Here is a 57,671-nt window from a genome sequence, read left to right on the forward strand (position 1 = left end):
GATCCATCTCGGCACCCGGCACGCCATCCCAGGTCATCTTGGTGGCTGCATCGTCCACCTTGATGGTGTGGCTCTGCTCATCCACCGCCGCGAAGGCGTAGTTGATGTGGGTGATCTTGTTCCATGGAATATCGCTCACCAGATAGGCGGGCAAGCCGTTCTTGCCGGTGCGCCAGGAGGTGAAGTAGCCGATGACCCGGCGGGCATGGTCATCCCCCATGCACTCGTAACCATCCGGGCGATAGATCTGGCGAATGTCACAAGAGAGGTTGCCACCGGTGGGCGGCAGCGCGGCCTCCTCGACATTGACGGTCACCGCCGCCGACTCGCCGCTCAGATTGGTCTTGTCAGTGGCCAACAGCTTGAGGGCGGCACTGCCTTTGACATCCGGCGTCCAGTTCACCTGCCAGGGGACAGTGGTATCTTCGCCCACCTTCTTGCCGTCGACATAGAGCTCGACTTTGGCCACATCGTTGTTGGCATCTGTGACGTTGCCGCTCACCGCCACACTGCGACCCAGGGTCACCTTGGCGCCATTGGCCGGGCTGCTGATGCTCGCCTTGGGCGCCTCTGGCGCCACCACGGCGGCGACGTTGAAGCTCGAATCCGCTTCGCTCAGCACCTTGCCATCTTTATCCAGCGCCCGTGCCTTGAGGGTATGGGCCCCCACTCCGGCGGCGCTCCAGCTGGCACTCCAGGGCGAGGCGCTCGCCGTGGCGACCAGCTTGCCGTCGACAAGATATTCCACCCGGGCCAAGGCCGTTACCGGGCCGCTCAGGCTCACCGCCAGCGCCACGCTGGTACCTTCGTTGAAGCTGGAACCGGCAGCCGGTGAGCTGATGGCTACGCCGAGTGCAGGAGGAGGCACCTCGCCACCATAGGGCTTCCAGGCATCTGCCCAGACCACCCCGACACCCGGCTCATAGTGATAGGGGGATGCCCCGCACCAGCCTGAATAGGGAAATTCTTTGCACTCGTAGAGGGCACCGACGTTGCTGACGATATCGCCAGCCTTGTAGGCAGTACCGGATTTATAGGCGGGATAAGCGGCCTGAGCCCAGGCGGGCGCAGCCGCAAGGGCGACCAGCATGGCAAGCCTGCTGGGTCTGAAGAGCTGTTGCATATTGTTATCTTCCTTGTTTTGTCTTGGCATTGGTCACCAAGGCAAAGAACAATCGCAACCTGCATGATGGGCGCAGACAACTGACAATGGACCTGCCACACAAACCACCCCTCACCCAGGGAAACCCCGCTATCTGGATCCACGATCGAGACCGGAAGCATTGCGCCCCGACATCACTGCCGGTTTGCCCTTTACCTGGGTTCCGTGAGGAACGAACCCAGTATAGGAAGACGACAAGATCCCCTCAATCTTTATTCTCAAAGAGAATTATCCCCTGCCACGAAAGCGTCATGATCACAGGGTTAAAATTGATTGAATTATCAAAAAAATCATATCGTTACTGGGATCATAAAAACGCTTTCCCGCACCTTCCCAGATTCATTTAATGTGCGTTGGCTCACTGGTATGACATGCCAGAAATGTGACAATGCGCGCCCTTGGTCAACGAGCCAAGGCTATGGAATCACTGGCAAAAATAAAAAAGGAACACCTATGAAAGGTACTCGTACCCTGCTGTCGCTGGCCGTGGGGCTGGCACTTGCATCCTCAGGCGCCCATGCGGCATTTGTCTGCCCGTCCGATCCGGCTCAACTCACCCCCATCCCGACCATTCAGGGCACAGGCTCCGCCAGCGCGCTGGCCACCCAGACCGTGACCGACAAGAACGGCAATGTGACCGGTAAAATCAGCACGGGCACCTTCAACGTTCGCGGTATCGTGACGACGCTTGGCCAAAGTCTGACCAAGGGTTTCTATCTGACCGACCCGGTGGGCGATGGCAATCCGGCCACCTCTGATGGCATCTTTGTCTATCTGAACGACAAGGACTTCGCGACCAAATATAAAGACGTCAAACCGGGGAGCGAAGTCTGTCTGGAAGCACAGGTGCAAGAATTTTACGGCGGCACCCAGCTGACCCCGTTAGTCGACAAGGCCACCAAAAAAGCCCACTTGCAAGTCACCGCACAAGGGCTGAATGTGCCGACCAGCGTACTGCTGGTCAATGAAGGGGAGACGCTGGCGCAAGCGCTCAATCGCCACGAAGGGATGCGGGTACGTCTCGACAGCAGCAGTGACCTGCACCTGACCCGCAACTACGGCTTCGACTACAAGGTCTATCGCAACAACGTAGAGTTGGCCCACAAAACCCCGCTGATCAAACCGACCCAACTTCATGTTGCCAGCAGTGCGGACGCTGTCGCACTGGCCACCAAAAATGGCAGCAACCGTCTGGTAGTTGAGTCTGATTACAAAGCACCCGATGGCGTACTGCCCTGGTTCCCGAGCTGGGATGCCGATCAGGGATATCTGCGCATCGGTGATCAACTGACCGGGCTGGAGGGGGTAATCGTCTATAACAAGGATGCCTTCCGTCTGGTGGTACCGAGCGATATCACCCTGACTGCCGGTGCTCTGCTGCGCAGTCCTGAAGAGGATCGTCAAGACGCGCCGGCTCGCCTCGCTGGCAGCGATCTGCGGATCGGCAGCTTCAACGTACTCAACTACTTCACCAGTCACTCCAGCATTGGCGGCGCACTCAATATCCTGTGCAAGGATCAGGCGGATGCCGACAACGCCAAAGGTTGCAACCGGGGTGCCAAGAGCCAGCCCGAGTTCGAGAAGCAGCGCACCAAGATCGTCAATGCCATTACCGCAATGGATGCCGATCTGCTCGGCCTGATGGAGATGGAGAACAACGGCTTCGAGGATAACTCGGCCCTCCACAATCTGGTGACCCGCCTCAACGAACAGCAGAAGGATGCGAGCAAACACTACGCCTATGTGCGTCTGCCGGTCACTGCCCTTACCGATGGCAAGTTCTTCGGCGGCGACGCCATCATGGTGGCGATGATCTACCGTCCTGCCCTGCTCACCCCCAGCGGAGATGCCAGCGTCATCAAGCTGCCGGAGCAGCGCTACACCACTGGTGGTGTGGCCAAGACTGCCGGTCAGCGCGATTCTCTGGTTCAGACCTTCACCCTCGCCAAGAGCAAGGAGCCTCTGACGCTGGTGGTCAACCACCTCAAATCCAAGGGGTCAGGCTGCTACGAAAATGGCGATGGCAAGACAGAACCGGCCGACCTGCAGGGCAAGTGCACCGAGTTCCGGGTCTCTGCCGCCAAGGTGCTGGGTGAGGCAGTCGGCAAACTGCCGGGCCAGGTGCTGCTGGTGGGCGACTTCAACTCCTACGCCAAGGAAGATCCGATCCGGGTACTGACCGACTACAACCCGGTCACCAGCGAGCGGAAGATCGTATCGGCCTCCCACACCTTTATCGGTGAGCAGTCCTATGAACAGCTCGGTCGTGAAGTGACTCGCAGCTACGGCCTGATCGATCTCAACGTCAAATTCAACAAGGAGAAAGCCATCTCCTACAGCTACGACGGGGAGCTGGGCACTCTGGACTATGCCCTCGCCAACCCGGCGCTGGCCAGCAAGGTGGCAGGTGTCGCCGACTGGCACATCAACTCCTTCGAGAGCTCCCTGTTCGAATACGGCAGCCAGTACACCGGCTCCCTGCTCAAGTCTGACAACCCCTTCAGTGCCTCCGACCATGATCCCATCATCGTCGACCTGAGACTGGAGAGCGATGCCACCAAACCGGACACCTCCTCAGGCGGTGGTGCACTGGGACTCGGCCTGCTGGCCCTGTTGCCGCTGGCCTGGCGACGTCGCCGTTAATCACAGGCGCATCTGAATAGTGCAAGCAAAGCCCGCGAGTCTCGCGGGCTTTTTCATTCAGGTCATTGGATTTACAAATGAAAGGCGCGGACGTATGGAGAAAATAAATGATGGAGAAAACAAAAGGCCACCGCGATGCGGTGGCCTTTTGCTTCTTGTAACAAGAATTTGGTGGAGCTACGCGGGATCGAACCGCGGACCTCTTGCATGCCATGCAAGCGCTCTCCCAGCTGAGCTATAACCCCGATTTGTGTGAATGACCGGCAGTCACTCTGAATTTGGTGGAGCTACGCGGGATCGAACCGCGGACCTCTTGCATGCCATGCAAGCGCTCTCCCAGCTGAGCTATAACCCCAAATTCGGTACTGAACGAATGGTTCTGGCGGCCATTCATCCTAAATAATGGTGGAGCTACGCGGGATCGAACCGCGGACCTCTTGCATGCCATGCAAGCGCTCTCCCAGCTGAGCTATAACCCCACAAAGGTCGGCTTGGGTGATACACACCACACTGCCCTGGGTATTCAATACAACAATCAGGAATCTGGTGGAGCTACGCGGGATCGAACCGCGGACCTCTTGCATGCCATGCAAGCGCTCTCCCAGCTGAGCTATAACCCCTTTGATTCCAGATTGTTCGAGGATAATTTGGTGGAGCTACGCGGGATCGAACCGCGGACCTCTTGCATGCCATGCAAGCGCTCTCCCAGCTGAGCTATAACCCCAACTCACCTCGGCGCTGACGAAGTTATCTCCGGCAACGGAGGCGCATGATAGGCATCACCCGCTTTGCTGTCAACCCTAAAATAACCGCGACTGATTCGTTTAGTCAAAATTGCAGCAGTTCGCTGTTTTTACCAGCAAGGCGCGTGCTATCTCTCTGTTTTATGTCATAAATCGGCTCAAGCACCTATAAAGGAGAGGCCGTGCAGCGAGCCTCTTTCCCCGTGCAACCCCCCCCGCTCTCAGGCCTCTTGTGCTGGCTGATCATCAGCTTCTCCCCCGTCACCTCGGGAAAGCCTTTCCATAAAGGGCATTGCATTTGAAAACCCTTTCCATGATTTTTGTAAATTTACAACACAGAAAGTTGATCTGTCTCACAAATGACCATAGGATCAAACCGTGACCCAGGTCACACACCATAACCATAAATGACAGAGCGATGAGGTAAACCATGTTTGAGAATCTGGCAGTCCTGTTCCACCTGCGCGGTGCAACTACCAAGAACGGCGTTGTAGAGAAAGATGCCTATGCCCCCTCCACCCGTGAATACTACTTCCGCTACGGCAAGTAATTGCTGAAAGCCTTTCACGGAAAATGTAATAAAAAAACAACACACATCATCACACAGCCCTCTCGAGGCGCTGTCCTGTCCGGGCCAGATGTTCCACGGCCAAACCTGAACGCCACCAAACAAGAATGGGGCCCGCAGGCCCCATCTTTTATTGCTCCAGACTGTGATTACACCAGATAGTGCGCTGGCTAATCGGTAAGCCTTGTAACCCTGAAACGGCTCAGAGCTTGATCCAGGCATCGGCCCAGGCCGTACCCTTGCCCGGCTCATAGGCCCAGGCGGCACCGGCACACCAGCCGGTGTAGGGATGCGGTTTGCACTCGTAGCTGACACCGCCATTGCTGACCCGCTCGCCCGCCTTGTAGGGAGTCCCCTCTTTATAGGCCGGATAGTCAGGCGGCGTTATGCCCCCCTCCTCTCCTTTCACCAGCAGGCTATGGGTGGTGCTGCGGCTCAGATTACCTTCATCTGTGACCGTCAGTTTGATATCCAGCCTGGTATCGCTGGCCGGCGTGGGCAGAGTCAACTCCAGAGTGACCTGATCCAGTGCCGGGGCTGAAGCACCAGCCGGGATAGTCCAGGCATAGGAGAGCGGCTTGCCTTCCGGATCGCTGGAGTGCTGGCCAGAGAGGGTCACCTTGCTGCCACCTTCGGCCTGCGCCGGGCCAGTGATATTGGCCACTGGCGGCAGGTTGGTGCCACCGCCGTTATCCTCGATCACCACCTCCGGATAGAAGTGCTGAACGCAGCGGCTGTAATCCCCTGCCTTGAAGGCGCTGAAGCGGGTCTGGTAGCCCACCAGCTTGCACGCATAGCTCTTGCCACCGTTGGGGTTCTCTGCCACATAGCTCCAGTCCTGCTCCCAATAGATGGGCAAGGCACCGGCGCCATTGTCGTCAAACACCTTCATGTTCTTGCAACCCAGCACCTCGTCGGATGGCACCGCCACTCCGAGGTAGTTGGCAAACTCGCGGTAATAGTTGATGCGGTTCTGGGACTGGGCGTGCTCGACCGGGCCGCCGCACTCCACCCCGCCATTGATGATCTGGGTGGTGACTCCGAAGCCCGGCACCAGACCGTTCTGCTTGTCATGGTCATTCGGCTGCCAGGTACCATCGATGACATGGAGCATGGAGGGCTTGGGCGGCTGCGGATAGGTATAGAAGAACACCGCACTGGCCAGGTTCAGCCAGGTGTCGGCCACCAGATCGGGGCGGTCGAGCAGGGTGCGTACCGTGCCGAACATCGCCTCGGAGAAGGGGCCGTAGTTGTAGTTGTAGGAGAGCTGTTTGGCGCCGCGGCCAAAGTAGCTCTTGAACTCGCCATTGTCGAACGTACCGCACGGCCACTGCTGACCCTGCCACACATCGGGACGGCACTCGGCGTTGTAACCGCCGCGCATGGTCTCATTCCATCCCATCTCGCGCACATAGACCAGCGCCTGACGCCACTCGGCTTCCGGGCGCCAGTTTTCATGGCCGCCAGTCTCTTGGGCGAAGTGGGCGAACATGGTCGCCAGGGTCTTGCGGCAGATGGCATCGGCATCGCGGCCATCGCTATAGTCGCTGCACAGGGCCGGGAACTTGGCCGCCGCCTGCAACAGGCCGCGATAGGTGTACTCGGGGGCGCGCAGCGGGAACAGGTAGTTGAACTGGCTCTCGCTCAGCAGGGTTTCGACCCGCTTGACGTTGCCCGGGTTGTCGGCACGGCCCGGCTGCACCGCCTCGACCACCAGATTGTCCCGGGTAGCGATGGAAGCCTTGACCGCTTCCATCGCCGGGAAGTCGGTCAGCGCCTTCTCTTTGGCATCCAGCTCGGCCTGACTCATATAGACGGGGGTAGTGCTGCCATCCGGCGGAGTTGGCGTCGGCGGATTGGGCTTGTCATCGCCACCGGTATCCGGCGGGGTCACTTCCCCTTCGCCGATCAGCTTCCACGGGGTATCCCACTCATTGGCGGCCGCCATGCCCGGAGTCTGACCCGGGTTGACCCACCACTTGGCCTCAAAAACCTGGCCGTTGTAATTGACCTGGCTGCCGCCCGGGTAGGATTTGTTGATGTCGTATGCCTCGGCCGCCCACAGGTGGCCGCTCAGCATCAAGCCGGCAAGCAGAAGGGATATGCGATTTTTTTTCATTATTGTTGCTCTCTATGGTTTTGTGGCAAAAGGCAGAGCCCGCCTGAACAGGCTCCGCCATCTTCATCATGGACTCAACCTAGGGGCAGCTTGCCGCCCCGACATCCAGCCAGACATTGTGCTTGCCCGGCTCGTTGCCTTGAGTCCACCACTTGGCCTGCCACTGACGGCCATTGTGGTTGGTCAGCTCCCCACCGTTGTAGGCAACGGTAGCGCTCCAGCCCAGATCAACCTGACTCGCCAGCGCCCACTGATCGGCGGCGCGGCTCGGCTCATTGCCCTGAGTCCAGTACTTGGCACGCCATACCAGCTGGTTGTGGCTCACCTTGTCACCGCCGTTGTAGACCTTGCTGGCCTGCCATGCGGGAACATTGGCCGCTTCCGGATCTGTGGTGTTGCAAGAGCCGTCGACCACGGGCGCCAGCGTCAGCACGACGCGCCCTTCGCTCTGATGTACCCCGTCCGAGACGCTCACACTCAGCTCATGCTGCTCGCTGGTAGTGACTGCCGGCGCTAGCAGACGCAGGTTGGCACTGGTCTCGCCTTCCGCCTGCCAGCCTGCCGGGAAGTGCCAGCGGTAGCTGAGCGCATCCCCCTCGGGATCCCTCGCCTCGGCAGTGATGGTCAGCCACTCACCGCCGATGCCGCCGAGCTGCGCCGGTACGGTCACCACCGGAGGCTGGTTCTCCACCACGCCCTGCTCCAGCGGCCGCCCATTGACGGTAAAGGAGAGCGCCTGCTGCGGTGGCAGCAAGCTCTGCTGTACCAGTGTCTGGCCACGGCACTGGATAGTGGCACGACCGGGCTCGCTGGCGGTGGGCAAGTTGATGTGGAACTTGTTCATGACGCTGCTGGCCGCCCGGTGATTGGCCAGCCTGAAGCGCTGCAGACCATCGCGGGTCTCCACCTGCAACTGGCAGTCATTGCCGGACAGGGTGCTGCTGTCATCCGGGTAGGTGAAGCCATAGGCGCCGTGCAGTGCCGGATAGATGTAGCTGCGCAGGGCTCCTTGCGGATCGTAATAGCCCACCAAAGTGGTCACCGGCACGCCGAACTGCTCGGGCTTGCGCGCAACCTTGGTATCGATGGGGGAGACCTCCACCCAGCTCTGGCCATCCGAGGTGAAGCTCTTCTTGAAGCCCCGGTTCACCACAATTTCCTTGCCGTTGATAAAGAGGTGGCTGTTGTAACTGGCCCCGTGATCGATAGTCAGACTGCGCCCACGGTTGTCCGCAGAGGCAACCGGCACCCGGATATCACGGGTCCAGCGACCATCCCACATGGCGACCCTGACCAAGCCGTAGTCCGCCAGCAGAGCGCTCAGTCCGGCCTCGCTCAGGGCATCCATGGGGGCATCGACCTTCTCGATCCCCTCGATTGTGTGCTGATAGGGCTCCATCCTGGCCGTCGCACTGTTCCACTTGCTAAAGCCGGTGGCCGAGTTGGCATCGAACACCGCCTTGCTCTCCAGAAAACGCTGGATAATGGCGGCCGAATTGGGGGTATAGAGGGTGAAACGGTTGGCGCCGGAGAGAGGGCGGCCGCCTGCCATCGCATCGTGGCCAAACTTGCGGCCATCGAACGGTGGCTGGCACTGGCCATCCAGACAGGCATCCTCATTAGTGCGGGTCGGTGAGAAGTTGGGGATGAAACGGTGTTTGTCACTGTCCCAGCCCCAGCTGGAGTTGAGCTGATCGGCACTGCGATGAACCGAGCCGCGGAAACCATCCACATAGTGGCCAAGGCCGAAGTTGTGGCCCACCTCGTGGCTGAACTCGTTGCCCAGCGAATCATCCAGCGTGACGATGCCACCGCCACCGGAACCTCCGTGCACCTGAACTCCATTGGCATACTTGCCGCGACTGTTGTGCGCCGTCAGCTGGGCCGCCACAAAGGGATGGCTTCCCTCCCCTTCACCGGCACTGCTGTTGATGCCGTAGTTGGCATTGTCGATGCCGTGGGAGATAAGCTCTTTGCCGATGCGCTGGCGCATGGTGCCGCCATGCCAGCCCCCTTCGCTCGGGTCAAAGTCGGTCAGCAGGGTACCGTTGGGCAGCATCACCTCAGGCAGGGAGAGCGGTGCATACTGACTGACAATCATCCGGCTGGCCGGAATGGTCTGGAAGTATTCGCGATGGGCCTCCTTGTCATTGGCAAAGGCAAAGCGATCCCGTGGTGTGGTGAGCATGCCAATGTCGATGGTGTGCAGCAGCAGTTCGCCGGGGGCGCCGACCTTGATGTCACGCAGTTCACCACTGAGATTACCCTGACGAACGGAGAGGTTCAGTCCGGGCTGGATCCACTCGGCAGGCAGCTCGCCGCTCCAGGTATCCGCTGCATAGGTGATGCGGTTGTTCTCCAGCTCCCCCTCGCGGAACCACTGCCCGTTGGCAAACTTGAACTGCAGGGTCTGGCCACGGGAGACGGTCACCTGTCGCTCACCATAAAAGGCCGTGGAGTTATAACCGGCGCTGGAGCGGATCCGCACCATCTTCCCCTCCAGCTCCGTGCTCACGGGCAGGTAGATATCCCGAACCCAGCGGCCGTCGGCGGTCTGGATCTCCACCAGCGCGCGACCAGTCAACCGATCCTTGAGAAAGGCGCCGCTCTTGTCGCTCAGTTTGGCCAAATCAGCACTGCTGCTGATGACGGCAGTGGTGCCGCTCTCCGGGATGAAACTCACTCCGCCTTCTGGAGCCCCCGCGAGGTGGTAAACCGTCTCTGGCAGCGCCGATGGGGGCGACAAGGTCAGGGTGCCAAGCAGCGTGCCACTGCCGTCACGGGCCTCCACCGTCATCGGGGTCACCCCGTCGGCCTGGAGCGGTTTCACCAGTAGCAGGCTCTTGCGCAGGCTGGTCAGGATGGGTTGGCGATCCCCCTCTTTGGGATGGGACGGCAGGATCTGGCTCTGGGCAAACTGCACGCTGGCAGCCAGGCTACCCGCCAGATCGCTTTGCGGTGTCGTGTCATTGAATATCAGGGACGAGGTGGTGGCAGACAGGGGGCCCGCCGCCAGGGTTGCCATGATGAGGGCAGCGATTCTGGTCACATTTGTGGTCATTGTCGGGTTCTCGTTCATATTGCTATCGGGAATGAGGGGCATGTCGCCATACCCCGTCATCGGTGAGGAGGCCTCAGTTACAGCTTGCTGCCCCGATATCCAGCCAGACATCGTGCTTGCCCGGCTCATTGCCTTGAGTCCACCACTTGGCCTTCCACTGACGGCCGTTGTGGTTGGTGAGATCCCCGCCGTTGTAGGCAACGGCAGCGTTCCAACCCAGATCAACCTGACTCACCAGCGCCCACTGATCGGCGGCTCGGCTCGGCTCATTACCCTGAGTCCAGTACTTGGCCTGCCATACCAGCTGGTTGTGGCTCACCTTGTCACCACCGTTATAGACCTTGCTGGCCTGCCATGCGGGAACGTTGGCCGCTTCCGGATCTGTGGTGCTGCAAGAGCCCCCCTCACCACCTTCGTTGATTGGCGTGACGGTGAGACGGGTGGCCGCGTTGGCATCGAGTGCGCCATCGGAGACGGTCACAGAGAGGTCATAACCGGTTTCGACATCCACCGCCGGGCCGGTGACCACCAGAGTGGCGCTGTTCTGGCCGGTCGCCGTGATACCGGCAGGCACTTGCCATTGATAGATCAGCTCGTCGTCGTTGGGGTCGGATGCCTTGGCAGTGATGCTCACTTGCTTGCCCTCTTCCACCTTGACGCTGGCGGGCAGAGTGACCACTGGTGGCAGGTTGGGCTGTGGCGCCTTGTTGGTCACCACCACCTCATCCCTAGCGGTCAGTTGATGGTCATCGGTCACCGTCAGCTCGAACACCAGATTGATGTCGGTTGCCACGGCATCCAGTACTACACGGGCCTTGGCCTGAGTGGCATCTAGCAGGGCTGCCTGCGGGCCGGAGACCTGCTTCCAGCTATAGGTGAGGGTGCCATTTTCCGGGTCGTGGGAGGCGGAGCCGTTCAGCGTCACCTCGGTCGGGCCGGTGACACTCAGATCGCTGCCCGCGTTGGCCACTGGCGGCTTGTTGGCTGGCGGGGTAACCCCTTCACCGTGACCGAGGCCTTCATGCATGGCGTTGAGGATGTCACCGTTGTCGGCATCGATCTCCCAGGAGAAGAGCCCGCCCAGCTTGTTGGCCAGCACGTATTGGCCTTTCGCCTTGACCGAGCGCTCGTCGTCATAGGTGATCAGCTCGCCGGTGGAGGGCTTGAACAGGGTGGCTGCTTCGGCAGTCTCGTCGTAGTTGTACTCCCAGCCTGCGCCCATATGGCTGTTGACGATGTGGCGATAATCCAGCACGCCATCTTCCCAGGTGCCCTTGATCTTGCCGGTGGCGGTGCCGGTGAAGGGATCGTTGCCCTGATAGCCGCTCACCCCTTTCCAGCCGCGACCGTAGGCGGCGGCACCGATCACCAGCTTCCCGGAGTCGACCCCTTGCGCCAGCAGCTGCTGCACCGCTGCATCAGTGTTGTAGCGCTTGTTGGCCGAGCCGTTGGTGGCCTGATAGAGGTTGGCCTGATGACCCAGGGAGGTATTGCTCCAGGCACCGTTGTAGTCGTAACTCATCACGAAGAGGTGGTCCATGTACTGCTGGGCAGCCTTGTAATCCACATCCTCAATCTTGTCGTAACCGGCACCGATGGCGGAGGTGAGCTGATAGGTGCGACCGGTCTCGGCCTCCAGCTCGTCGAGCATGGCGCGCAGATCCTTCATGATCAGCACATAGGTTTCACCATCTTTGGTCTTGTCCCCCAGATTGGGGTTAGCGCCGTCGCCGCCCGGGAACTCATAGTCGATGTCGACACCGTCGAAGAACTTCCAGGTCTGCAGGAACTCCTTGACCGAGGCGACGAACACGTCACGCTTGGCCTTGTCATGCATGAAGAAGAAGGGGTCGGAGAGGGTCCAGCCACCGACGGAGGGGAGGATCTTCAGGTCCGGATAGGCCTGCTTGAGGGCCATCAGGTTACCGAAGTTGCCCTTGTAGGGCTCATCCCAGGCGACCAGTGACCCCTGCCCTTTTTGCAGCGCGGCCCAGGGATCGTGAATGGCGACCTGGAAATCCTTGCGCCCGGTACAGGCACGTTGCAGCGCCTGGAAGCTGCCAGAAATCTCTTTGAGGCTGTCGTTGAGGCCATCACCGCCACAGATCGGGGTGAAGCCATAGAGGATATGGGTCAGGTTCTGGGCTGGCAGCTTGTCCACGGTGAAGTTGCGATCATAGACCCCCCACTCCACATAGTAGGTGCCGACCACCTTGCCGGATTTGTTGACGTAAGGCTTGTTGTGCTCCTGCAGGGCAGGCTTGAGCGGCGCAAGGTGGCTGCCATCGGTATCGGCGACCACGATCTCCTTGGCATCAGACAGGGTACAGCCGTCGCCGTTGCACAGCGCGACCTGCATCTGATAGCGGCCCCCCTTGTGCACCTTGAAGGTGGCAGTGCCAGCGGCGGAAGCGGGACCGGACCAGACTTCCTTGCCATCCAGCAGCACCTTGGCACTCTGGCCGATATCGCCGTTCCAGAGATTCCAGGTGACGGTCACATCGGCGCCATCCTTCACCTTGACCAGCTCGTTATAAGCGGTCGCGGACTGGCTGACTTCGACGATGACAAACTTGGTGGGGCCCCAACCGATAGCGGGTTTGCCGGGAGCTGCCGCATAAGCGGCGGAGGAGGCGAGCAGGGTACCGACCATCATGGCCAGCAGTGCGGGTTTTGGACTTAGCATATTGCTTTCCTTTTCGTTTCGTTATGGGAAAAACGAAAGGGCAACGCAACACGACAGGTGACACAAAAACGACCACCCCTTGGCAAAGGCAGCCTGCATACTACTGTGGTGGCCCCGCTATCCTAAGTCGTCTTGACCCTTAGACCGGAAGCTTTGCGTCCCGACTTTTCAATCGGTTTGCCCTTGTCACAACGTTATTTCTGGCGATAAATGATCGCAAAATAATCGCCGATTGACTGTAGGGAAATTCTGATAAGTAAGCAAATCGGACCATTGCCAGCCCACCGGTTTCCAACCCCGATAATTACCTACTTTCAAGAAATTAATGTTTAAAAAACAGCCGGATATGCAGACCTAATCACATCACCTCCAACCAGATACCTCACACCATTTTTTTGATCTACATCACACCAAATTGAGAAAAATCAATGAGTAAGAACAATATGCGACAAAAGACCCATCTGTATCGCAACTAATGAATTTATAATCGCCGCTTTGCATGGCCAGCAGGTGTCTTCATGCCCAGCGAACTGCCCTCACGCACCCGGTTATCCAGATACGACAAATTTGTTCGTTTGACGATTTATGCCTTGCCACTGGCCGGGATGATCTGGCTTATCAACAGCCTCAATGGCTGGCAAAGGGCGCCGCTTGCCAGCACCTTGCTAGTCCAGAGCTACCTTATCTGCACCTTCTGGCTCTATCGCCACTACCGCTACCATCTGCACCGCCAGTGGCAGCATCTGAGTGAGGCGCTCAAGATCAACGAAACCACCGCCGAACTGGCCCGCAACTCGGCGCAATACCAGACCGAAGAGGCCTTTCTGGAGGATCTGCTCAGACGAGCCGTAATGTTGATCCCGGGAGCCGAGATGGGCTGCCTGATCAAGCTGCTGCCGGGCACAGGCATGTTGAGATATGAAGCGGCCATCGGCATGGATCTGGTGAAACTGCGGCGGATCAATCTGCCGCTGGAGCACACCTTTCAGTACAAGCTGACTCAGGGGCGCTGCAACAAAACACTGCTGATCAACGACCTGTCGAAGATAAATGCCACCATGCCCCTGTCCGAACAGGACAGAGAGCTGCTGGTCAACTGCACCGACCTGCCCATCCAGGCCACGCTGGCGACCCCGATCCATATCGATGGTCAGCTCTACGGCATGATCAATATGGACAGCAGCAAACGTCATGCCTTTACCCGCTACGACAGCCACCTGATGGCGATCCTGGCGCGGGATATTCGCCACGCCATCACCATCTATCAGCAGTCCCGCCGCATCTATCAGCTGGCCAATACCGACCAGCTGACCGGGCTCGCCAATCGCCAGCAATTCGAACTCGCTCTGCAGGGGCAGCCGGAAGGCACCCTGCTGCTGATCGACATGGATAATCTCAAACAGCTCAATGACAGCAGTGGCCATTTGGCCGGTGATCAGGCCCTGCGCCTTATCGCTGCAGGGATACGCCAGCACTTTGGTCAGGGGGTGATTGCCGCCCGCTTCGGCGGGGATGAGTTTGTACTGCTCACTACTCTGACACCGACCGAGCTGCGACAGGCGATGGCTGGGCTGACGACCATGCTGGCCAGCGCCTCCCCCACTATCTCGTGCAGCATGGGGATGGCCCCCTATCGCGGCGACTTTGCCGCTGCGTTTGCCAGAGCCGATGCCGACATGTACCAACACAAGCGGCACCACAAAGAGCAACGTGCGGCACAGATGCCAGCTATCGGGGAGAGCATTAATCACTAGGCAGGAGTGAGCACTTTGCTGGGACACGAGAGAAGCTGGGGGAAACCGGTTGGCAGACCCGCCAGAATGTGGCGAAGCGGGGAGGAAAAACGGGGCATGACCGGCATGCCCCGCCACCATTCAATGCTTATTTACAGCTGGCGGCTCCCACATCCTGCCAGACGTCGTGTTTGCCAGGCTCATTGCCCTTGGTCCAGTACTGCGCCTTCCACTGACGGCCATTATGGGTGGTGAGCTCGCCACCGTTGTAGGCCACATTGGCATCCCAACCCAGTTGCACCTTGCTCACCAGCAGCCACTGATCCGCGGTGCGGCTCGGCTCGTTGCCCTGGGTCCAGTACTTGGCCTGCCACACCAGCTGGTTGTGGCTCACCTTGTCGCCGCTGTTATAGGTGCTTGCCGCTTTCCAGACTGGCCAGTTGGCCGCATCCGGATCGGTCGCCGTGCAACCACCGCCGCTGCTGGCCGGTGTGACCGTCAGACGGGTTGCCGCACTGGCATCCAGCCCGCCGTCGGAGACAGTGACGCTCAGGTCATAGCCGGTGTCGCTGGTTACGCTCGGGCCGGTGACCACCAGAGTGGCGCTGTTCTGACCCGTTGCGGTGATGCCTGCCGGCACACTCCACTGATAAGTCAACGGATCACCGTTCGGATCGGAGGCTGTCGCCTTGATGGTCACCTGCTTGCCCGCCTCCACAGAGGCCGTGGCAGGTACACTCACCACCGGCGCCAGATTGGCCTGCGGCGCCTTGTTGGTGACAACAACCTGATCCTTGGCACTCAACTGCTGGTCATCGGTCACTGTCAGCTCGAACACCAGATTGATGTCGGCGGACACGGCATCCAGCACCACGCGGGCCTTGGCCTGAGTGGCATCGAGCAAGCCAGCCTGCGGCCCGGAGATCTGCTTCCAGCTGTAGCTGAGCGCGCTGTTTTCCGGATCGTGGGAGGCCGACCCATCCAGCGTCACCTCGGTCGGGCCGGTCACCTTGAGGTCACTGCCTGCATTGGCCAATGGCGGCTTGTTGGCTGGTGGAGTCGTCCCCTCGCCGTGGCCCAGCCCCTCGTGCATGGCGTTGAGGATGTCGCCGTTGTCGGCATCGATCTCCCAGGAGAAGAGGCCACCCAGCTTGTTGGCCAGCACATACTGCCCCTTGGCCTTGACCGAGCGCTCGTTGTCATAGGTGATGAGATCGCCGGTCGCCGCCTTGAACAGATAGGGCGCCTCGGCCACCTCGTCGTAGCCCTTCTCCCAGCCCGCCCCCATCCGGTTGTTGACGATGTCGCGGTAATCCACCACCCCGTCCTCCCAGGTGCCTTTCACCTTGCCGGTCGCCTTGCCGGTGAAGGGGTTGTTGCCCTGATATCCGCTTACCCCGGTCCAGCCACGGCCATACATGGCGGCACCGACCACCAGTTTGCCCGGTTCAACCCCCTGCGCCAGCAGCTGATTCACCGCCTTGTCGGTGGTGTACTTGGTATCGGGGTCCCAGCTCGCCGCATAGAGGTTGGTCTGGTGGCCCAGCTCGGTGTTGCTCCATGCGCCGTTGTAGTCATAGGTCATCATAAAGATGTGGTCCATGTAGGGCTGGGCCGCCTTGTAGTCCACATCCTGGATCTTGTCGCCCCCCGCGCCAATGGCCGAGGTGAGCTCATACTGGCGACCGGTCTCGGCCTCCAGCTCGTCGAGCATGGCCCGCAGCTCCTTCATCATGGCCACATAGGTGGCACCATCACTCGGGCTACCCAGTTTCGGGTTGGCCCCCTGTCCGCCCGGGTACTCCCAGTCGATGTCCACACCGTCGAAGAACTTCCAGGTCTGCAGGAACTCTTTCACCGAGCCGACAAACACGTCACGCTTGGTTTTGTCACCGAGGAAATAGAAGGGATCGGAGAGGGTCCAGCCGCCGACCGAGGGGAGGATCTTGAGGTTCGGATAGGCCTGCTTGAGCGCCATCAGGGCGCCAAAGTTGCCCTTGTAGGGCTCGTCATGGGCAGTGAGGTTGCCTTGCGGCATCTGGATGGCGGCCCAGGGATCGTGCATCGCCACCTTGAAGTCGGCGCGACCGGCACACGCCCGCTGCAGCGCCTGGAAGCTCCCTTCGATCTCCTTGAGGCTGTCGTTGAGGCCATCCCCGCCGCAGATGGGGGTGAAACCATAGAGGATATGGGTCAGGTTCTGGGCCGGGATCTTGTCGACCGTAAACTTGCGGCCATAGACGCCCCACTCCACATAGTAAGTCCCCACCACCTTGCCGGACTTGTTGGCGTAGGGCTTGTTGTTCTCCTGCAGCGGCGCCTTGAGTGGCGCCAGATGGCTGCCGTCGGTATCGGCAACCACGATCTCCTTGGCATCAGAGAGGGTACAGCCATCGGCGTTGCACAGCGCCACCTGCATCTGGTAGCGCCCCCCTTTCTTCACCTTGAATTTGGCGCTGCCCGCCGCGGCCGAGGGGCCGGACCACACCTCCTGACCATTGAGCAGCACCTTGGCACTCTGGCCCAGATCGCCGCTCCAGAGGTTCCAGTTCACCTCCACATCGGCGGCATCCTTTACCTTGACCAGATTGTTGTAGGCAGTGGCCGCCTGATCGACTTCAACGATGGAAAACTTGGTGGGGCCCCATCCGATGGTCGGCTTGCCGGGCGCCGCAGCATAAGCGGACGAGGCGCAGCACAGACCGACCGCAAGGGCCAGCATGGTAGGCTTTGGACTTAGCATTTTTATATTTCCCTATTTCGTTATGTTGGCAACGAAAAGGGCTACGCCCTGACAGGTAACGCAGACGGCAGTGCAGCCTCTTGGCAAAGGTGCACAACAACCTGTGGTGGCCCCGCTATCTCAAGTACGGCTCATCCCTGGACCGGAAGCTTTGCGTCCCGATCTTGCGATCGGTTTGCCCTTCGGTTACTTCATTTGCGATGCAAAAAATCGCATCCCGACTATAGAGTGAGCCAATCCGGTCTGCCACTGTCGGCGTTCACCGACAGTGGCAAGCCAATACTGTAACTGGCGGCGATTGCGCAGGAAGATGAAGAGATCTTCGCCAATAGATCTCTGTTCTCGGCATTGATCCATGACCAGGGGCCACAGGATCATTGAGCGGTTTTGTGAGCCGGTTCACGGCTAGCCGCCCCGGATGCGGCTAGCGCAGCAGCAGGCTGTTCATCAGGGCCCGCAGTTTGAGTGGTTTGACCGGTTTGCTGATGTAGCCATACCCCCGCTCGCGGATCTGTGCCTGCAGCTCGCTCTTGCGATCGGCACTGATGATGATGCCTCCCAGCTCGTCGCCACACACCCGTTGCAGGGCAGCGAGCGCCTCCAACCCGGTCTTGCCGTCGTCGAGGTGGTAGTCAGAGAGCACCAGCCGCGGCACAAACCCCTCCGCCATCAGCGCCTCGGCTTCGGCCAGATCGACGGCGCAGCGCACCTCGCAGCCCCAACGGCCGAGCAGGGTGCTCATGGCGGTCAGAATGTCCCGCTCGTTGTCGATACAGAGCACGGCTACACCTTCCAGCTGGCTGTCGCGTGCCACTGGCGCAACCAACTGATGGGCAGTGACCGGCCGGGTTGCCAGATTGAGGGTCACCGCAAAGACCGAGCCCTTGCCCGGCCAACTCTGCAAAGTGAGCTGATGACCGAGCACCAGCGAGATGCCACGGGCGATGGCGAGCCCCAGACCCAGCCCCTGCTCCTTGGCGGTGCGGGAGTGATCGAGGCGGGAGAACTCGTCAAAAATAGCCTCCTGCTTGTCCTGCGGGATGCCGGGGCCGTTGTCCCACACCTCGATGCGGATCTTCTCCCCCATACGGCGGCAACCAAGCAGCACCCTGCCGCCCGGGTTGTAGCGAAACGCATTGGTGAGGAAGTTCTGCAGCACCCGACGCAGCAGCCGCACATCGCTGTGCACCGCGTGCTTGCTCTCCACCACCGAGAAGTGGATCCCCCCCGCCTGGGCCAGCACGCCAAACTCCGCCTTGAGGTTGTCGAGCAGATCGCGCAGGGCAAAGTCGAGCTTCTTGGCCTTGAACTTGCCCGCTTCGAGCCGCGAGATATCGAGCAAATCGGTGATGAGATCCTCGGTCGCCCCCAGCGCATCGTCGATATGGCGGGCGATGCGGGCCTGCTCGCCAGCATCGGGCAACATCTCCAGCAGAGAGGAGGTAAACAGCTTGGCCGCATTGAGGGGCTGGGTCAGATCGTGGCTGACCGCCGCCAGAAAACGGCTCTTGGATTGATTGGCCCGCTCCACCTGCTGGTTCACCAGCAATAGTTGGCGGTTGAGTTCGGAGAGCTCACGGGTGCGCTCGGCCACCCGTGCCTCCAGATGTTCGTTCGCTTCGCGCAGCACCCGCTCCGCATCGCGAAACGGCGTGATGTCGGTAAAGGTCATGACGAAACCACCGGCGGGCATGGGGTTGCCCTGCATCTCGATCACCCGCCCGTCCGGGCGCTCCCGCGCCGAGATATGGGCGCTGCCGCGCTTCATAAAGGCAACCCGCCGCGCCACGTGATCCTCGATATCACCGGGGCCACAGAGTCCCTGCTGGGCGTTGTAGCGGATGATCTCCTCGATGGGACGCCCTGCCTGAATAAGCCCCGGCGGATAGTGGAACAGCTCGATGTAACGGCGGTTCCAGGCCACCAGCCTAAGCTCCCTGTCCACCACCGAGATCCCCTGCCCGATATGCTCGATCGCCCCCTGCAGCAGGCCGCGGTTGAAGCGAAACACGTCGGAAGCCTCATCGACTATGGTGGCGATCTCCTCGAGCTGCATGTTGCGCCCCTGCAGGGCCGAGGCGAGCACCAGCCGTGCCGACGAGGTGCCAAACACCCCCGCCAGCAGCCGCTCGGTGTGGGCAATCAGCTCGGCCGAGGCCTGCATCTGGGGCGCCAGGGTGCCGCCCCGCTCACCGGCGAAGCGACCAAAGGCGCGTTTGACCCGGCTTGAACCGACAAAGCGAGCCGCCAGCATCTCCAGCTCCTTGACCGAGACCCGCGCCTGATAGAGGGCAGCGGTATCGCGACTCGGCTTGCCGACAAAGTTGGCCGCCTGCAGCCGCTCGCTCACCGCCGGACGGGAAAGCAGCGAGCCAGCCACATAGCCGAGCAGGTTGAAGAGCAGGCTCAGGAAGATGCACCAGGCCCCGAGACTCAGCTCGCGAAATGCGGGCCAGTCCGGCGGCGCCAGCAGTTCAGCCAGCGGTGAACCGGCCAGCAGCCCGCTCTCCACCAGCAGGGTCACGAACCAGAGGCTCACCCCGAGGCTCAACCCAAGATAGACCCCCTTGCGATTGCCGTGACGCCAGTAGAGACCGAGCAGCAGGGCCGGCGCAAACTGGGCCACCGCGCCAAAGGAGAGATAGCCGATGCGCGACAAGCTGGTGAGATCGCCGAGCCAGAGGTAAAGCCCCCAGGCCGCCAGCAAGATCAGCAGGATGGCGCCACGGCGCACCTGCAACAGCAGACGCACCAGCCGCTCGTCGCGCCCCTGCCGCCAGAAGCGGCGCAGCAGTACCGGCAGCACCAGATCGTTGCTCACCATGATCGCCAGCGCTATGGTGCAGACGATTACCATGCCGGTGGCCGCCGAGGTGCCGCCGAGAAACGCCAGCATCGCCATGCCATCGAAACCGAGGGCCATCGGCAGACTGATCACATAGGTGTCGGAGGCCATGTCAGCCCCCACCCACTGCTTGCCCGCCAGTGCCAGCGGCCAGATAAAGAGCCCCATCACGAACAGGTAGAGCGGGAAGATCCAGCGCGCCCAGTGCAGATCCTGCCCCTGATTGTTCTCCACCACAGTCACATGAAACTGGCGCGGCAGGCAGATAACGGCGCACATCGCCAGCACCGTATAGATGGCAAGCTCCAGCAGGTTGCCGGGGCTCACCGCCACCACCTGCGCAAAGAAGTCGCGGGTCACCTGTTCGTGAGCCTCGCCCGGTTTGCTCAATATCAGCCAGAGGGCGAAGCCACCCACCGCGATAAAGGCCAGCAATTTGACCACCGACTCGAAAGCGATGGCCACCACCATCCCCCTGTGGTGCTCGGTGGCATCGAGATGGCGGGTGCCGAACAGGATGCTGAACAGCGCCAGCAGCAGAGTGACCCCGAGCGCCAGCTCGCTGGTATTGCTGGTGGGGCTGATGCCGCCGCTGTTGACCATCAGCAGATCCAGCCCGGTGACGATGGCTTTGAGCTGCAACACCAGATAGGGGAGGATCCCCATGATGGCGATAAGGGCGATCACCATGGCGAGCCGCTGGGATTTGCCGTAACGGGCGGCGATAAAGTCGGCGATGGAGGTGATGTGCTCGCGCTTGGCCACCAGAATGAGGCGCGCCAGCAGCCGCCAGCCAAACAGAAAGACCAGCATGGGGCCAAGGTAGATGGGCACCGGCGACCAGGGGGATTCACTCGCCTGCCCCACGGTGCCGAAGAAGGTCCAGGAGGTGCAGTAGACTGCCAGCGACAGGCTGTAGAGCAGCGGTTGCCCCTTGAGACGGTGCCGTTTGTGCTTGTCTGCCACGAAGGCGATCAGAAACAGCAGCCCCAGATAGGTGAGCGACAATCCGATCAGCAGCCATCCCTGGTGCATCGATAACTCCTTGTCCATGTTGAGTTTTTGTATACAACCTCGCCAGTCTAGAGAGGCTGCAGCCAAAAGTCATCCCCTTCGGACAGATTGAAATTATCGTTTTTCAATAAGTTTTATCTTGACTGTATATCGTAAAACAATAAACATTGCCGGTGTAAATATTGATAAACGATAAACTTTACCTTTCAGATAAAACCATCACAGTGAGGAATGAGATGATCTCCAACAAACTCGAACGCTCGAGCATGCTGATCGAATGGCTGCTACTGCTGGCACTGCTGGCGACCCCTTTGATCACCTTGCTGGAGGTGTGGACCCCCTTCGGTGGTGCCGATTTTCTGCAGGAAAAGCTCAACACCATCTTGAGCCGCCCCGGCATCAATCCTGCCGACTATCCCCTTCACTTCTCCACCCGGCTGCTCGGCACCCTGGTGCAGCTGTTGCCGGATCTGGTCTTTATGATGATGCTCTGGCAACTGCGTCAGCTGTTTCGCGGCTACCGCGCCGGTCTGCTCTTCACCTTCGAGCAGATCCGCCGCTACCGGCAGATCGGACTGCTGCTCTGTACAACTTTCCTGGTCGAATTGATCCTGACCCCCTTGCTGGATACGGTGCTCACCATGAGAGGCCCGGAAGTACTCGGTACCATAGCGCTGAGTACCTCCGATTTCCGGGTACTGCTGGCGGGACTGATCGTACTGGCGCTGGCACTGGTCATGCGCGAGGCCAAACTGCTGGCCGATGAACAGCAACTGACGGTGTGAGGAACGTATGCCCATTATCATCCGCCTTGATGCCCTGCTGGCCGAGCGCAAAATGACCGCCCGCGAGCTTGCCCAGCGCATCGACATCACCGAGGCCAACCTCTCGATCCTCAAGAATGGCCACGCCAAGGCGGTGCGCTTCTCCACTCTGGAGGCCATCTGCCGTGAACTCAAATGCCAGCCCGGCGATCTGCTGGGCTACGAGCAGGAGCGCTAACCCCCTTATGAGTCGTCATATCACCCTGTTTGCCCTGTGGCTGCTGCCGCTGTGGGCCAGCGCTGGCAATGACGCGAACGGCCCCCGCTACCATATCGAGCAGGGCGCCAGCGCCAATGTGCTGCAAGTGCGCCTCACCATGCAGGGTAAACCCCCTTTTACCCTGCTCCCCGCCCGCCAGTTGCCGGGCAGTGCCGCGCCGGTTTCCCCCGCGCTGAGCTGCCTTGCAGACAACCAGCCGGTTGCCCTCAACCAGCCCTTCTCTTGCAAAGAGGTTGGCTGGCAGATCACGCTCACACCGGCTCCGACAGTGGGTGCTGATGCCTCGGCCCAACAGTCGCTGCTGTTCGCTCCCAACCAGTGGCTATTGACCGAATGGGGTAACTTTGTGCGCCAGATGGGGAGTCGCCAAGGAAAGGTTTGTCTGCCGGATGGCAGCTGCCAACCGCTGCCGGATGTCAACCGGCCGCCGCTGATCCTGCCGTTTGGTCTGGACACTGTGCCCGTCACCAAGCCGGATCCGCGGCTGGTGCTGAGCCATGACGAGACCGCCAACCAGCTCGATCTGCCGGCATTGCAGCAGCAACTGAATGAGATCATCGACTATCTGGCCTTCCAGCTTGATGTGGATCCGCCCACTCATCCATGGCAACTGGTGTGGCTGGGTCGGGATGTGGCGACCCGCTCCCTCGGCGGCGCCGCCGGAGATCAGGTGTTTGTCGCCAACTACCCCACCGAGGCTGGCAAGCCGACGCCACAGGCTCCCTTGCGCCTGCTGCGCACCTCGGCCCACGAGGCGGTGCATATCCTCAGCGCTCGCCACTCTGCTCCACAACCCACCTGGGTCAACGAGAGCCTCGCAGAGTACCTCGCCATCAAGGCGTTGCGCCGCTTTCGGCTGCATCAGGTCACGGCAGTCAACGAGCTGGCCGAGCGGGGCAAACAGCTGCCCCATCGCGAGAGTGGCCTCTATCGGGCGGCTCGCGAGGTGCTGGCGGGCGATCGCTCCTACTACCCGCTCTTTTACGTCAAGGGGAGCGCCTTCTGGGAAGCGCTGGAGCGGGAGCTGCAGCACAATGACGTGACGCTGGCGCAACTGCTGCCCCAACTGGGCTGGCTGCCGGATGGTCGCTTTGATGCCGCCTCCAATGAGCTACTTGCCGGCACCATCGGCTCGGACACCTGGCGCCGCCTCAGCCGCCTCTATCTTGGCGAGCAACAGTAACGCCGCAAACCGCAGCAACAAAAAAGGGAGAGCCGTGGCTCTCCCTTTTGTTAGGTGATGATTCAAATAGACAAATATCAGGCTGGAGCCCTCTCCTGCGCAGACGGCGCAAAGGGGCGCAGCCGCAGGAAGAACACCGGCAAGACCACCAGCACCATCAGGAAGAAGATGCCGCCGCCGAGAGGCTCGAACAGCACGCCGCAAAGTGCCATCAGGGCCGCCACCGTCATGCCGAGGCCAAGGGCGGCATAGAGCGCCTGGGTCGGGATCAACTGCTCGGCGGGCAGCTGGCGAGTCATAAAACGCACCGCCCCCAGATGACTCATGCCAAACGTCACCGAGTGGAGCAGCTGCCCCAGCACCAGCACCCACAACTCGGTCGAGGCACCCAGCAATACCCAACGCACCACACAACCGATGGCACCGGCGATAAAGAGACTCTGGGCGCCAAAGCGCTGCAAGAAACGCTTGTCGGCGGCGAACATGCAGATCTCGGCCACCACCCCGAGCGCCCAGAGATAGCCGATGATGGTGCCGCTATACCCTTGCGCCTTCCAGTAGATGGCGCTGAAACCGTAATAGGCGGCGTGGCTCCCCTGCAGCAGAGCGGTCAGCAGCAGGAAACGGCGCACCGGTGCGCTGCGCAGGGTTGCCAGCAAGGACGCCTTGGCGCGCTCCCCCTGCACATCCTGTGGCGCGGGACTAAGTGGCAGCCAGCTGAGCAGCAGCATCAGCACCAGCCCCGCCACCATGGTGTGCAAAATCCAGTCGCTACCAAAGTTGCCCACCAACGCCCCCACCAGGGTAGAGGCGACAATAAAGGCAAAGGAGCCGCACAGCCGCACCTTGCCGTAATCGAGGTGTGCCTGCACCACCATGCGGGTCGCCAGCGCCTCCCCCACCGGCATCAGGGTCGGATAGATAAAGTTCGCCAGCAGGGTCAAGCCCACCAGCCACCAGAGGTTATGACTGAGATAGAAGCCGAGAAACGCCAGCAAACTGAGCAGGGAGAGCAACCTGGTAACCGGCAGCAGATGGCCCGCCCCCTTGATCTGCCCCATCACCATCAGGTTGCCGGCAAAGCGGATCGCCATCCCCGCCCCCAGCAGGAGACCAATCATCTCGGCGCTGACGCCCACCCCCTCCAGCCAGAGCGACCAGAACGGCAAGTAAGCGCCGTAGACAAAATAGAAGGCGCCGAAAAAGAGCGCTAACCAGGAAAACGCGGGCATAGATCCTCTGCAACCGGATGACGGGAGCAGAATGATAACCCATCCTCCCCCGCAGATCCCGATGGAAACCCTGCGCAGAAAATGAAAAAACTTCAATAAAATTGAACTATTACCGAAGAGGTGGGGTCTACCTGGTAACACCTCCTCCTGGTTAGTGTTGCAATCCTTCCACCCGCCCATGGCGGGTTTCTTTTTTAGGCAAACATCTGCTCTGCGCCATCGTCACAACATGGCGGCGACAAAAAAGGGGCCGAAGCCCCTTTGATCATCTGCGTCTGTTGTTTGCTCTTTAGAATACGTATTTGACCCGAGCACTCAGGTTGCGGCCCGGTTCGGTCATCATGCTGTTATCGGAGCCCTCGGCACGACCGGCGATACGCTCGTAGCTGGTGTACTCCTTGTCAAACAGGTTGAAGACCCCGACGTTGAGCTGCAGGTCGGTCATCGGGTTGAACTGGGCGTACATATCCACCACACCCCAACCGGCGCTCTTCACGTAATCGTTGCCTTTGCTGTCTTTACGGACTTTGTCCATGTCGTCAGCAAAGCGCAGCGCGGTGTTGAAGTTCCATTGGGACTGTTCCAGACGCACACCGACGGAGCCGTTCAGCGGGCTCAGGCTGTTGATGTAGTTGCCATCCCCATCCTTGCCTTCGATGTAAGCAAGGTTGCCCCAGACATTGACGATGTCGTTGAGCCAGTAATCCGCCTTGGCTTCGACCCCTTTGGTGGTCGCCTTGCTCAGGTTCTGGTACTGGTAGACGGCGGTGCGCCCCTCTTTGCCCACTTCCACCATCTCGATGAAGTCTTCAAACTTGTTGTAGAAGCTGGCTACTTCATAGCTGAAGCCGTTGCTGCTGCCACGCACGCCGAGATCGATGCCGTCGCTGCTCTCCGGATTGAGGTTCGGGTTGGGCTCGATGCGATAGCCGTACGCCTGATGGTTCAGGGTGGAGAAGGCACTGTCATACATGGGGGCCTTGAAACCGTGGCTGTACTGGGCGAACAGGTTGGCCGCCTCGTGGGCCTTGAACACCAGACCCAGCTTGGGTGACAACTCCCCTTCCGAGAACTTGTGCAGCTTGTCGCCGGTGTATGCCGGATCGTTGTCCGGGGTCATCCGGTAGTAGTCATAACGGGCACCCGGGGTGAGCACCCAGCGCTCGCCAAACTTGATCTCGTCAAAGGCCCACAGGGCGCTGCGCTCGCTGGTGGTAGCCGGGAAACTCAGCTCGTTGTAGCCGACAAAATCACCGGGAGTCGTCGGCCCCTTGTAACGGGTACGTTCGTTGTCGGTGTGCTCGTATTCAGCCCCCCAAGCCAGGCGGTGGTTGGCGACCGCCTTGTGGAACTGCAACTGGGCGCCGATGTTCTTCTGATCGAACACATTGTGATCCAGCGAGTTTTTGGTCACATAGGGATTGCCGGGGCTGACCGGATATTTGGATGAGGCGTACTGATCCAGCGTCTGCTTGGTGCGGGCAAAGTAAACCTTGCTATCCATCCGATCAGCCCAGCCTTGATTTAGCGCGATGCCGTGATCCAGCACCACAGAAAGGTTGTCGGTCTGCTTGTCGGTGATGGGCTGATCAAAGACACGGGCAGTACCGGTACCGACCTTGTTGAGCTTGACCGCATCCGGCTCCTCGCCATCGGTCAGGTAGTCGACGGTCAGCTTGAGGAACTGCTCATCGGAGAGGTTCCACTTGCTCTTGAGCAGCAGGGCGTGGGTACCGATATCGAAGTCGTTCTTGGTGGAGTCGAAATTCTGGGTCACACCGCCATCGCGCCAGGTGTAGCGCAGCAGGTTCTCCACTTCACCAGTGCGCAGGGCGCCGGTAAAGCCCGCCATCTTCTGGTGGCTGCTGGAGGCGTAACCGCTGGTCACGTCCAGATAGCTGTCCTTGCCCTTGAGGAAGTCGCTGGCATCCTTGGTGGTGATGGCAATCACGCCACCCAGCGCATCGGAGCCGTAGGCGGCAGACGCCGGCCCCTTGGCCACTTCTACCTGCTTGATCATGTCGGTATCGAAGTAGCTCTGGCCAACCCCGCCCTTGCTGTAGGCATCGTTCTGGCGCACACCGTCGCGCACCACCTTGACCCGGTTTTCCCCCATGCCGCGGATGATAAAGGTCTGCGCATCCCCCTGACCGCCGAGCACAGTCACACCGGGTTCGTAGCGGAACAGGTCGGCGACGTTGGTGACGACCTGCTCTTCAATCTGCTTGGCGGTGATCACCGAGATGGGGCCGGAGACATCTTCCAGTTTTTGCTCCATCCGTGAGCCGCTGACGACCACGACTTCATCCGCCTTCTGGGTGGCAGCAAAGACCTGGGAAGAGAGACCGGCCGCCACGGCGAGGGCAACCAGAGAGAGTGCGTTATGATGGGTCACAGCGAATCCTTATTGAGAACTGTTATCAAACAGGCCGCATATTACCCGGCTCTCGACAAAGATCAACAAGAAACGAAATCATTCTCATTTGTTTTGAACCAAATTGGTTTTACACTGTCGCCCTGTGTTGCCCTTATTCTCTATTAGCCCCCCGAGATGCACCGGCATCCGGGCATATCAGCCGTGAGATCCCATGATTAGACGACTTCCCCTGCTCGCCCTGCCGCTGCTACTTGCAGCCTGTGCCACCCCCACCCAACCGACCCAGTCATCACAGTTGCAGACGCTCTATGACTACCGGCTAAGCAGCGAGGGAGACGCAGACCTGACGCTGGAGCAGACGATCGCGCGCATTGCCGACGCCGACATCATTCTGGTGGGGGAGCTGCACAGCCATCCCGCCGTGCATCTGTTGCAATCGCGCCTGCTGAGCGGGCTCTACACTGCTGGCCAGCAGCACGGGCGGCCATTGGCCCTCTCCATGGAGCAGTTCAGCCGCGCCGATCAGAAGACGCTGGATGCCTATCTGGCGAACCAGATTGGTGAAGCGGCCTTGATCCGCGAAGGCAACGCCTGGCCCAACTATCCGAGCGACTACCGCCCGCTGGTAGAGTTTGCCAAGGCTCACCAGATGCCGGTGATCGCTGCCAACGCCCCCAAGCCCCTGGTGAGCTGTGTCGGTCAGGAGGGGGCTGAGTGGCTTGACAAACTGCCAGCCGCACGTCGCAGCCAGCTGGCCCGCCAACTGACGCAGGGGGATGACCCCTATCGCCAGAAATTTATGGCCTCCATGCACCACGGCGATGCCGACAGCAACGCCCGCCGCTTCGCCGCCCAGACCAGTTGGGATGACACCATGGCCGAGAGCATGGTGGATTATCTCGCCAAGCACCCTGGCCAGCAGATCATGCATATCGCCGGCAATTTCCACGTCGAGGGGGGGCTTGGGCTCGCCAGTCGCATCGCCAGCCGCAATCCTGCCCTCAAGGTAGCGCTGGTCGTGCCCCGTACAGATGAGACCTCTGTTGCAGATCCCGCAGCCGATGTGCAGGTAACCATCATGCCGCTGCCTAAGCGCTGGCAAAACAGTGACGAGATGAAGCAAGATATGGGCGCGCTGCATCAATCCCGCAGTCGTGACTGCAGCCAGTGGCTGCAACCCTAATCTTCAAGGAAACGGCGGGTAAGAAAATGGATGTGTTACTGATCATCGATGTGCAGCAAGGCTTGTTCAACGAGCCCCGTTACCGCCAGGAGCAGGTGCTGGCCAATATCAATCGGGCTGCGGCCCATGTCAGGCAGCAACAGGGACGGGTCATCTATATCCAGCATGACTCGCCCCCCGGTACCGAACTGGAACCGGGCACCCCGGGTTGGCAGTTGCACAGTGCGCTGCAACCGGCCAAAGGAGATAGCCGGGTGCGCAAGACAGCATGTGACAGCTTTCTCGATACCGAGCTTGCCTTCCTGCTGGCCGAGCAGCCGGTCGATCGACTCATTCTCTGTGGCTGTGCCACCGATTTTTGCGTCGATACCACGGTGCGCAGTGCCGCCTCCCATGGGTACGAGGTGCTGGTGTTGAGCGATGGTCACACCACCGCCGATCGCCCCCACCTGAGCGCGGCCCAGATCACCGAGCACCATCACTGGATGTGGCGCCACCTCAGCCTGCCGGAGGGGCGCAATGTGACCCTGCTCACCACCGACGAGCTGCTGGCAGTAACACCCGCCCTGCAGCCGTGCTAATCTGCGAGCCTCGCCTCGTTTCTCACTGGAGTCTGTCGTGCGCCTGTTGTCTGCCACCCTGTTGTTGATTGTTCCCCTGCTGTCGGCCTGCTCCAGCTTGCCCGGCCAGAAGTATGACGGGCCGGAACCCCTGTTTCTGACCCACATCAACGAGGAGGGGAGCAAGCGGTTCACCTTTGAAGCCGCGCCCAACGACACCTTGCCGCGCGGCCTCTCGGCGGCCCAGAGTCAACGGCTGCTGGAACAGCGGGAAGCCTTGCAGGAGAACCTGCTGACCGAGACCCTGGCGACCAAGCAGTATTGCCGCCAGGGCTACATCGTGCTGAGCCAGACCTCCTGGAAGGTGCGGGGCGAGTGCAACGAAACGGCCACCGACGCCGATCGTCGCGCTTTTCCCAACAAGGCCAGCTGGCAGGATTAAACTGGCGGATGAGATAACGCAATAAAAACGGGCAGCCAATTGGCTGCCCGTTTTGTTATGACGGCTGTCGTGGTCGACAGGGATCGTCAGACCGGCGCATCGGCCGGGCTGGTGAGCTCGGCACCGTTGTCGATACGCTTGTGCCCTTCCACCAGATGGACGAAATCCACCAGCTCGTCACCGGAAACCGCGAACGCCTGGCCGAAGCCCTTGACGAACAGCCCCTGTTCCGGCTTGAGGCGGAACAGTTTGAAATCCTTGAGGTTGGAGAGACCCTTGATGATCTCGCCAAAACGCCCTTCCAGCGCAGCAACCGCCTTGCTCCAGCGCGCATCGTCACGGGCCACCACTTCAGCCACCGCATCGAAGGTCAAGCGCTTGCGGGCAAACAGCTCGCGGGCACCGCTCTCATCCTCGATCAGCATCAGGGATACCCGGGGCACCTGTTGCAGGTTGCGGGCGTGGCGGGCGATCTCGGAGATCAGCACATAGTAGCCATCTTCCTGCAGCACAAACGGGGCATAGCTGGCGTTGGGATTGCCTTCGCCATCGACGGTGGCGAGCTGCAGGGTGCGGCAGCTATCGCGAAACTCGCGGATCTCCGGTTGCAGGCGGTTCTGCAGACGCTCCTGACGTTCACTCATGCTTTGACTTCCTCTTGAGAGTTGTGGCGCAGCGCCATAAAACGGGTGACCTGATCGGCCAGCAGCTGGCGTTTCTCGTCGCGACCCAGATAGACCTTGAACATGCAGCGGCCGGAGTGACCGAAGAACTGGAAGGAGTGCCCCTCCTTGCCCATGAACAGCTTGCTGACCAGCGCAATCCCCGCCACGTTATCGAGCTTGAGGTGACCATGCAGCTCACCGTCGCGGCCCATCAGGTTGTAGTAACCGCGTGCGTCCTTGCCTTTCGGGAAGGGGGCTTTGACCTCGAAGATGGAGCCTTCAGATTCGACGATGGTGGTCACCGGGCCCCAGTCGGCCAGATCTTCCAGCAGACCTTGTGCGCGATCGGCGGGTAGCAGGGTCACCAGCTCGGCGGGCAGATGACGAACCACCTCCCATTCGCTGATGGCAAGCTGGGCCGCCAGGGTGGACGGATGAGCGCCGGGATCCTGCTCCAGCAGCGCGTGAATGCGTTGTGCAATGCTCATGTTTTCTCCCTCTGCGGGACCATGTTGTCCCGCTGTTTATCATGGCGGCTACTCTAATAAAGCACAGAAACCAATGCAATTGATAATTGCTATCATTATCAGTGCATTTTTTCCAAAGCCTTGATATTCTCGGCGGCACACCCGTTTCATTCACCCCTTCGGAGGTTAGCATGGGCCGTCGTCTTGCCCTCGCCATCACCCTGCTCTGCAGTTCACTGTCCCCATTCTCTGCCGTTGCCGCCGACGGACAGAAAGAGCGTATCGTCAGTATCGGCCCCGCCACCACAGAACTCATTCTGGCACTTGGCGGTGAATCGAGCCTGATCGCCACCGATGTCAGCAGCCCTTTGCCAAAAGGGTTGCCCAAGGTGGGTTATCACCGGGCACTGGCCGCCGAAGGGATCCTGAGCCTCTCCCCCACCCGACTGGTGGGCAGCGACGAGATGGGGCCGGCCCCGACCCTGGATCAGCTGCGTCGTGCCGGGGTCAAGGTGGAGGTGCTGGATACCGCGCCGACTCTCGCCAACCTCAACCAGCGTATCGACACCCTCGCCAGCCTGCTGGGCGATAAAGCCGCTGGCGATCGCCTGAAGGCAGAGATCCAGGCTCAGACCGATCAGCTGGCGGCGCAAGCCAAACAGAACAAACCGCTCAAGGTCGCCTTCCTGCTGCTGCACAAGGGGCAACCCACCAGCATCGCCGGGGGGGACACCACCGCCAGCGCGCTGATTTCGCTGGCAGGCGGCATCAATCCGGTCGCCGAGTTGCGCAACTACAAGCCGGTATCCGCCGAATCCCTCATCGAGATGCAGCCCGATCTGGTACTGGTCAGCGGTCGTGACTGGCAACAATATGCCGATCCGGCCAAGGTGCTGGCGGAAGTGCCCGCCCTGGCCGCCACCCCGGCTGGCAAGCGTAACGCCATTCACGCCATCGACGGCCACGCCCTGCAAGGGGGCTTGAGCCTCAACTCCCTGCAACAGGCGAACCAGATCGCCCAGTGGATCAAGCAGGGGTCATGATGCGGTTACCCCTCTCCTGGCTGCTGGCCTTCACCACGGCTGCACTGGCACTGTTGCTGCTCGGTTCGCTGGCAACCGGCCCCATGACCCTCACCTTGGGCGAGAGTCTACGGGCGCTGTTTGCCGGACAGGAGAGCGGGATAGAGTCGCACAAGCTGCTGATCGTGCAGGAAATTCGCCTGCCGAGAACCCTGCTCTGCATCGCAGTGGGGGGGATTCTCGGGCTCTGTGGCGCCGTGATGCAGGGGCTGTTTCGCAACCCTCTGGCTGACCCCGGCATCATAGGTGTCTCCGGCGGTGCGGCGCTCGGTGCGGCGCTCGCCATCGTGCTGCTGGCCCCCCTCGGCCAGCAGCTGCAAGCCACCATCGGGATTGGTCTGCTGCCGCTGCTCGCCTTTCTCGGCGGCGCGCTCACCACCACTCTGGTCTATCTGCTCGGCACCCGCGAGGGGGGCACCTCGGTCACCGTCATGCTGCTGGCCGGGGTAGCCATTACGGCGCTCTCCGGCGCGGTGATCGGCCTGCTCACCTATCTGGCGGACGATCAGATGCTGCGCAACCTGAGCCTGTGGCAGATGGGGACGCTGGCTGCAGGCAAACCGGCCGATGTGGCGCTGGCCCTGCTCACCCTGGCGGCGCTGCTGTGGCTCTTTATGCGTGATGCCAATCCCCTCAACGCCCTGCTGCTGGGTGAAGGAGAGGCCCGCCATCTGGGGGTCAATGTGCAATCCCTCAAGCGCCGCCTGATTCTGCTCACCGCAGCGGGCGTCGGGGTGGCGGTGGCGGTGTCGGGGATGATCGGCTTCGTCGGGCTGGTGGTGCCCCATCTGGTGCGCCTGCTGGCGGGCCCCAACCATGTCAGGTTGCTGCCGCTCTCGGCCCTGCTTGGTGCCGCCCTGCTGCTGGCGGCCGACATGCTGGCTCGCACCCTGCTGGCCCCGGCCGAGCTGCCGGTGGGCATCATCACCGCCCTGCTCGGCGCCCCCTTCTTCATCTGGCTGCTGGTAAAAGGCCGCCGCGCCCTGTGATACGGACTGTTATGCAACCACTCTCATCCTCACTCTCCTCCCCCCTGTTGAGCTGCACCCGACTCAGCCTGCGCCGTGGCCAGCGCCAGATCCTGGATGGGCTCGATCTTAGTCTCGAGAGCGGCACCCTCACCGCGCTGCTCGGCCCCAACGGGGCGGGCAAGAGCTCGCTGCTCAAGTGCCTGACCGGCGAGCTGGAATATGAGGGTTCCATCACCCTGTTTGGCGCAGATCGCCAGCAGTGGGACAGCAGCCAGCTGGCCCACTGGCTCGGGGTATTGCCGCAAAGCTCCTCCCTCAACTTCCCCTTTCTCTGCGAAGAAGTGGTCGCCATGGGGCGCTTGCCCCACAGTGAACCGGCGGTGCGGCGTGACGAGATTGTGGCGGCGGCCATGACCCATGCCGGGGTCGAGCATCTGGCCAAACGGCTCTATCCCGGGCTCTCTGGCGGCGAGCGGCAGCGGGTGCAGTTTGCCCGGGTGCTGGCGCAGATTTGGCAGGCCCCCTCCCCGACCGGTCAGGCCGAGCAACCCCGCCTGCTGCTGCTCGACGAACCCACCTCGGCGCTGGATCTGAAATACCAGCATCAGCTGCTCACCATGGCGCGCGCCCTGGCAAGCCGCAATACTGCAGTGCTGGTGGTGCTGCACGACCTCAATCTGGCGGCGCGCTATGCCGATCGGCTGGTGATGCTGGAACGGGGCAAGCTGATGGCCGATGGCACGCCAGCCGAGGTGCTCACCCCTGAGCTCATCGCCCGTCTCTATGATTATCCGGCACAGGTGATCCACCACCCCGAGAGCGGCCTGCCGATGGTAGTGTGACAAATTCAGAGTGCGGTAACGGCAGGAAGCGCGTTATTCATCCCGGAAACTGCAGCGTATAAACCGGTTTTTCACACCCCATATCGCCCTGCTAACATTCATCATCGCCAGATATGTGGTGTGAATATCCTCACACTTTGCTCAGGCAAAACCCCCGCAGCATCACCGTCTACTTATAATGACGCCGCCTCACAGAAGGCATAACTCATTGATGCTACGGAACAATTACAATGAAAAATATCAACAAGACCCTACTGGCTGCCGCCATCTCCCTCGGGATGCTGGCTGGCTGCAACAGCGACAACGACTCAAAGGCAGCTGATCCCATGGTTCGTTTTGCCACCTTCAACCTCTCTTTTGACCGCACTGCCGCCGGTATGCTGACCGGTGAGCTGGCGCTGACCCGCACCGAGCAGGATGCCCTGCTGGCCCGCCTCGCCGAAGGGAGCCTGAGCGACGCCACTGAAACCAAAGCCAAGAACGTGCAGCAGATCCGCAACGTGGCGGAGATCATCCAGCGCACCCGCCCGGATGTGTTCCTGCTCAACGAGTTCGACAACGACGGCAAAGGCGAGAGCACCGCCGACCTGAAAGCCTTCAACGACAACTATCTGGCCCACGCCCAGCACGCAGAGGTGACGGCCATCAGCTATCCGGTGATGCAGAATTTCGCCACCAACACCGGCCTGATGAGCGGTTATGACCTCAATCTGGATGGCAAAGTCAACAGCGGCCCCGACGATGCCTGGGGCTTTGGCAACTACCACGGCCAGTATGCCTTTGCGGTGATGTCCAAATACCCCATCGACACCAAGCAGATCCGCACCTTCCAGAACTTCAAGTGGAAGGATATGCCGGGCGAGCAGAACCCCATCATCGATGACTGCAACAATCCCAAGGTCAAGATCCCGGCCAGCCGCCAGTGTGGCGATGCCTGGTATTCAGACGCAGCCTGGCAGCAGTACCCGCTCTCCTCCAAGAACCACGCCGATGTGCCGGTACGGATCAAGACCGAGAAGGGGGACGAGGTGATCCACTTCCTGATCTCCCACCCGACCCCGCCGATCTTTGCCAACACGGCGCGTCACACCGTCAAGCACAACCGCGCCGAGATCGCCTTCTGGAATGACTACGTCAAGGGTCTCAACTACATGACCGATGACAAGGGCACCAAGGGTGGGCTGGCCAAAAATGCCAAGTTCGTCATCGCCGGGGATCTCAACGCCGATCCGCTCACCGGTGACGGTGACCTGACCGCCATTCAGGATCTGCTAAACAACCCGCTGATGAATCAGGCCATCACCAATGGCACCCTGATCCCGGTCAGCGAAGGGGGCCCGGAGTGTGTCAGCAAGGGGACCGACTGCAAACGCAACCTCACTCGCCCCAACCCGGAACGCATCACCAACTCCAGCGTGCTGCAGCTGGATCACGTCATCCCCTCCGCCAACCTCAACGCTGTCAAGAGCGGTGTCTTCTGGCCGGCCAGCTTCGAGGCCGGTTATCACCTGGTCTATGATGCGAAACTCGGCATCGCCAAGGGAGTCAGTTCGGATCACCGCATGGTCTGGGTCGATCTCAAACTCGATTGAGCCACCCACTGACTGCCAGTTCGGGGGCCTTCTGGCCCCCTTTTTGTTTCCGCCATCTCGCCACTTCTGCCGCTGGCTCAGACTCCATACTGAGTAACCAGACAGTTACCGCCCGCCACGGCGGCAGACGATTCGGCAAATCGTGCGCTACACCACCATTCTGATACCCCTGCCTTGCAAGGGGGTATGGGGTTTGCTAATACTCCGCGTCCATTAAATGACCAACGATAACCGGGGCAACGAGCCGTGGCGTTTGAACAATTCACTCTGGTGATCTCGCTGTTCCAGCAGCTCTGCGTCTATCTGGTGATCGCCTGGCTGCTCTCCAAGACGCCGCTGTTCATGCCGCTCACTCAGGTGACCCTGAGCGGGCCCCACAAGATCCTCTGCTACCTCATCTTCTCCGGCTTCTGCGTCATGGGCACCTACTTTGGCCTGAGGGTCGAGGACTCCATCGCCAATACCCGCGCCATCGGCGCCGTGCTGGGGGGCATTGTCGGCGGCCCGGCCGTGGGACTGCTGGTGGGGCTGACCGGCGGCATTCACCGCTACTCACTGGGGGGCTTTACCGCGCTGGCCTGCACCTTCTCCACCATCGCCGAAGGGCTGCTCGGCGGGCTGGTGCACCGCCACTTCGTCGCCCGCCACCGGCTTGATCTGCTGTTCAGCCCCTGGGTGGTGGGCTCGGTGGCCCTGGTCGCCGAGCTGATGCAGATGGGGATCATATTGCTGGTGGCTCGCCCTCTCGATGACGCCATCCACCTCATCGAGAACATCATCGCCCCCATGCTGGTGGCCAATACGCTGGGGGCCGCCATGTTCATGAGGATGATCCTCGATCACCGCGCCATGCTGGAGAAGTACTCGGTTGCCTTCTCCGCCCGCGCCCTCAAGATCGCCGAGCGGGCGATGCGAGTGCTGGACAAGGGCTTCACTCAGGAGGCGTGCCAGCAGATGGCGCGCATTCTCTACGAGGAGACCGGGGTGGGCGCGGTGGCCATCACCGATCGGGAGAAGCTGCTCGCCTTTATCGGCATCGGCGAGGATCACCACCTGCCGGGCACCGCCATCAACTCCCGGCACACCTTCAAGGCGATCCAGCACAACGAGGTGGTCTATGCCGATGGCAACCTCATCCCCTACAGCTGCACTATCCATCCCGGCTGCAAACTCGGCTCCTCGCTGGTCATTCCGCTGCGGGGGGAAGAGGGCTCCGTGGTGGGCACCATCAAGCTCTACGAGCCCAAGCGCAAGTTCTTCTCCTCCATCAACCGCACCCTGGGAGAGGGGATCGCCCGGCTGCTCTCCGGCCAGATCCTGGCGGGCAAATACAACGAGCAGAAGCGACTGCTGGCCCAGTCGGAGATCAAGCTGTTGCAGGCGCAGATCAACCCGCACTTCCTGTTCAACGCCCTCAACACCCTGTCGGCGGTGATCCGGCGCGATCCCGAAAGCGCCCGCACCCTGGTGCACAACCTCTCCACCTTCTTTCGCAAGAACCTCAAGCGGCAGGGGGACGAGGTGACCCTGGCCGATGAGCTGGAGCATGTGAACGCCTACCTGCACATCGAACAGGCCCGTTTCGCCGAGCACCTGAGCGTGCAGATCCATATTCCCGAGCCGCTGTTGGAGTACCGGCTGCCCACCTTCTCCCTGCAACCCATCGTCGAGAACGCGGTCAAGCACGGCATCTCCCAGATGTTCGAACCCGGCCTGCTGACCCTGACTGCCCGGGTCGAAGCACAACGGGTGGTGCTGGAGGTGTGCGACAACGCCGGGCTCTATCAGACGAAACAGGAAGGAAGCGGCCTTGGCATGAACATAGTGGATCGGCGCATCAAGGCCCGTTACGGCGCCGAGTACGGGGTCGCCATCGACTGTGTCCCCCATCAATCAACCCGGGTGAGGATCACCCTTCCCCTGCAGGAGAGCCCATGCTGACCGCCCTGATCGTTGACGATGAACCCCTCGCCCGCGAGGAGCTGCGCCTGCTGCTGGAGCAGGCGGGCAATATCCGCCTGCTGGGAGAGTGTGCCCACGCCATGGAGGCGCTGCCCGCCATCCATCGCTTGAAACCCGATCTGCTGTTTCTCGACATCCAGATGCCGCGCATCAACGGGTTGGAGCTGGTGAGCATGCTGGACCCGGACTTGCGCCCCCACATCGTCTTCATCACTGCCTACGACGAGTTTGCCCTGCGTGCGTTCGAGGAGAACGCCCTCGACTACCTGCTCAAACCGGTCACGGCAGAGCGGATGAACAAGGCGCTGGAGCGCATCCAGCGGTTGCTTTCGCCCAAAGGTGAATTAGCTGGCCAACCGCTGCCGGATCCAACCCGCATCGCCCAGCCCCTGCGCAGCATCCCCTGTAGCGGCCACAACCGGATTCTGCTGCTGCCTCTTGGCGAGGTGGAGTTCATCCACAGCGATCTCACCGGTAACCGGGTGATCAGCGGCCAGCAGCAGGGCACCACCGAGCTGACCCTGCGCACCCTGGAAGAGAAGACCGGCTTCGTGCGCTGTCACCGCCAGTACCTGCTCAATCCGGGCCAGATCCGCGAAATCCTGCTGCTGGACGGCGGGCTGGCGGAAGTGGTGACTCAGGGCGGCCACAAGGTGCCGGTGAGTCGCCGCTACCTTAAGCCCCTCAAGGAGCTGCTCGATATTCCCTGATGGCGCGCTATGCTTCACCCCGCTCCCGCTCTGCCAGCGACCACTCACCCGCTGACCACGGCCGTCGACACTTCCGCCAAACCACTCGGGGTCGCTTTTCAGCCACTCGCGGGCAGAACCCGGCCACTGACCTTTTCTTCGCTCCCCTTTCCCCACCGCATGGGTAGAGTGCAGGCTGAGCCCGGCCAGACTGGCCACAGGAAAAGGAAACTCCCCCATGCAACACGCAATCACTTTTGTCATTGCGGCCCTCTGCATCCTCGCCATCGCATATCGCCTCTACGGCGTGTTCTTTGTGCGCAAGGTGCTGCAGGCTGACGACAAGCAAGTCACCCCCTCCCACCAGCTGGAAGATGGCAAGAACTATGTGCCGACCAACAAGTGGGTCAACTTCGGTCAACACTTTGCCGCCATCGCCGCCGCTGGCCCGCTGGTCGGCCCGGTTCTGGCGGCCCAGTACGGCTACCTGCCGAGCTTTCTCTGGCTGCTGATCGGCTGCGTCATCGGCGGCGCGGTACACGACACCGTGGTGCTGTTCGCCTCCATGAAGCATCAGGGCAAGTCCCTCTCCGAGGTGGCCAAGGCCGAACTCGGCCCCATCGCCGGCTGGTGCACGGGGCTCGCGATGCTGTTCATCATCACCATCACCATGGCGGGTCTCTCCATGGTGGTGGTACACGCACTGGAGCGTAACGCCTGGGGCGTGTTCGCGGTGTTCATGACCATCCCCATTTCCATGGTGGTGGGAATTTGGCACAAGCTGACCGGCAACCTGCAAGCCGCCTCTTGGGTCGGCTTTGCCGCCGTGCTGGCCTGCGTCTTCTTTGGCCCCTACGTGCAGGAGAGCGCCTTCGGTGCCTGGCTGACCCTGCGTGCCGAGACCATCAGTCTGGCGCTGCCCATCTACGCCTTCTTCGCTACCGCGCTGCCGGTCTGGCTGCTGCTCACCCCGCGCGGCTACATCTCCAGCTTTATGAAGATCGGCGTGTTCGGCGCGCTGGTGATCGGCGTTATCTGCATCAACCCGGAGATCCAGTTCCCCGCCATGACCCAGTTTGTCCACGGCGGCGGCCCGGTACTGGGTGGCCCGGTCTGGCCCTTTATCTCTATCACCATCGCCTGTGGCGCCATCTCAGGCTTCCACGCCTTTATCGGCTCAGGCACCACCCCGAAACTGGTGGACAAGTGGAATGACATTCTGCCGGTCGCCTTCGGTGCCATGCTGGCCGAGTGCGTGGTGGGCGTGATGGCGCTGATCGCCGCCACTGCCCTGCACCCGGCGGACTACTTCGCCATCAACGCCACCCCGGAGGCCTTCGCCAAACTGGGGATGCAGGTGGTGGATCTGCCGTTCCTCTCCCAGGAGATCGGCATGGATCTGAACGGCCGCACCGGCGGCGCCGTCACCCTGGCGGTGGGCATGTCCTACATTTTCACCAAGGTGCCCTGGTTCAGTAACCTCGCCTCCTACTTCTTCCAGTTCGTGGTGATGTTCGAAGCAGTCTTTATCTTAACCGCCGTCGACTCCGGCACCCGGGTCTCCCGTTACCTGATCCAGGACTTCTTCGGCGAGTTCTACCCGCCCCTCAAGCGCATCGACTGGATGCCGGGCGCCATCTGGGCCAGCGTGCTCGCCTGTGTGATGTGGGGGTATCTGCTGATGTCCGGTGATATCGGATCTGTGTGGGCGCTATTCGGGGTCTCAAACCAGCTGATGGCCTCGGTGGGCCTGATCATCGGTGCCACCATCATCTTGCGACTGGCCAGCAAGCGCCGCTACATGCTGACCTGCCTGATCCCGCTGGCCTATCTGTTCGTCACCGTCAACTACGCCGGTTACTGGATGATGAGCAACGTCTACTTCAACGCCGCGGCCAAGGGCTACAACCCGATGAACGGCATCATCTCCCTCATCATGCTGGTGCTGGGAATGCTGATCCTGCTCTCCGCCCTGCGCAAATGGAGCGAGCTGTGGAAGCTGCGCCAGCAGCCCTCCTACAAGGTGGTTGAAGCGACCGCCTCCTGATGGGCGAGTGGCTTTTCCCCTGACATGACCCCGCTGCGGCGGGGTCTTTTATTGGCAATGGGTGGCGAGTTGACCACGGCTCATTAATCCACCGCTTGGCATTGAGTTATCCATCCATAACTCATCCATAGCCGTTGAATGGGCCTCGCGATCACAGAACCGCCGCGCCAATGGTGGTAGCATGCCCGCTCTTGCCATCCGGCCGCACGGCGGATCCGGTGGCCCTCCCTCCTCCGCTTTCACTTTTTGAGGAACGATTTGATGGAACTGCTTCTGCTTAGCAACGGTAAAGCCAGCGAATTTCCGGGTCTGCTCGGCTGGGCCCGAGATCGGGTTCAAAGCCTGCTGGCTCGCAAACAGGTCAAGCGCATTCTGCTCATCCCCTACGCGGTGATCCGCAGCGACTGGGATGCCCGCGCCAACGAACTTACCGAGAGCCTCGGGATCGAGACCATCAGCATTCACCACTTCGATGATCCGGTCGATGCCATCAATCAGGCCGACGCCATCTTTATCAGCGGTGGCAACACCTGGCGCCTGAATCAGCTGCTGCATGAAAATGGCCTGATCGTACCGATCCAGCGTGCCGTACGCGAACGGGGCGTCCCCTATGTGGGCTGGAGCGCCGGTTGCAACGTGGCGACCCCGAGCATCCGTACCACCAACGACATGCCGGTCTGCAGCGCCGCCGTGCTGCCCGCGCTGAGCCTGTTCCCGCTGCAGATCAACCCGCACTATCTGGACGCCAGCATCAGCGGCCATATGGGCGAGACCCGCGACGAGCGTCTGGCCGAGTTCTGCGCCATCAACCCGAGTGAATATGTGGTGGCTCTGCGCGAAGCGAGCCTGCTGCAGATCAGCGGCGATACCGTTGAGTACTGGAGCGCCCGCGAGCAGGACTTCAAGATCTTCAAACAAGGTCAGGAGCCGCAAGCCTTTATGGACGCCTCCCCGCTGGCCGAGTTGACCCCCTTCAAGGTCGGCTGAGTCACGCAGAGCGCCGAACCACTGGCAGGCAGATGGCTCACAGCAACGTAGAAAAAAAGAGGGATGGCTCGGCGCCATCCCTCTTTTTTATCTTCATCTTTCAGCTAGTTGTAGTCTGATTACTCACCCTGCAGGGTCACCAGCACCTTGCGGGCGCCGCCATCGACACGATGCTCGCCAAGCCAGATCCCCTGCCAGGTGCCGAGCGCCAACTGACCATCGCGAACTGGCAGTTGCAGGCTCACCCCGAGCAGGGAGGATTTGATATGGGCGGGCATATCATCCGCTCCCTCATAAGTGTGGCGATAGTAGGGGGCATCCTCCGGCGCCAACCGGTGCAGATGAGCCTCCATATCGCTGCGCACGCTGGGGTCGCAATTCTCGTTGAGAGTGAGCGAGGCAGAGGTGTGTTGCAGCAGCAGATGAGCCATGCCGACCCGTTAATCCGCCAGCATCGGCAGCTTGGCCACCAGCTCGTCCGTCACCAGATGAAAGCCCCGCGAACGGGGCTTCAATGTCAGCAGGCACTGCTGCCACATCAGACATACTCCATAAAGACGCGGGAGGTGAGTTTGGTGATGAGTTCGTAGGGGATGGTGCCAATCTCGTCGGCCACCCGCTCCACCGGCAACCCCTCGCCCCACAGCACCGCCTCGTCACCGGCCTTGTCGGTTGCGCCGGGCCCAAGATCTACCGTGCTCATATCCATGGAGACGCGCCCCACCAGCGGCACGATGCGGCCGTTGATCAGCACGGAAGTGCCATTGGGCGCCATGCGCGGATAACCGTCACCGTAGCCGATGGCGATCACCCCGAGCCGGGTATCGCGATCCGACACCCAGTTGGCGCCATAGCCCACCGGCTCGCCCGCTTTGTGATCCCGCACCGCAATCAGCTGGGTCTTCAAGGTCATCACCGGCTGCAGGTCGTAATCGGCCGCCACCGTGTTGGGGAAGGGCGACACGCCATAGAGGATGACACCGGGGCGAACCCAGTCGCAGTGGGAGTCTGGCCAGGCCAGAATGCCCGCCGAGTTGGCCATGGCCCGCTCGCCCGCCAGCGGCGCCGTCAGGCGACTAAAGAGATCGATCTGCTCGCGGGTAGTGGGCTGCTCCAGCTCATCGGAGCGGCTGAAGTGGGTCATGATGTTGAACGGCTGCACCACGTTCTTGCACTTGCCGAGTCGTTCGATAAAGGCGGGCATCTCGTCGGCACGCACCCCGAGGCGGTGCATGCCGGTGTCGAGCTTGAGCCAGGCCACCACGGGGGCTGGCAGCTCGGCCTGCTCCAGCGCTTCGAGCTGCTCCCAGGTGTGAACCGCCGTCTGCAGATTGTTGGCCGCCAGCACCGGCAGATCGTCGGCGGAGAAGAAGCCCTCCAGCAGCACAATGGGTTTGACCACGGCGCAGGAGCGCAGCATCAGCGCCTCTTCGATACGGGCCACCGCATAGGCATCCGCATCCACCAGGGTGCGGGCGACCGGCAGCAGTCCATGGCCATAGGCGTTGGCCTTGACCACAGCGATGATCTTGCAAGCGGGAGCGTGGCGCTTGACCATGGCGAGGTTGTGGCGCAAGGCCGCAGTGTTGATTTGGGCAGTAGCCGCTTTCATGGTTTTCCCTTACGAGGGCACAAATGGTCTCCCCCTCATCGGGCCGAAGACCGCCACTCACTTATCGTCGTCGAAGGCCGGACCGGCATAATTGTCGAACCGGGAAAACAGGCTCTGGCTGGCTGCCTCTCAATAAATGGCAAGCGGGTCAGAGCGGTGGTGGCAATCCTGACTACAGGATTGCCATGATTGTTACATATCAATAATCATCATCAAACGCAGGGCCGGCATAGTTGTCGAACCGGGAGAACTGACCCTGGAAGGTGAGGCGCACACGGCCGATAGGGCCGTTACGCTGCTTGCCGATGATAATCTCGGCAATCCCCTTGTCCGGGCTGTCATCGTGATAAACCTCATCACGATAGATAAACATGATCAAATCCGCATCCTGCTCGATGGAGCCCGATTCACGAAGATCCGAGTTGACCGGGCGCTTGTCGGCCCGCTGTTCCAGGCTTCGGTTGAGCTGGGAGAGCGCCACCACAGGGCACTGCAGCTCTTTCGCCAGCGCCTTGAGGGAGCGGGAGATCTCGCCGATCTCCAGGGTACGGTTGTCAGAGAGCGCCGGCACCCGCATCAGCTGCAGGTAGTCCACCATGATCATGGATAGGCCACCGTGCTCGCGTGCCACCCGACGGGCACGGGAGCGCACATCGGTCGGAGTGAGGCCGGAGGCGTCATCGATATACATCTTGCCCTTCTCCAGCAGCAATCCCATGGTGGAGGAGAGGCGTGCCCAATCCTCGTCATCGAGCTGACCGGTACGCACCTTGGTCTGGTCGATACGACCGACCGAGGCGAGCATACGCATGATGATCTGCTCGGAGGGCATCTCCAGCGAGAAGATAAGCACCGGCTTGTCGGCGGTGAGGGCCGCATGCTCGCACAGGTTCATGGCAAAGGTGGTCTTGCCCATTGAGGGACGGGCCGCCACGATGATCAAGTCCGAACGCTGCAAACCGGCGGTCATCTTGTCCAGATCGTTGTAACCGCTCGATACACCGGTCACCCCGTTGTGCGGAGTCTTGAACAGCTCTTCAATCTTGTCGACGGTCTGCTCGAGGATGAGCTTGAGGGGCTGGGGCCCCTCGTTGGCGCTGGTGCGCTGCTCGGCAATCTTGAATACCTTGCTCTCGGCAAGATCCAGCAGATCGCCGGAGGTACGGCCCTGTGGCTCGTAGCCCGCTTCGACTATCTCGTTGGCGACCGAGATCATCTCCCGTACCACCGCCCGCTCGCGCACGATTTCGGCGTAGGCGTTGATGTTGGCGGCACTCGGGGTGTTCTTGGCGATCTCCACCAGATAGGCGAAGCCGCCTGCCTCTTCCAGCTGTTCGGAGCGTTCCAGCTCCTCCTGCAGGGTGATGAGGTCGATGGGGTTGCCCGCGTTGGAGAGGCGGGTCATGGCCTGGAAGATCAACCGGTGCGGACGGCTGTAGAAATCCTGATCGATAACCCGTTCGGCAACCCGATCCCAGGCATCGTTATCCAGCATCAGGCCGCCCAGTACGGACTGTTCGGCCTCAAAAGAGTGGGGAGGAACTTTCAGCTGTTGTGTCTTGGCGTCTTTTTTCGCCGTCACTTGCTCTGCCATACACATAAAAACCGCAGCGGGAAGGGGACGGGAATTTTACAAAAGAAAGCCAACTACGGCGAGCCCTATCTGGCGGCTCATACCATCATAAAGGGCCAAACCAGAGTCTGCTCTACCTTGACCATTTTGATTTTGCTTCGCATTTTGCGCTCCTTGCGACTCAATCTTCTGCTTTTCATCCGGTTTACTCCTCTTGTTTGACGCCGCATCGCGGCTACCTCGTTCATGAATAATTCATGCCAGAGGTGATATTGATGAATACAAGCTGCGACACAATTAGGGACAGGCAGCCTGCCATGCGCCTTGCTGAGCTTGCCAAAGCGGAGCATGCCCCACCCACAGACGAGAGTGAAAAGAGTCAAAATGAAAAAGATGCTGACCCTGTTTGCCGTGATCCTGGCCATTGGCCTGGGGGCACCTCACGCCGAAGCCAAGAAATTTGGCGGCGGCAAATCCTTTGGTAAAAGTTACAAAACTGCGCCGGCCCAGCCTGCGGCCAAACCGGTCGACAACAAGAATCCGACACTGAATGCCCAGACTCCGCCGAAAAAGAGCGGCATGATGGGCGGCCTGCTGGGCGGCCTGCTGGCCGGTGGCCTGTTTGCCTACCTGCTGGGCAGCGGTGCCTTTGAAGGTCTGCAAGGAATGGACTTCCTGCTGATCGCTCTGCTGGCGCTGGGTGCCGTCTTCCTGATCCGTACCCTGCGCAAGGGCAAGGTCGCGACGCCACAGCCACAACAGGCAGCCTATGCGGGCTACCAGCCACCGCAATCCGCGGCCCCGCAGCAGTTTGAGCAGAGCAACAGCGCACCGCAAGCCACTGGCTTTGCCGACAGCGACGTGCCGTTCCGCCTGCCGCCGGGCTTTGACATGAACAGCTTCCTGGCCGGTGCCCGCGATCACTATCGCACCCTGCAAGAGGCGTGGAACAAGAACGATCTGGAAAAGGTGCGCGAGTACGTCAGCCCCGAGCTGTTTGAGCAGCTCAAAGCCGAGCGCGCCGAACTGACTGGCGACCAGCACACAGAAGTGATGTACGTCGACACCCAGCTGGTACGCGCCGACTACGGCAGCGACTGGGCTCAGGTGAGCGTGCGCTTCAGCGGCCGCTACATGGACCGTCAGGAGCAGGTCGAAGAAGACATCAAAGAGGTGTGGCACCTCGAGCGCGATCTGGCCAAGAACAATGCCCCCTGGCATATCGTCGGTATCGAGCAGCTGTAAGGCTTCGAGCCTATCAGTTAGTCACTAGGCAATAGCCAGTCAGTTAAGCCTGACTGGCTATTTTTTTATGGGGCACAACGAGACCAAATAGAGACTGACGCTGGCTCGTTATAGCTATTGGAACATGAAGTAACTTGGTCATATTGTGCTGATGAAGACACCGATTTGATGACTCGTTTGCAGATGGCATTTGCGCTCCGCACAAAAGCCCCATCGCGGAACCGAGAGGGAATAATGCTGAGCATTAACCAAAAATAAGCGGCCCTGTTAGCTTGGGAAAAGCCGCGAGCCTATTTGACAGACATAAAAAATCCGAAGCCAGAACAACCGGCTTCGGATTTCATCATCCAAGAAGGAGAAATTAATGAGCATTAATTGCTCGGTATGACTCCTACGGCAGATTTCTTATCATCGGCATGGCCGTGATCAGTGGTGATGGCCCTTGCCACCACAACCGCCGCCACCGCAGCAGCCGCCGTGACCATGGTCGTCACCGTGGTCGTGGCCATGATCGTGACCGTGGCCAGCGCCACCACAGCAACCGCCCTGGCCGTGATCCTCATCATGGTCGTGACCATGACCGCCACAGCAGCCGCCGTGATCATGGTCATGACCGTGATCGTGACCGCAACCACCGGCACCGTGAACGTGGCCGTGAGCCAGCTCTTCGGCAGTGGCGGCACGCACGTCCTTGATCTCGACCTTGAAGCCCAGGGTTACGCCTGCCAGCGGATGGTTGCCATCCACCTTGACGAACTCTTCGGACACTTCAACCACGGTCACAGGACGGTGGCCATCGTCGGTTTCAGCCACAAAAGTATCCCCTTCGGAGACTTCCATGCCGTCGAACAGCTCGCCCGGTACTTCTTGTACCAGTGTCTCGTCATATTCGCCGTAGGCCTGGCTCGGTGCCAGAGTCACTTCGAAGGCTTCACCTACCGCGCGACCTTCCAGCTCGGCTTCCAGGCCTGAGACCAGGTAACGGGTGCCGTGCAGATAGACCAGCGGCTCTTTGCCGACAGTGCTGTCGATGACTTCACCGTGCTCGTCGGTGACTGTGTATTCCAGCGTAACCACGCTCAGAGGAGCTACTTTCATGTCAGGATCCTGCGGATAGAAAAAAACGGGCTCAGAATACCCTAAAAAGCGGGCCGCGCATATGCCGTGCGGCGCCACGGAGTGACGAAAAAAACGGCAACAGCGTCAGCAAGGAGACCCTAATTCCACCCGCCGTTCCCTTATCAGGGGCGAAACACCCCGATCACCTCTTCCGCCTCGCGAGTCTGCTTGTCGACCTCGGCAGGCGTTTGTACCTGGGTATCGCCACAGGCGACGCAGGTCACCTTCTCGACTCCATGCTCCAGATACAGCATCATGTTGTCCAATTTGCCGCACGCCGGGCAGACTGCACCGGCAATGAAGCGTTTTTTACGTCTGGTTTCCATATTTGTTACCTCCAGGCAGCATCATATCAGGGTTTTTACATGCATCACGCCATCGAGTATCACCATTTTTCCTGCCAGGGCCTGCACGCCGGCAACCGCAAACGAACTCCGGTCGGGCAGCTTTTGCGGATCACCCGAGGCGCCGCGCTGCTGAGACTGGGCCAACATGAGCTGTTGCTGCCAGCAGGCAGCAGCTTCTGGCTCTGCGCCGATGCCCTCGCGGCCTTCAGCCCCCTCAGCGGTTGCGAGTACGATCAGCTGAGCGTCTCTTTGCGCGTGGCTCAGCCGCAGCAGGCAGGCTGGCTGCAGACCACCCCGCTGCTCGATGCCCTGCTCGACTCGCTGGCCCGGTGGCAACGTCCGAAAGAGTGGCAAGGAGCCTACGGTCAGCGACTCCAGGTTATCCTGGATGAGCTGCAACAGTGCGCCATCAGCCAGCAGGGTCACGATGAGCTGCAAGCCTGCTGGCAAGCGCTGGCCAATGGCCAACCGGAGTCTCTGCAACAATGGGCACAACAACCCGATGCGCCGGTGGAAGGGACTGCATTGCAACAACAGTGGCAACTGCTGCAGGCGCTCAGATTGCTCAAAGGCGGCAGCAAACCCGCACAGGTGGCCAGCAAGCTGGGTTATGCCGATGAGACCGCATTGCAAGCGGCCTGCCAGCAATGGGGCGTTGGCGAGGATGGCGATCAATAACCGGACGCCGATGGAATACGCCAACGAAATTGGCTGAATGAGTCCAGTTTTTTGCCAGATGGTCGTTAACAAGGAAGGGCCATTCCCCCCGTAATCCTTTATGCTAGAGGCCTGAAGTGACTGCCAACGTTTCGACCAACAGGACATCTGCCATGACGAGCAAAGCCAATCAATCCCAGGGCATGTTGCTGTTTCACCTTTCAGCCAAACAATCCTTTGCCATCGGTACCCTCAAGGTGAAGGAGATAGTGCCCTACACCCAGCTGACGGCAATGCCGCACTCGCACCCGACCGTGTTGGGGGCCGCCAATATGCGCGGCTCCACCATTCCGGTGATCGACATGGCGATGGCGGTGGGCTATCGCCCCATCAGCAAGGAGGAGATGCCCCACTGCTTCATCATCATTACCGACTGCCGCCGTACCCTGGTGGGCTTTCTGGTGCGGGGCATCGACAAGATCACCGAGTGCAACTGGCGCGATATCGAATCGCCCCCCGCCTCCCTCGGCCACAATGTGTTCGTAACCGGCGTGACCCGGGTCAATGACCAGCTGATCCAGCTGCTGGATGTGGAGCTGATCCTCTCCCGGGTCTATCCGGATGATCCGAGCCACCTCTATCCGGTGCTAACCGATGTGCAGCGGGAACGGATCAAGCCGATGCGGATCCTGCTGGTTGATGACTCTTCGGTCGCCCGCCGTCAGCTGATGGCCGCGCTGGACTACATCAATATACCCTATGAGGTCTGCACCAATGGCAAGGATGCACTGACCCTGATGCAGACGCGGGCTCACCAGAAGACCCCGATCGACATTCTGGTGAGCGATATCGAGATGCCGGGGCTCGATGGTTATGAGCTGGCCTTCGAAGTGCAAAGTGACAGCAAACTGGCGGGGGCCTACATCATCCTGCACACTTCGCTCTCCAGCGAGATCAGTGTGGAGCGGGCCCATCAGGTGGGTGCTCATGAGGCGCTGACCAAGTTCGAAGCCAACGAGCTGATCCAGGCCATGCTGCGCGGTGCCGAACATCACGATCGCCTGCTGAAATAAGCCAATGACTGGCGGGAGGAACACGCCTCCCGTCCTCCTTATCTTCGACCCAGACCGACTGACCCCATGCTGACCGAGAGCCACTTCCACGCCCCCTGGTGGGCACGCAATCCTCATCTGCAGACCATATTGCCCAAATGGCTGCGCCGCACCCCAGCCCGTTTTGTGGCGGAGCGGTTTGAACTGCAGGATGGGGACTTTGTCGACCTCGCCTGGAGCGGGGAAGTCAGCCTTGATGAACGGCCGCTGATAGTGGTGTTTCACGGGCTGGAGGGAAGCATTCACTCCCACTATGCCAAGGGATTGTTCGCCCACCTGCAGCAAGAGGGCAGAGAGGCCGTGCTGATGCACTTTCGCGGTTGCAGCGGCGAGCCCAATCGCCACCTGCAGGCCTATCACTCCGGCGCCATCGGTGATGCGCAGGAGCTGATTGCCGAGCTGAGCCAGCGCTTCCCGGGCAAACCGCTGATCGCCATCGGCTTTTCACTGGGTGGCAATATGCTGGTCAATCTGCTGGCGCGGGGCTGTCCTGCGGCATTGAAAGCGGCGGTGGTGGTCTCGGCCCCGCTGCAACTGGCGAGCTGCGCCGAGCGGGTCAATCAGGGCTTCTCGAAGGTCTATCAGAACTATCTGCTGCGCACCATGCGCCGCAATTTGCTCAGCAAAATCAGCCAGCAGCAGAAAGCGAGTGAACGCTGGCAACCTCGACAAGTGGAGCAGATTGCCACCCTGTGCGATTTTGACGAGCTGGTCACCGCGCCGCTGCACGGCTTTCACAGCGCCAACCACTACTACCAGAGCTGCTCGGGGCTACCGCTGCTGGCTCAGATCCCCATCCCTACTCTGATCCTGCACGCCGCCGACGATCCCTTTATGTCACACGCGGTCATTCCCCGGCCGGAGCAACTCTCGCCCACGGTGCGCTATGAGTTGAGCCAGTGCGGCGGCCATGTCGGCTTTCTGCACGGCACGCCCTGGCGGCCACGGTTTTGGCTGGATGAGCGGATCAGCCGCTGGATTGCCGAACAGAGTCACTCCGCAACACAGAATTGATTGCGTCCCAACGCCTTGGCCCGATAGAGCGCCTGATCGGCCCGCTCCAGCAACTGGCTAGCCCCTTCGCCGGACACATTGCTGGCAATCCCCTGACTAACCGTCACCCAGGGGGCAACATCGGACGCCAGATGCTCCAGCCGCAGGCTGGCCAAGCCATCTTGCAGCCGCTGCGCCACGCTGGCCGCCGCCTGACGGTCGGTATTGGGCAGCAGCAGCACAAACTCCTCCCCGCCATAGCGGGCCACCAGATCAGATGGCGTGCGTACCGCACGGTTGAGCGCTTGTGCCACCTCCTTGAGGCACATATCTCCCACCTGATGGCCGTAGTGGTCGTTGAAGCGCTTGAAATAGTCCACATCGATCAGGATGAGCGATAGCAGAGCGCCGCTCTCCTGGCTATGGGCCAACGCGCGATCCAACTCGATATTGAAATGCCGCCGGTTAGCGACACCGGTCAGAGGATCTTGCTTGGCGAGCTGATCAAGTTTGCGCAGCAGCGTCAGATTTTCATGCTCCCGCATGATCGCCAATTCAAACCAGCGGTGCAGCATGCGGCGGCCGACCTCCAGCGCAATCACGCCAAACAACACGCCAAGCAGGTAGATCTGGGGAAAATCGACGCGCAAAAAGAGCTCCAACCCTACACCCACCGTCATCGGGCCCAAGAGATAGCCATAAAAAACCTTGCGATCGGGATAAAACGCGATGAGCGCAGCCAGCAGGTTGAGCCGCATGATCCCGTTGGCATAGCTGACCCCTCCCCGCAGCTCCACCTGACCAATCGTATAGATATGCAGCGTCCAGAGTCCGCCCCATAGCACCATCACAAGCGCAGCCATCCGTAACCAGAGGCGATCCTGCAGATGGTCACAAAAGAGGCTGACAACAGGTAGTAGCAATAGCACCACCATGACCAGGGCCAGCTCACTCTGAAAGCGCCAGGGCAAGCTGTCATCACTGGCGAGCCCGACCTGGCTGTAAACCTCGTAGCGTATCGAAAGAAACAACACCACCAGCCAGTTCAACAACCAGAACCACACCATGCCTCGGGCAATCGCCTCTCGACGTGCGCTGTCCAGATGCTCAGTCAGGGTTAACGGCGCGCTGCGCTGCGCTTCAGACAACATCTCTCAGACTCCGGTGAAAAGGTAAAAAGTGATTGCATTCGCGGGATTCAACACAACAATAGCCTGACGATCACCTCTTTTGCTGTGAGACCTTTAAATGATCATTCCCTGGCAAGAACTGGACGGCGACACCCTGACCAACCTGATCGAACACTTTGTGTTGCAGGAAGGAACCGAATATGGAGAGCAGGATGTACCGCTTGGCGTCAAAGTCGATGCAGTGAGAGAACAATTACAGCAAGGCAAAGCTGTCATCGTCTACAGCGAGCTGCACGAATCGGTGAATATCGTGATGAAAGACCGCTTCATCGAGCAGTCTTGACCCAACCGCAATCCGGACCTTATAACGGAATTCCCAAGGAAGAGAGAATCCCATGTCGGCCAAGCACCCCATTATTGCCGTTACCGGTTCGTCCGGAGCCGGCACCTCCACCTCCACCAACGCCTTTCGCTCCATGTTCCATCAACTGGGATATACCGCGGCTGTGGTGGAAGGTGACAGTTTTCACCGCTACACCCGACCGGAAATGGATGTTGCGATCCGCAAGGCGCGCGAACAGGGGCGCCATATCAGCTATTTTGGCCCTGAGGCTAATGACTTCGGGCTGCTGGAGAGCTTTTTCCAGGGCTATGGGCAGGATGGCAATGGCCAGTATCGCCGCTACCTGCACAGCTTTGACGAGGCAGTGCCCTTCAACCAGATGCCCGGCACCTTTACCCCCTGGCAGCATCTGCCCAGCAATACCGATCTGCTGTTTTATGAAGGGCTGCACGGCGGTGTGGTCACCGAGGATCACAATGTGGCGCGCCACGTGGATTTTCTGATAGGCGTGGTACCCATCGTCAACCTGGAGTGGATCCAGAAGCTGATCCGCGATACCTCGGAGCGAGGGCATTCCCGCGAGGCGGTGACCGACTCCATCGTTCGCTCCATGGATGACTACATCAACTTCATCACCCCGCAGTTCTCGCGCACCCATATCAACTTCCAGCGAGTACCGACGGTGGATACCTCCAACCCCTTCAGCGCCAAGGTGATCCCGAGTCTGGACGAGAGTATGCTGGTGATCCGGTTTCGCGGTATCAAGCAGGTGGATTTCCCCTACCTGCTGTCGATGATCGATGGTTCATTCATGTCGCGGATGAACACCATAGTGGTGCCGGGCGGCAAGATGGGCTTTGCGATGGAGCTGATCCTGCGCCCGCTCATCCAGCAATTGATCGAAACCGGCAAAATAACCTGATTCAAAGGAGTTCACGATGCGGCTTGCTTATCTCTCTGTGGCACTGCTCGCCCTGCTTGGCGGTTGCAGCAGCGGGCCGGCGGCCCCCACGCTGGAGTCCGGCACCATGCTGGTTCGCCCGATGGGCAACTGGACCTATGGTGCAACCCCGCGCTACGCCCTGGCCGAACAGTATCAATTTGCCGGTGAGTTGGCGGAAGGGTGGCTGGAGCCGATGCAGCAGGCGGTAAGCCGGGAGCTCAATGGCAAGGGGTGGCAGAGTGCACCGCTCGACGAGGCGGATCTCTGGGTCGCCATCGGCGTCGCGGGCGGCAAGGATATGAGTGATGGCGAGATTTTCGCCCGTCTTGGCATGACACCCGGGGTATACGCCTCGGCCAACCAGCGCAAAGGGTCGCTAGCCATCGTGCTGCTCGATCGCAAAACCCAGAAAGCGGTCTGGAGCAGCATCATCCAGCTGACCAGCGATGTGAGCATTGCAGACAGCCAGCGTCAGGCACTCAGCCAGCAGCTCGCGGCCGAGCTGCTCAATCGCGTCCCCACCAACTAACGCTTGTTTAGTGATAATGGATGGATAGAAAAACGGCTTGCCTCCCGGCAAGCCGTTTTTTGTGGTCTCAACCTCTTGACCCAATCCGGCCTTGGCCAGACCCGGACATAAAGCTGCACACCTTCAGATATCTGTGGTCACTTATTTAAGCGTACAGGTCAACAGTGTGACCCCTTTCTGGGTGAGGAGAGCTTGTTTCTCCTGATTCCAGAAAGTGGTCAGGCCATCAGAATATTTGGCGCCAGACTCTGACTCAACACGCGCCAGCTTGTGATAAACCCCGGCATAGGGGAACTGCACCATGTCAGCCTGGGCATCATAGGTAACGGCCAGCATCTCTTCGCCACACTGGTATTGGCTGTATTGATACTGGGTAGGTTGCGGGCTGCTGCACGCCGCCAGGCCCAAAAGGGGAAGCAGAGCGATCAATTTTTTCATTGCACTTTCCTTATGTAATGGCTTTATGTCATGGCCTTGTGCAGTGGCCTTACGTAACGGCCTTATGCCAGGGTACCAATGAAACTATCGTTATCAAGCTTCAACAATTTGATAACTATGGGTAATTTGTACCGCTTTTTCCAACATCAGGGAAACAGAACAGTATTTTTCCATCGACAGATCGACCGCTCTGGCCACCTGTTTCTCTGCCAATCCCTTGCCTGTCACCACGAAGTGCAGATTAATCTTCTCGAAAACCCGGGGCACGCTATCGACCCGTTCGCCACTGACATCGACATGACAGGCGGTCACCGACTGGCGCGCTTTTTCGAGAATAGAGACCACATCAATGGAGCTGCAGCCACCGACCGCCAGCAGGATCACCTCCATCGGGCTGGCCCCCTCACCGGGGTTGGCACCATCCAGGATCACCTTGTGACCGGATTCACTCTCACCCACAAACTTCATCCCTTCCACCCAGCTGACCTTGGCTTTCATCTCGCACTCTCTCCTGTTAATCATGATGATGGATCCCTAGCATAACCCAGTCGCTTATCTCTGCCGAACAGGGGGAGTTGGGATGGAAATAGATCAAAATCAACATCTCCAACCTCTATCTTCCCTAGAATGGCCGGAGCGGCGCAGCAGGCATTACTCAAAGGGCTCTGTCAAAAGCCCGCAAAGCCTTGTCAGCACAGGCAAAGGCTCTTATCCTACTGCGACCAATACAAGGAATGGCAAGATTGGCAGCTTGCCCGGACGCACAAGTCCATAAAAAGACACTACAGAGGAATTCTCATGGTCATTGGCAAACCGCAAAGCGATCCCACCCTGGAATGGTTCTTGTCGCACTGCCACATTCATAAGTATCCCGCCAAGAGCACCCTGATCCATGCGGGTGAAAAAGCGGAGACCCTCTACTACATCGTCAAGGGCACTGTGGCCGTCTTGATCAAGGACGATGAGGGCAAAGAGATGATCCTCTCTTATCTGAACCAGGGCGATTTCCTGGGCGAGATGGGGATGTTCGAGGAGAACGAGAATCCCGAGCGCTCCGCCTGGGTTCGCGCCAAAGGCTCTTGCGAAGTGGCAGAGATCTCCTACAAGAAGTTCCGCCAGCTGATCCAGGTCAACCCGGACATTCTGATGCGTCTCTCTGGCCAGATGGCCAAGCGCCTGCAACACACCAGCCAGAAAGTGGGTAACCTCGCCTTCCTGGATGTGACCGGCCGGATCGCCCAGACCCTGCTCAACCTGGCCAAACAGCCGGATGCCATGACCCACCCGGATGGCATGCAGATCAAGATCACCCGTCAGGAGATCGGCCAGATCGTCGGCTGCTCTCGTGAAACCGTGGGCCGCATCCTGAAGATGCTGGAAGAGCAGGAGCTCATCTCTGCTCACGGCAAGACCATTGTGGTATTTGGCACTCGCTGATGACCCGTCCGCAGGCCTGACTGAGGCCTTGGGATAAAAAAGGCTGCTACGGCAGCCTTTTTTGATCCTCTCCCCTATAATCCCGAACGCCCTTCACTGTTCCGGCATTCGCCCAGAGAGTTACTATGCACCTTCAATGTCCCCGCTGCCGCAGTCCGCTCCATCTTCATGAAGCCTCCCAGGGGCGCTATTGCGACAACAAGCATCACTTCGATCCGGCACCGGAAGGTTATCTGGATCTCATCCCCGGCAAGAAAAACCCCAAAGACAGCGACAGCCGCGCCCTGATGCGCGCCAAGCACCATTTCCTGGAAGCCGGCCACCAACTGCCGCTGGTTGAGGCCATGGCCGGCCTGCTCGCTCCGCTGGCCCCACAAGAGCTGATCCATCTTGGGTGCGGTGAAGGCTACTACTGCCGCGCGCTGGCAGAGCGCCTGCCCGGCTGGCAGTTTGCTGGGGTTGATATCGCCAAGAACACCATCTTTGCCGCCAAAAAAGCGCAGGCGGACGGCCAGTTTGTCATTGCCGATCCCGCTCGCGCGCCGTTGCAACCGGGCTCTGCTCAGGTGCTGCTGGTCAACGATCTCAAGGTCAAGACCGAGCAGCTTGTCAGCTGGCTGGCCCCCGGTGGCTATCTGCTCTATCTGCAGCCGGGCCCGCGCCATCAGTGGCAACTGCGGGTCAGCCTCAATCCGGTGAGCATGGAACACCCCCTCAGCTGGCCAACCCTCGGCGGCCTCAATCCGGTGACTCAACAACGCTGCCAGTTCAGCCTCACCATGGATCAGGCCATGCGCAGCTTTATTCTGGAGACCAGCCGTCTTGGCTGGCGGGCAACCGGTGAGCAGCGTCACGCTTTCGCTCAACAGGGCCCGAATGAACTGGAACAGGATCTGCTGCTGACCCTGTGGCAAAAGCCCCTCTGATCACTGGGGGGGAGCCTTGCAAGGCTCCCCCCCGTTTTTCCCGCCCCGCCCCATTCTCCCCTGTGTGATATCGCTCACAACTTGAGCCATCGACCTTGTTGCTCAGAACAGCCTTGATGTCAAAAATGTCACTAGAAAATAATTCATTGAATTTAATCTCTTTTTATCTTGTCAAAAACCGTCACACCCAGTCTTGATAACGACCTCGTCACCTCAATTAAACAACGATGGATTCAGGCCCAGTCAAGGTTGGGACGCCTACCGTGTGGCTATCGGACCATTTCCGATTTCACAGAACCGACAACAAGTTCGGAAGTGTTTACATCAGAGGAATAACGCATATGAAGAAGTCTGCACTGACTATTGCCATCTCCAGCCTGCTGCTGGCGAGCGGCGCCCATGCCGCTACCGTTTACAACCAGAACGATACCAAGCTGGAAATCGGTGGCCGTGCACAAGGTGCTTACTACGGCACTGACAACAACGGTGCCGAAGGTGACCAGAGCTACTTCCGTCTGCACGTTGCTGGCGAGACCAAGATTGCTCCCGAGATGAAGGCGTTCGGCTTTGCCGAGTACAACCTGCCGACCTCCGGTTCTGACAACGACGAGCTGCGTTATGCCTATGCCGGCATCAAGCACGACCGTTTCGGCGCATTCAGCTATGGTCGTCAGGATGGCTTGTTCACCAAGGCCGTCAACAACTATACCGACGTCCTGCCTGAGTGGGGCGGTGACGGCCTGGGCAAAAATACCGAAGTATTTGGCACCGGCCGTACCAACGGTCTGGCCCAGTACATCTACACCTATCAGGGTCTGACCCTGGGTGCCCAGTTCACCGGTAACAATGATCCGCAGAACTCTGGTCGCACTGCGACTGATAAAGATTTCAGCGTTGACCACGATAAAGGCACTGTTATCGGTAATGACACAACCTGGAACAGCACTGGTTCCAAAGAAGGCTTCGCAGTATCTGCCAACTACGATTTCGATATGGGCCTGAGCCTGGGTGCTGCCTATAACCAGGCTGGCAAGACCGACGAGCAAGCTCGCTATGCCGCCTTCGGTGGCGACAAGGATGCCAAGCTGATAGGCTTCGGTGCCAAATATGCAACTGGCGACCTCTACCTGGCTGCAACCTACTCCCACGGTGAAGACCACCTGTTCGTCAAGAACGGTTACGCCGAGAAGATGGATGGCTACGAAGCCGTTGCCCAGTACGCCATCGGCAAGTTCAAGCCTTCTCTGGCCTACCTGCGCACTGACGTGAAAGACTCCGCTCACGGTATCGATGATACCTACACCGAGTACGTATCTATCGGTGCCTGGTACAACTTCACCGAGAACTTCAACGCCTACGTTGATTACAAGCTGAACCTGCTGGGCTCCGTAAATGGCAAGTCCACCAACTCTCTGGGCCAGAACACCGACGACGTAGTCGCGGTTGCCCTGCAGTACAACTTCTAAGTAATTGGAAGTCAGTTATACCCTGTGATACCAATGTCTACTGTTTGAATTACTTCCGGCCGCTCTGCGGCCGGTTTTTTATTGCGCCTTTTCAGCACCTTGCATATAACTATCGAGCGGATTGATGGCAATATCCGCGTCGTTGACAGGGAGTGACAAGGAGATATTCACGGATGAGACAAGCGCGCGGGAACATAGACTGGCAACGCGGATGGCTGTTGTTGCCACTGCTGTTGATATCGCTCATCTGGAGCAGCACGGCAGATGCCAGCTGGGATCAGAGCCTCTATCGTCAACTGGGTCTGGCCGGCAAGCTGGATAAACAGACCTTTCGTCAGGCACTCAACAGTTATCAAACTGTGCGCCACAAACGAAAACCCATTCTCACCATCATCGATTACAGCAAGCCATCTACCCAGCGCAGGCTGTTTGTCATCGATATGAAGCGCCAAAAGCTGCTTTATCACACCTGGGTCAGTCATGGCCGGAACTCAGGTGAACTGGCCGCAAAACGCTTTTCCAACCAGCTCAACTCCCGCCAAAGTTCCCTCGGCGTCTATCGCACCGCAGAAACCTATCTGGGCAAGCATGGCTACTCCCTGCGGCTGGACGGGCTCAGCCCCGGCAAGAACAGCAATGCCCGCAAGCGTGCCATCGTGGTACATGGCGCCGCCTATGCCAGCCCGACCCATCTGCGCAAATATGACAAGCTGGGCCGCAGCTGGGGTTGCCCCGCCCTGCCCAAAGAGCAGGCCAGGGCCATCATAGATACCATCAAGGGGGGGAGTGTCATCTACGCCCACGGCTAGCGGGCACAACACCAGAAAACGCAAGGCCAGCAATCGCTGGCCTTGTTTGTTACGCTTTTCACACTAAACGTGGCGCGTTATTGGCGCACCACCAGTACCGGACAGGGTGCATGACGCACCACAGACTCGGCGACACTGCCTACCAGCAGATGGCTGATACCGGAGCGGCCGTGGCTACCCATCACGATCAGCTCAACCTCATCCTCCTTGGCCTGAATGACAATTTCATCTGCGGCGCGGCCAAAGCGAATATCAAAGGTGGCCGGGATCGGCAGGGTGGCAACCAGCTCTTTGAGCTGGGTTCTGGCTTGACGCTCCATCTCGTGGGTGATCTCGATGGCCGTCATATG

45 protein-coding genes, 5 tRNA genes, 1 pseudogene and 3 riboswitches (2 of these 54 only partly in view) are annotated in these 57,671 nt (G+C 60.0%); of the genes and pseudogenes, 27 read left to right on the plus strand and 24 right to left on the minus strand.

Going from position 1 to position 57,671, the window contains the following annotated elements; translation table 11 throughout:
- Nucleotides 1-1,090, minus strand: partial view of a glycosyl hydrolase family 18 protein gene (locus I6L47_RS09060; RefSeq protein ID WP_216949334.1) — the 5' portion only. It extends 1,907 nt beyond the left edge of the window; only the first 1,090 of its 2,997 coding nucleotides appear in the window; the start codon lies at nucleotides 1,088-1,090; the stop codon falls past the left edge of the window.
- A gap of 149 nt (nucleotides 1,091-1,239) precedes the next feature.
- Nucleotides 1,240-1,322: riboswitch (cyclic di-GMP riboswitch) on the minus strand.
- A gap of 293 nt (nucleotides 1,323-1,615) precedes the next feature.
- Here I6L47_RS09060 and I6L47_RS09065 point away from each other — a divergent pair.
- Entirely contained in the window at nucleotides 1,616-3,805 is a 2,190-nt protein-coding gene (locus I6L47_RS09065; RefSeq protein ID WP_216949139.1) for an ExeM/NucH family extracellular endonuclease, read from the plus strand.
- 169 nt (nucleotides 3,806-3,974) lie between these two features.
- Here I6L47_RS09065 and I6L47_RS09070 read toward each other — a convergent pair.
- The 8 genes from I6L47_RS09070 to I6L47_RS09105 form a co-directional block, all read right to left on the minus strand.
- Nucleotides 3,975-4,050: transfer RNA gene (locus I6L47_RS09070), tRNA-Ala, on the minus strand.
- A 34-nt stretch (nucleotides 4,051-4,084) separates the two neighbouring features.
- A tRNA-Ala gene (locus I6L47_RS09075) sits at nucleotides 4,085-4,160 on the minus strand.
- 48 nt (nucleotides 4,161-4,208) lie between these two features.
- Nucleotides 4,209-4,284, minus strand: a tRNA-Ala gene (locus I6L47_RS09080).
- A 65-nt stretch (nucleotides 4,285-4,349) separates the two neighbouring features.
- A tRNA-Ala gene (locus I6L47_RS09085) sits at nucleotides 4,350-4,425 on the minus strand.
- Between the two features lie 28 nt (nucleotides 4,426-4,453).
- Nucleotides 4,454-4,529 (minus strand) — tRNA-Ala (locus I6L47_RS09090).
- Between the two features lie 789 nt (nucleotides 4,530-5,318).
- The gene (locus tag I6L47_RS09095; protein ID WP_216949140.1) at nucleotides 5,319-7,235 is read right to left on the minus strand and encodes a glycoside hydrolase family 19 protein; all 1,917 of its coding nucleotides are present in this window, start codon (nucleotides 7,233-7,235) and stop codon (nucleotides 5,319-5,321) included.
- Between the two features lie 79 nt (nucleotides 7,236-7,314).
- The gene (locus I6L47_RS09100) at nucleotides 7,315-10,296 is read right to left on the minus strand and encodes a M66 family metalloprotease (protein WP_302056629.1); all 2,982 of its coding nucleotides are present in this window, start codon (nucleotides 10,294-10,296) and stop codon (nucleotides 7,315-7,317) included.
- Between the two features lie 73 nt (nucleotides 10,297-10,369).
- The gene (locus tag I6L47_RS09105) at nucleotides 10,370-12,982 is read right to left on the minus strand and encodes a glycosyl hydrolase family 18 protein (RefSeq protein ID WP_216949141.1); all 2,613 of its coding nucleotides are present in this window, start codon (nucleotides 12,980-12,982) and stop codon (nucleotides 10,370-10,372) included.
- 104 nt (nucleotides 12,983-13,086) lie between these two features.
- A riboswitch (cyclic di-GMP riboswitch) is annotated at nucleotides 13,087-13,174 on the minus strand.
- Nucleotides 13,175-13,500: 326 nt separating this feature from the next.
- On the opposite strand from I6L47_RS09105, the gene I6L47_RS09110 reads away from it, so the two are divergent.
- Nucleotides 13,501-14,736 (plus strand): sensor domain-containing diguanylate cyclase, encoded by a 1,236-nt coding sequence (locus tag I6L47_RS09110; protein ID WP_216949142.1) that lies wholly within the window; start codon nucleotides 13,501-13,503, stop codon nucleotides 14,734-14,736.
- Nucleotides 14,737-14,863: 127 nt separating this feature from the next.
- Here the strand turns inward: I6L47_RS09110 and I6L47_RS09115 are convergent, their stop codons facing one another.
- Nucleotides 14,864-17,458, minus strand: a complete 2,595-nt coding sequence (locus I6L47_RS09115) for a glycosyl hydrolase family 18 protein (RefSeq protein ID WP_216949144.1) — start codon at nucleotides 17,456-17,458, stop codon at nucleotides 14,864-14,866.
- Nucleotides 17,459-17,560: 102 nt separating this feature from the next.
- Nucleotides 17,561-17,648, minus strand: a riboswitch (cyclic di-GMP riboswitch).
- Nucleotides 17,649-17,882: 234 nt separating this feature from the next.
- Nucleotides 17,883-21,338, minus strand: a complete 3,456-nt coding sequence (locus tag I6L47_RS09120) for a PAS domain-containing hybrid sensor histidine kinase/response regulator (RefSeq protein WP_216949145.1) — start codon at nucleotides 21,336-21,338, stop codon at nucleotides 17,883-17,885.
- Between the two features lie 215 nt (nucleotides 21,339-21,553).
- Here I6L47_RS09120 and I6L47_RS09125 point away from each other — a divergent pair, with 215 nt between their 5' ends.
- From I6L47_RS09125 to I6L47_RS09135, 3 genes are read left to right on the plus strand one after another with little or no spacing between them, the layout of a single operon-like run.
- Complete coding sequence (locus I6L47_RS09125) at nucleotides 21,554-22,102, plus strand: DUF2975 domain-containing protein (RefSeq protein WP_021229702.1); 549 nt, start codon at nucleotides 21,554-21,556, stop codon at nucleotides 22,100-22,102.
- A 7-nt stretch (nucleotides 22,103-22,109) separates the two neighbouring features.
- Nucleotides 22,110-22,319, plus strand: a complete 210-nt coding sequence (locus I6L47_RS09130; protein ID WP_005335250.1) for a helix-turn-helix transcriptional regulator — start codon at nucleotides 22,110-22,112, stop codon at nucleotides 22,317-22,319.
- Nucleotides 22,320-22,326: 7 nt separating this feature from the next.
- Nucleotides 22,327-23,544 (plus strand): hypothetical protein, encoded by a 1,218-nt coding sequence (locus tag I6L47_RS09135; RefSeq protein ID WP_216949146.1) that lies wholly within the window; start codon nucleotides 22,327-22,329, stop codon nucleotides 23,542-23,544.
- Between the two features lie 77 nt (nucleotides 23,545-23,621).
- Here I6L47_RS09135 and I6L47_RS09140 read toward each other — a convergent pair whose 3' ends face one another.
- Together I6L47_RS09140 and I6L47_RS09145 are read right to left on the minus strand one after the other, a co-directional pair.
- Entirely contained in the window at nucleotides 23,622-24,776 is a 1,155-nt protein-coding gene (locus I6L47_RS09140; RefSeq protein ID WP_139408996.1) for a 3-phenylpropionate MFS transporter, read from the minus strand.
- 289 nt (nucleotides 24,777-25,065) lie between these two features.
- On the minus strand, nucleotides 25,066-27,171 hold the full coding sequence (locus I6L47_RS09145; protein WP_139442008.1) for a TonB-dependent hemoglobin/transferrin/lactoferrin family receptor: 2,106 nt from the start codon (nucleotides 27,169-27,171) through the stop codon (nucleotides 25,066-25,068).
- 193 nt (nucleotides 27,172-27,364) lie between these two features.
- Here I6L47_RS09145 and I6L47_RS09150 point away from each other — a divergent pair, with 193 nt between their 5' ends.
- From I6L47_RS09150 to I6L47_RS09160, 3 genes are read left to right on the plus strand one after another with little or no spacing between them, the layout of a single operon-like run.
- Entirely contained in the window at nucleotides 27,365-28,336 is a 972-nt protein-coding gene (locus I6L47_RS09150) for a ChaN family lipoprotein (protein ID WP_216949148.1), read from the plus strand.
- 26 nt (nucleotides 28,337-28,362) lie between these two features.
- On the plus strand, nucleotides 28,363-28,917 hold the full coding sequence (locus I6L47_RS09155; RefSeq protein WP_064335614.1) for a cysteine hydrolase family protein: 555 nt from the start codon (nucleotides 28,363-28,365) through the stop codon (nucleotides 28,915-28,917).
- A 37-nt stretch (nucleotides 28,918-28,954) separates the two neighbouring features.
- Complete coding sequence (locus I6L47_RS09160; protein WP_005335256.1) at nucleotides 28,955-29,338, plus strand: hypothetical protein; 384 nt, start codon at nucleotides 28,955-28,957, stop codon at nucleotides 29,336-29,338.
- Between the two features lie 86 nt (nucleotides 29,339-29,424).
- On the opposite strand, the gene hutZ is transcribed toward I6L47_RS09160, so the two are convergent.
- Nucleotides 29,425-29,982: a heme utilization protein HutZ gene (gene hutZ, locus I6L47_RS09165; protein WP_005335257.1), complete on the minus strand. Its 558-nt coding sequence runs from the start codon at nucleotides 29,980-29,982 to the stop codon at nucleotides 29,425-29,427.
- The gene (gene hutX, locus I6L47_RS09170) at nucleotides 29,979-30,491 is read right to left on the minus strand and encodes a heme utilization cystosolic carrier protein HutX (protein ID WP_042080089.1); all 513 of its coding nucleotides are present in this window, start codon (nucleotides 30,489-30,491) and stop codon (nucleotides 29,979-29,981) included. Before hutX ends, hutZ begins: the two co-directional genes overlap by 4 nt.
- A gap of 170 nt (nucleotides 30,492-30,661) precedes the next feature.
- On the opposite strand from hutX, the gene I6L47_RS09175 reads away from it, so the two are divergent.
- The 8 genes from I6L47_RS09175 to pepE all read left to right on the plus strand — a co-directional run bounded on the left by I6L47_RS09175 (nucleotide 30,662) and on the right by pepE (nucleotide 40,642).
- Nucleotides 30,662-31,513, plus strand: coding sequence for a hemin ABC transporter substrate-binding protein (locus I6L47_RS09175; RefSeq protein WP_040066746.1), 852 nt, complete (start codon nucleotides 30,662-30,664; stop codon nucleotides 31,511-31,513).
- Nucleotides 31,510-32,541 (plus strand): iron ABC transporter permease, encoded by a 1,032-nt coding sequence (locus I6L47_RS09180; RefSeq protein WP_182932875.1) that lies wholly within the window; start codon nucleotides 31,510-31,512, stop codon nucleotides 32,539-32,541. Before I6L47_RS09175 ends, I6L47_RS09180 begins: the two co-directional genes overlap by 4 nt.
- 11 nt (nucleotides 32,542-32,552) lie before the next feature.
- On the plus strand, nucleotides 32,553-33,365 hold the full coding sequence (locus I6L47_RS09185) for a heme ABC transporter ATP-binding protein (RefSeq protein ID WP_216949149.1): 813 nt from the start codon (nucleotides 32,553-32,555) through the stop codon (nucleotides 33,363-33,365).
- Nucleotides 33,366-33,595: 230 nt separating this feature from the next.
- A complete protein-coding gene (locus tag I6L47_RS09190) occupies nucleotides 33,596-34,957 on the plus strand; it encodes an endonuclease/exonuclease/phosphatase family protein (RefSeq protein ID WP_216949151.1) in 1,362 nt (453 codons plus the stop codon).
- A 246-nt stretch (nucleotides 34,958-35,203) separates the two neighbouring features.
- Nucleotides 35,204-36,898, plus strand: coding sequence for a sensor histidine kinase (locus tag I6L47_RS09195; RefSeq protein ID WP_216949152.1), 1,695 nt, complete (start codon nucleotides 35,204-35,206; stop codon nucleotides 36,896-36,898).
- The gene (btsR, locus tag I6L47_RS09200) at nucleotides 36,892-37,629 is read left to right on the plus strand and encodes a two-component system response regulator BtsR (RefSeq protein ID WP_129503400.1); all 738 of its coding nucleotides are present in this window, start codon (nucleotides 36,892-36,894) and stop codon (nucleotides 37,627-37,629) included. Before I6L47_RS09195 ends, btsR begins: the two co-directional genes overlap by 7 nt.
- Nucleotides 37,630-37,846: 217 nt before the next feature.
- Nucleotides 37,847-39,655, plus strand: coding sequence for a carbon starvation protein A (locus I6L47_RS09205; protein ID WP_216949154.1), 1,809 nt, complete (start codon nucleotides 37,847-37,849; stop codon nucleotides 39,653-39,655).
- A gap of 261 nt (nucleotides 39,656-39,916) precedes the next feature.
- Nucleotides 39,917-40,642, plus strand: a complete 726-nt coding sequence (gene pepE, locus I6L47_RS09210; protein ID WP_216949155.1) for a dipeptidase PepE — start codon at nucleotides 39,917-39,919, stop codon at nucleotides 40,640-40,642.
- 119 nt (nucleotides 40,643-40,761) lie between these two features.
- On the opposite strand, the pseudogene I6L47_RS09215 reads toward pepE, so the two are convergent.
- The 3 genes and pseudogenes from I6L47_RS09215 to dnaB all read right to left on the minus strand — a co-directional run bounded on the left by I6L47_RS09215 (nucleotide 40,762) and on the right by dnaB (nucleotide 43,848).
- Nucleotides 40,762-41,181 (minus strand): annotated as a pseudogene (locus tag I6L47_RS09215) (secondary thiamine-phosphate synthase enzyme YjbQ).
- Complete coding sequence (gene alr, locus I6L47_RS09220) at nucleotides 41,181-42,254, minus strand: alanine racemase (RefSeq protein WP_216949156.1); 1,074 nt, start codon at nucleotides 42,252-42,254, stop codon at nucleotides 41,181-41,183. Before alr ends, I6L47_RS09215 begins: the two are co-directional and overlap by 1 nt.
- Before the next feature lie 199 nt (nucleotides 42,255-42,453).
- Nucleotides 42,454-43,848: a replicative DNA helicase gene (gene dnaB / locus I6L47_RS09225; RefSeq protein WP_026035132.1), complete on the minus strand. Its 1,395-nt coding sequence runs from the start codon at nucleotides 43,846-43,848 to the stop codon at nucleotides 42,454-42,456.
- Nucleotides 43,849-44,211: 363 nt separating this feature from the next.
- Here dnaB and I6L47_RS09230 point away from each other — a divergent pair, with 363 nt between their 5' ends.
- On the plus strand, nucleotides 44,212-45,072 hold the full coding sequence (locus I6L47_RS09230) for a Tim44 domain-containing protein (protein ID WP_005335275.1): 861 nt from the start codon (nucleotides 44,212-44,214) through the stop codon (nucleotides 45,070-45,072).
- A 426-nt stretch (nucleotides 45,073-45,498) separates the two neighbouring features.
- Here the strand turns inward: I6L47_RS09230 and slyD are convergent, their stop codons facing one another.
- Complete coding sequence (gene slyD / locus I6L47_RS09235; RefSeq protein ID WP_005348264.1) at nucleotides 45,499-46,170, minus strand: peptidylprolyl isomerase; 672 nt, start codon at nucleotides 46,168-46,170, stop codon at nucleotides 45,499-45,501.
- Nucleotides 46,171-46,313: 143 nt separating this feature from the next.
- Nucleotides 46,314-46,517, minus strand: a complete 204-nt coding sequence (locus I6L47_RS09240) for a YheV family putative zinc ribbon protein (protein WP_005335287.1) — start codon at nucleotides 46,515-46,517, stop codon at nucleotides 46,314-46,316.
- 39 nt (nucleotides 46,518-46,556) lie between these two features.
- On the opposite strand from I6L47_RS09240, the gene I6L47_RS09245 reads away from it, so the two are divergent.
- The 3 genes from I6L47_RS09245 (at nucleotide 46,557) to I6L47_RS09255 (ending at nucleotide 49,321) form a co-directional block, all read left to right on the plus strand.
- Entirely contained in the window at nucleotides 46,557-47,216 is a 660-nt protein-coding gene (locus tag I6L47_RS09245) for a hypothetical protein (RefSeq protein ID WP_216949157.1), read from the plus strand.
- A gap of 152 nt (nucleotides 47,217-47,368) precedes the next feature.
- Entirely contained in the window at nucleotides 47,369-48,268 is a 900-nt protein-coding gene (locus tag I6L47_RS09250; RefSeq protein ID WP_216949159.1) for a chemotaxis protein, read from the plus strand.
- A gap of 66 nt (nucleotides 48,269-48,334) precedes the next feature.
- Nucleotides 48,335-49,321, plus strand: a complete 987-nt coding sequence (locus I6L47_RS09255) for a hydrolase (protein ID WP_216949160.1) — start codon at nucleotides 48,335-48,337, stop codon at nucleotides 49,319-49,321.
- On the opposite strand, the gene I6L47_RS09260 is transcribed toward I6L47_RS09255, so the two are convergent.
- On the minus strand, nucleotides 49,300-50,451 hold the full coding sequence (locus I6L47_RS09260; protein WP_216949162.1) for a GGDEF domain-containing protein: 1,152 nt from the start codon (nucleotides 50,449-50,451) through the stop codon (nucleotides 49,300-49,302). The genes I6L47_RS09255 and I6L47_RS09260 overlap by 22 nt on opposite strands.
- A 97-nt stretch (nucleotides 50,452-50,548) precedes the next feature.
- On the opposite strand from I6L47_RS09260, the gene I6L47_RS09265 reads away from it, so the two are divergent.
- From I6L47_RS09265 to I6L47_RS09275, 3 genes are read left to right on the plus strand one after another with little or no spacing between them, the layout of a single operon-like run.
- Nucleotides 50,549-50,773, plus strand: coding sequence for a YheU family protein (locus I6L47_RS09265; RefSeq protein WP_005335298.1), 225 nt, complete (start codon nucleotides 50,549-50,551; stop codon nucleotides 50,771-50,773).
- A 52-nt stretch (nucleotides 50,774-50,825) separates the two neighbouring features.
- A complete protein-coding gene (locus I6L47_RS09270) occupies nucleotides 50,826-51,695 on the plus strand; it encodes a phosphoribulokinase (RefSeq protein WP_005335299.1) in 870 nt (289 codons plus the stop codon).
- Between the two features lie 16 nt (nucleotides 51,696-51,711).
- Complete coding sequence (locus I6L47_RS09275) at nucleotides 51,712-52,245, plus strand: DUF4136 domain-containing protein (RefSeq protein WP_005335300.1); 534 nt, start codon at nucleotides 51,712-51,714, stop codon at nucleotides 52,243-52,245.
- A 141-nt stretch (nucleotides 52,246-52,386) separates the two neighbouring features.
- On the opposite strand, the gene I6L47_RS09280 is transcribed toward I6L47_RS09275, so the two are convergent.
- Entirely contained in the window at nucleotides 52,387-52,683 is a 297-nt protein-coding gene (locus I6L47_RS09280; protein ID WP_005348285.1) for an MliC family protein, read from the minus strand.
- A gap of 93 nt (nucleotides 52,684-52,776) precedes the next feature.
- Entirely contained in the window at nucleotides 52,777-53,181 is a 405-nt protein-coding gene (locus I6L47_RS09285) for an OsmC family protein (protein WP_144714553.1), read from the minus strand.
- 300 nt (nucleotides 53,182-53,481) lie between these two features.
- Here I6L47_RS09285 and crp point away from each other — a divergent pair, with 300 nt between their 5' ends.
- The 4 genes from crp to I6L47_RS09305 all read left to right on the plus strand — a co-directional run bounded on the left by crp (nucleotide 53,482) and on the right by I6L47_RS09305 (nucleotide 57,321).
- Entirely contained in the window at nucleotides 53,482-54,120 is a 639-nt protein-coding gene (gene crp / locus I6L47_RS09290) for a cAMP-activated global transcriptional regulator CRP (RefSeq protein ID WP_005335304.1), read from the plus strand.
- Between the two features lie 125 nt (nucleotides 54,121-54,245).
- Nucleotides 54,246-55,046, plus strand: a complete 801-nt coding sequence (locus I6L47_RS09295) for a putative RNA methyltransferase (RefSeq protein WP_216949163.1) — start codon at nucleotides 54,246-54,248, stop codon at nucleotides 55,044-55,046.
- A 341-nt stretch (nucleotides 55,047-55,387) separates the two neighbouring features.
- Nucleotides 55,388-56,512, plus strand: a complete 1,125-nt coding sequence (locus I6L47_RS09300; RefSeq protein WP_216949165.1) for a porin — start codon at nucleotides 55,388-55,390, stop codon at nucleotides 56,510-56,512.
- A 173-nt stretch (nucleotides 56,513-56,685) separates the two neighbouring features.
- Nucleotides 56,686-57,321 carry a murein L,D-transpeptidase catalytic domain family protein gene (locus I6L47_RS09305; RefSeq protein ID WP_216949166.1) on the plus strand — a complete coding sequence of 212 codons (636 nt, stop codon included), beginning with the start codon at nucleotides 56,686-56,688 and terminating at the stop codon, nucleotides 57,319-57,321.
- A gap of 77 nt (nucleotides 57,322-57,398) precedes the next feature.
- Here I6L47_RS09305 and I6L47_RS09310 read toward each other — a convergent pair whose 3' ends face one another.
- Nucleotides 57,399-57,671, minus strand: the 3' portion of a protein-coding gene (locus tag I6L47_RS09310; RefSeq protein ID WP_005335309.1) for a universal stress protein. It continues 159 nt past the right edge of the window; the window shows 273 of its 432 coding nt (coding positions 160-432); its start codon lies beyond the right edge, outside the window — the gene reads right to left on this strand; it ends in the stop codon at nucleotides 57,399-57,401.

The organism is Aeromonas sp. FDAARGOS 1417 (assembly GCF_019046985.1).
Lineage (GTDB): Bacteria > Pseudomonadota > Gammaproteobacteria > Enterobacterales > Aeromonadaceae > Aeromonas > Aeromonas veronii.

What these genes read in the sequence shown, in the direction of transcription:
- I6L47_RS09140 (WP_139408996.1), bottom strand. Translation starts at nt 24,776, where the DNA reads ATGCCCGCGTTTTCCTGGTTAGCGCTCTTTTTCGGCGCCTTCTATTTT.
- I6L47_RS09065 (WP_216949139.1), top strand. Translation starts at nt 1,616, where the DNA reads ATGAAAGGTACTCGTACCCTGCTGTCGCTGGCCGTGGGGCTGGCACTT.
- slyD (WP_005348264.1), bottom strand. Translation starts at nt 46,170, where the DNA reads ATGAAAGTAGCTCCTCTGAGCGTGGTTACGCTGGAATACACAGTCACC.
- I6L47_RS09180 (WP_182932875.1), top strand. Translation starts at nt 31,510, where the DNA reads ATGATGCGGTTACCCCTCTCCTGGCTGCTGGCCTTCACCACGGCTGCA.
- I6L47_RS09175 (WP_040066746.1), top strand. Translation starts at nt 30,662, where the DNA reads ATGGGCCGTCGTCTTGCCCTCGCCATCACCCTGCTCTGCAGTTCACTG.
- I6L47_RS09240 (WP_005335287.1), bottom strand. Translation starts at nt 46,517, where the DNA reads ATGGAAACCAGACGTAAAAAACGCTTCATTGCCGGTGCAGTCTGCCCG.
- btsR (WP_129503400.1), top strand. Translation starts at nt 36,892, where the DNA reads ATGCTGACCGCCCTGATCGTTGACGATGAACCCCTCGCCCGCGAGGAG.
- alr (WP_216949156.1), bottom strand. Translation starts at nt 42,254, where the DNA reads ATGAAAGCGGCTACTGCCCAAATCAACACTGCGGCCTTGCGCCACAAC.
- I6L47_RS09115 (WP_216949144.1), bottom strand. Translation starts at nt 17,458, where the DNA reads ATGCTAAGTCCAAAGCCTACCATGCTGGCCCTTGCGGTCGGTCTGTGC.
- I6L47_RS09205 (WP_216949154.1), top strand. Translation starts at nt 37,847, where the DNA reads ATGCAACACGCAATCACTTTTGTCATTGCGGCCCTCTGCATCCTCGCC.
- I6L47_RS09125 (WP_021229702.1), top strand. Translation starts at nt 21,554, where the DNA reads ATGATCTCCAACAAACTCGAACGCTCGAGCATGCTGATCGAATGGCTG.
- I6L47_RS09250 (WP_216949159.1), top strand. Translation starts at nt 47,369, where the DNA reads ATGACGAGCAAAGCCAATCAATCCCAGGGCATGTTGCTGTTTCACCTT.
- dnaB (WP_026035132.1), bottom strand. Translation starts at nt 43,848, where the DNA reads ATGGCAGAGCAAGTGACGGCGAAAAAAGACGCCAAGACACAACAGCTG.
- hutX (WP_042080089.1), bottom strand. Translation starts at nt 30,491, where the DNA reads ATGAGCATTGCACAACGCATTCACGCGCTGCTGGAGCAGGATCCCGGC.
- I6L47_RS09265 (WP_005335298.1), top strand. Translation starts at nt 50,549, where the DNA reads ATGATCATTCCCTGGCAAGAACTGGACGGCGACACCCTGACCAACCTG.
- I6L47_RS09155 (WP_064335614.1), top strand. Translation starts at nt 28,363, where the DNA reads ATGGATGTGTTACTGATCATCGATGTGCAGCAAGGCTTGTTCAACGAG.
- I6L47_RS09280 (WP_005348285.1), bottom strand. Translation starts at nt 52,683, where the DNA reads ATGAAAAAATTGATCGCTCTGCTTCCCCTTTTGGGCCTGGCGGCGTGC.
- crp (WP_005335304.1), top strand. Translation starts at nt 53,482, where the DNA reads ATGGTCATTGGCAAACCGCAAAGCGATCCCACCCTGGAATGGTTCTTG.
- I6L47_RS09130 (WP_005335250.1), top strand. Translation starts at nt 22,110, where the DNA reads ATGCCCATTATCATCCGCCTTGATGCCCTGCTGGCCGAGCGCAAAATG.
- I6L47_RS09295 (WP_216949163.1), top strand. Translation starts at nt 54,246, where the DNA reads ATGCACCTTCAATGTCCCCGCTGCCGCAGTCCGCTCCATCTTCATGAA.
- I6L47_RS09100 (WP_302056629.1), bottom strand. Translation starts at nt 10,296, where the DNA reads ATGACCACAAATGTGACCAGAATCGCTGCCCTCATCATGGCAACCCTG.
- I6L47_RS09185 (WP_216949149.1), top strand. Translation starts at nt 32,553, where the DNA reads ATGCAACCACTCTCATCCTCACTCTCCTCCCCCCTGTTGAGCTGCACC.
- I6L47_RS09190 (WP_216949151.1), top strand. Translation starts at nt 33,596, where the DNA reads ATGAAAAATATCAACAAGACCCTACTGGCTGCCGCCATCTCCCTCGGG.
- I6L47_RS09275 (WP_005335300.1), top strand. Translation starts at nt 51,712, where the DNA reads ATGCGGCTTGCTTATCTCTCTGTGGCACTGCTCGCCCTGCTTGGCGGT.
- I6L47_RS09135 (WP_216949146.1), top strand. Translation starts at nt 22,327, where the DNA reads ATGAGTCGTCATATCACCCTGTTTGCCCTGTGGCTGCTGCCGCTGTGG.
- I6L47_RS09230 (WP_005335275.1), top strand. Translation starts at nt 44,212, where the DNA reads ATGAAAAAGATGCTGACCCTGTTTGCCGTGATCCTGGCCATTGGCCTG.
- I6L47_RS09255 (WP_216949160.1), top strand. Translation starts at nt 48,335, where the DNA reads ATGCTGACCGAGAGCCACTTCCACGCCCCCTGGTGGGCACGCAATCCT.
- I6L47_RS09270 (WP_005335299.1), top strand. Translation starts at nt 50,826, where the DNA reads ATGTCGGCCAAGCACCCCATTATTGCCGTTACCGGTTCGTCCGGAGCC.
- I6L47_RS09095 (WP_216949140.1), bottom strand. Translation starts at nt 7,235, where the DNA reads ATGAAAAAAAATCGCATATCCCTTCTGCTTGCCGGCTTGATGCTGAGC.
- hutZ (WP_005335257.1), bottom strand. Translation starts at nt 29,982, where the DNA reads ATGAGTGAACGTCAGGAGCGTCTGCAGAACCGCCTGCAACCGGAGATC.
- I6L47_RS09110 (WP_216949142.1), top strand. Translation starts at nt 13,501, where the DNA reads ATGCCCAGCGAACTGCCCTCACGCACCCGGTTATCCAGATACGACAAA.
- pepE (WP_216949155.1), top strand. Translation starts at nt 39,917, where the DNA reads ATGGAACTGCTTCTGCTTAGCAACGGTAAAGCCAGCGAATTTCCGGGT.
- I6L47_RS09305 (WP_216949166.1), top strand. Translation starts at nt 56,686, where the DNA reads ATGAGACAAGCGCGCGGGAACATAGACTGGCAACGCGGATGGCTGTTG.
- I6L47_RS09245 (WP_216949157.1), top strand. Translation starts at nt 46,557, where the DNA reads ATGCATCACGCCATCGAGTATCACCATTTTTCCTGCCAGGGCCTGCAC.
- I6L47_RS09300 (WP_216949165.1), top strand. Translation starts at nt 55,388, where the DNA reads ATGAAGAAGTCTGCACTGACTATTGCCATCTCCAGCCTGCTGCTGGCG.
- I6L47_RS09105 (WP_216949141.1), bottom strand. Translation starts at nt 12,982, where the DNA reads ATGCTAAGTCCAAAACCCGCACTGCTGGCCATGATGGTCGGTACCCTG.
- I6L47_RS09120 (WP_216949145.1), bottom strand. Translation starts at nt 21,338, where the DNA reads ATGCACCAGGGATGGCTGCTGATCGGATTGTCGCTCACCTATCTGGGG.
- I6L47_RS09260 (WP_216949162.1), bottom strand. Translation starts at nt 50,451, where the DNA reads ATGTTGTCTGAAGCGCAGCGCAGCGCGCCGTTAACCCTGACTGAGCAT.
- I6L47_RS09150 (WP_216949148.1), top strand. Translation starts at nt 27,365, where the DNA reads ATGATTAGACGACTTCCCCTGCTCGCCCTGCCGCTGCTACTTGCAGCC.
- I6L47_RS09285 (WP_144714553.1), bottom strand. Translation starts at nt 53,181, where the DNA reads ATGAAAGCCAAGGTCAGCTGGGTGGAAGGGATGAAGTTTGTGGGTGAG.